At 31.4% G+C, this 57671-nt stretch carries 57 protein-coding genes and 1 pseudogene (2 of these 58 cut by a window edge); 36 read left to right on the forward strand and 22 right to left on the reverse strand.

Annotated elements, in window-relative coordinates; all coding sequences use genetic code 11:
- The 3 genes in view from fliK to B6S12_RS00245 are tightly spaced (at most 10 nt apart) and all read left to right on the forward strand, a layout consistent with a single transcriptional unit that may run on beyond the window.
- A protein-coding gene (gene fliK, locus B6S12_RS00235; protein ID WP_111228809.1) for a flagellar hook-length control protein FliK crosses the window boundary here: on the forward strand, positions 1-1052 show its 3' portion. 1021 nt of this gene lie to the left of the window's left edge; only the last 1052 of its 2073 coding nucleotides appear in the window; its start codon lies beyond the left edge, outside the window; its stop codon occupies positions 1050-1052.
- Positions 1053-1062: 10 nt separating this feature from the next.
- A complete protein-coding gene (gene flgD, locus B6S12_RS00240) occupies positions 1063-2337 on the forward strand; it encodes a flagellar hook assembly protein FlgD (RefSeq protein WP_111228810.1) in 1275 nt (424 codons plus the stop codon).
- Positions 2337-4637: a flagellar hook-basal body complex protein gene (locus B6S12_RS00245; RefSeq protein ID WP_111228811.1), complete on the forward strand. Its 2301-nt coding sequence runs from the start codon at positions 2337-2339 to the stop codon at positions 4635-4637. Before flgD ends, B6S12_RS00245 begins: the two co-directional genes overlap by 1 nt.
- Positions 4638-5240: 603 nt before the next feature.
- On the opposite strand, the gene mog is transcribed toward B6S12_RS00245, so the two are convergent.
- From mog to B6S12_RS00270, 5 genes are read right to left on the reverse strand one after another with little or no spacing between them, the layout of a single operon-like run.
- Positions 5241-5771 (reverse strand): molybdopterin adenylyltransferase, encoded by a 531-nt coding sequence (gene mog, locus B6S12_RS00250; RefSeq protein WP_111228812.1) that lies wholly within the window; start codon positions 5769-5771, stop codon positions 5241-5243.
- Positions 5768-6253 carry a molybdopterin-guanine dinucleotide biosynthesis protein B gene (mobB, locus tag B6S12_RS00255; RefSeq protein WP_111228813.1) on the reverse strand — a complete coding sequence of 162 codons (486 nt, stop codon included), beginning with the start codon at positions 6251-6253 and terminating at the stop codon, positions 5768-5770. The genes mog and mobB overlap by 4 nt, the downstream gene beginning before the upstream one ends.
- Positions 6250-6702, reverse strand: coding sequence for a molybdopterin synthase catalytic subunit (locus B6S12_RS00260; RefSeq protein ID WP_425454646.1), 453 nt, complete (start codon positions 6700-6702; stop codon positions 6250-6252). Before B6S12_RS00260 ends, mobB begins: the two co-directional genes overlap by 4 nt.
- Positions 6703-6721: 19 nt before the next feature.
- A complete protein-coding gene (locus B6S12_RS00265; protein WP_111228814.1) occupies positions 6722-6943 on the reverse strand; it encodes a MoaD/ThiS family protein in 222 nt (73 codons plus the stop codon).
- A gap of 9 nt (positions 6944-6952) precedes the next feature.
- The gene (locus B6S12_RS00270; RefSeq protein WP_111228815.1) at positions 6953-7309 is read right to left on the reverse strand and encodes a hypothetical protein; all 357 of its coding nucleotides are present in this window, start codon (positions 7307-7309) and stop codon (positions 6953-6955) included.
- A gap of 72 nt (positions 7310-7381) precedes the next feature.
- Between B6S12_RS00270 and B6S12_RS00275 the strand changes: the two genes are divergently transcribed.
- Positions 7382-7753 (forward strand): RidA family protein, encoded by a 372-nt coding sequence (locus B6S12_RS00275; RefSeq protein WP_111228816.1) that lies wholly within the window; start codon positions 7382-7384, stop codon positions 7751-7753.
- A 512-nt stretch (positions 7754-8265) separates the two neighbouring features.
- Here B6S12_RS00275 and B6S12_RS00280 read toward each other — a convergent pair.
- A complete protein-coding gene (locus B6S12_RS00280) occupies positions 8266-8457 on the reverse strand; it encodes a hypothetical protein (RefSeq protein WP_111228817.1) in 192 nt (63 codons plus the stop codon).
- Positions 8458-9134: 677 nt separating this feature from the next.
- Between B6S12_RS00280 and B6S12_RS00285 the strand changes: the two genes are divergently transcribed.
- Positions 9135-9371, forward strand: coding sequence for a helix-turn-helix domain-containing protein (locus B6S12_RS00285; RefSeq protein ID WP_111228818.1), 237 nt, complete (start codon positions 9135-9137; stop codon positions 9369-9371).
- 67 nt (positions 9372-9438) lie between these two features.
- Here B6S12_RS00285 and gdhA read toward each other — a convergent pair whose 3' ends face one another.
- A complete protein-coding gene (gene gdhA / locus B6S12_RS00290; protein ID WP_111228819.1) occupies positions 9439-10791 on the reverse strand; it encodes an NADP-specific glutamate dehydrogenase in 1353 nt (450 codons plus the stop codon).
- A gap of 247 nt (positions 10792-11038) precedes the next feature.
- On the opposite strand from gdhA, the gene B6S12_RS00295 reads away from it, so the two are divergent.
- Positions 11039-12559: an EF-hand domain-containing protein gene (locus B6S12_RS00295; protein ID WP_111228820.1), complete on the forward strand. Its 1521-nt coding sequence runs from the start codon at positions 11039-11041 to the stop codon at positions 12557-12559.
- Between the two features lie 14 nt (positions 12560-12573).
- Here the strand turns inward: B6S12_RS00295 and B6S12_RS11625 are convergent, their stop codons facing one another.
- Complete coding sequence (locus B6S12_RS11625) at positions 12574-13953, reverse strand: methyl-accepting chemotaxis protein (protein WP_111228821.1); 1380 nt, start codon at positions 13951-13953, stop codon at positions 12574-12576.
- Positions 13950-14477 carry a PAS domain-containing protein gene (locus B6S12_RS00305; RefSeq protein WP_111228822.1) on the reverse strand — a complete coding sequence of 176 codons (528 nt, stop codon included), beginning with the start codon at positions 14475-14477 and terminating at the stop codon, positions 13950-13952. The genes B6S12_RS11625 and B6S12_RS00305 overlap by 4 nt, the downstream gene beginning before the upstream one ends.
- A 276-nt stretch (positions 14478-14753) precedes the next feature.
- On the opposite strand from B6S12_RS00305, the gene mqnE reads away from it, so the two are divergent.
- Both mqnE and B6S12_RS00315 read left to right on the forward strand, forming a co-directional pair.
- Entirely contained in the window at positions 14754-15800 is a 1047-nt protein-coding gene (gene mqnE / locus B6S12_RS00310) for an aminofutalosine synthase MqnE (RefSeq protein ID WP_111228823.1), read from the forward strand.
- 12 nt (positions 15801-15812) lie between these two features.
- Positions 15813-16265, forward strand: coding sequence for a phosphoribosyltransferase (locus B6S12_RS00315; protein WP_111228824.1), 453 nt, complete (start codon positions 15813-15815; stop codon positions 16263-16265).
- A gap of 12 nt (positions 16266-16277) precedes the next feature.
- Here B6S12_RS00315 and fur read toward each other — a convergent pair whose 3' ends face one another.
- On the reverse strand, positions 16278-16733 hold the full coding sequence (fur, locus tag B6S12_RS00320) for a ferric iron uptake transcriptional regulator (RefSeq protein ID WP_111228825.1): 456 nt from the start codon (positions 16731-16733) through the stop codon (positions 16278-16280).
- Between the two features lie 187 nt (positions 16734-16920).
- Between fur and B6S12_RS00325 the strand changes: the two genes are divergently transcribed.
- Together B6S12_RS00325 and B6S12_RS10935 are read left to right on the forward strand one after the other, a co-directional pair.
- Positions 16921-17220 carry a DUF2325 domain-containing protein gene (locus B6S12_RS00325; RefSeq protein ID WP_111228826.1) on the forward strand — a complete coding sequence of 100 codons (300 nt, stop codon included), beginning with the start codon at positions 16921-16923 and terminating at the stop codon, positions 17218-17220.
- Positions 17221-17347: 127 nt separating this feature from the next.
- Positions 17348-17566: a hypothetical protein gene (locus tag B6S12_RS10935; protein ID WP_146239338.1), complete on the forward strand. Its 219-nt coding sequence runs from the start codon at positions 17348-17350 to the stop codon at positions 17564-17566.
- A gap of 738 nt (positions 17567-18304) precedes the next feature.
- Here the strand turns inward: B6S12_RS10935 and B6S12_RS00330 are convergent.
- Entirely contained in the window at positions 18305-19435 is a 1131-nt protein-coding gene (locus B6S12_RS00330) for a hypothetical protein (protein WP_111228827.1), read from the reverse strand.
- 9 nt (positions 19436-19444) lie between these two features.
- Positions 19445-20948 (reverse strand): annotated as a pseudogene (locus tag B6S12_RS00335) (MBOAT family O-acyltransferase).
- Between the two features lie 161 nt (positions 20949-21109).
- On the opposite strand from B6S12_RS00335, the gene B6S12_RS00340 reads away from it, so the two are divergent.
- The 4 genes from B6S12_RS00340 (at position 21110) to B6S12_RS00355 (ending at position 26554) form a co-directional block, all read left to right on the forward strand.
- Positions 21110-21697, forward strand: a complete 588-nt coding sequence (locus tag B6S12_RS00340; RefSeq protein ID WP_111228828.1) for a bacteriohemerythrin — start codon at positions 21110-21112, stop codon at positions 21695-21697.
- A gap of 76 nt (positions 21698-21773) precedes the next feature.
- The gene (locus B6S12_RS00345; RefSeq protein WP_111228829.1) at positions 21774-22349 is read left to right on the forward strand and encodes a bacteriohemerythrin; all 576 of its coding nucleotides are present in this window, start codon (positions 21774-21776) and stop codon (positions 22347-22349) included.
- A 75-nt stretch (positions 22350-22424) separates the two neighbouring features.
- Entirely contained in the window at positions 22425-24341 is a 1917-nt protein-coding gene (gene tkt / locus B6S12_RS00350; RefSeq protein ID WP_111228922.1) for a transketolase, read from the forward strand.
- Positions 24342-24343: 2 nt separating this feature from the next.
- A complete protein-coding gene (locus tag B6S12_RS00355; protein ID WP_111228830.1) occupies positions 24344-26554 on the forward strand; it encodes a RecB family exonuclease in 2211 nt (736 codons plus the stop codon).
- On the opposite strand, the gene B6S12_RS00360 is transcribed toward B6S12_RS00355, so the two are convergent.
- Positions 26518-27039 (reverse strand): DUF4149 domain-containing protein, encoded by a 522-nt coding sequence (locus B6S12_RS00360; protein ID WP_111228831.1) that lies wholly within the window; start codon positions 27037-27039, stop codon positions 26518-26520. The genes B6S12_RS00355 and B6S12_RS00360 overlap by 37 nt on opposite strands.
- A 54-nt stretch (positions 27040-27093) precedes the next feature.
- Here B6S12_RS00360 and yaaA point away from each other — a divergent pair, with 54 nt between their 5' ends.
- From yaaA to cutA, 15 genes are all read left to right on the forward strand, one after another.
- Complete coding sequence (yaaA, locus tag B6S12_RS00365; RefSeq protein ID WP_111228832.1) at positions 27094-27858, forward strand: peroxide stress protein YaaA; 765 nt, start codon at positions 27094-27096, stop codon at positions 27856-27858.
- Between the two features lie 43 nt (positions 27859-27901).
- Complete coding sequence (fabG, locus tag B6S12_RS00370) at positions 27902-28645, forward strand: 3-oxoacyl-ACP reductase FabG (protein WP_111228833.1); 744 nt, start codon at positions 27902-27904, stop codon at positions 28643-28645.
- 74 nt (positions 28646-28719) lie between these two features.
- Complete coding sequence (gene acpP, locus B6S12_RS00375; RefSeq protein WP_111228834.1) at positions 28720-28953, forward strand: acyl carrier protein; 234 nt, start codon at positions 28720-28722, stop codon at positions 28951-28953.
- A 58-nt stretch (positions 28954-29011) separates the two neighbouring features.
- Entirely contained in the window at positions 29012-30247 is a 1236-nt protein-coding gene (locus B6S12_RS00380) for a beta-ketoacyl-ACP synthase II (RefSeq protein ID WP_111228835.1), read from the forward strand.
- Positions 30248-30252: 5 nt separating this feature from the next.
- Positions 30253-31179 (forward strand): acetyl-CoA carboxylase carboxyl transferase subunit alpha, encoded by a 927-nt coding sequence (gene accA, locus B6S12_RS00385; protein WP_111228836.1) that lies wholly within the window; start codon positions 30253-30255, stop codon positions 31177-31179.
- A 14-nt stretch (positions 31180-31193) separates the two neighbouring features.
- The gene (locus B6S12_RS00390; RefSeq protein WP_281267873.1) at positions 31194-32390 is read left to right on the forward strand and encodes an aminoacetone oxidase family FAD-binding enzyme; all 1197 of its coding nucleotides are present in this window, start codon (positions 31194-31196) and stop codon (positions 32388-32390) included.
- A 174-nt stretch (positions 32391-32564) separates the two neighbouring features.
- Positions 32565-34613: a methyl-accepting chemotaxis protein gene (locus B6S12_RS11630; protein WP_111228838.1), complete on the forward strand. Its 2049-nt coding sequence runs from the start codon at positions 32565-32567 to the stop codon at positions 34611-34613.
- A gap of 150 nt (positions 34614-34763) precedes the next feature.
- Positions 34764-35606, forward strand: a complete 843-nt coding sequence (locus tag B6S12_RS00400; RefSeq protein WP_342767088.1) for an NHL repeat-containing protein — start codon at positions 34764-34766, stop codon at positions 35604-35606.
- A gap of 359 nt (positions 35607-35965) precedes the next feature.
- Positions 35966-36484, forward strand: a complete 519-nt coding sequence (locus B6S12_RS00405) for a hypothetical protein (protein ID WP_111228840.1) — start codon at positions 35966-35968, stop codon at positions 36482-36484.
- 104 nt (positions 36485-36588) lie between these two features.
- Positions 36589-38322 carry a M3 family oligoendopeptidase gene (locus tag B6S12_RS00410; RefSeq protein ID WP_111228841.1) on the forward strand — a complete coding sequence of 578 codons (1734 nt, stop codon included), beginning with the start codon at positions 36589-36591 and terminating at the stop codon, positions 38320-38322.
- A 14-nt stretch (positions 38323-38336) separates the two neighbouring features.
- On the forward strand, positions 38337-38804 hold the full coding sequence (locus tag B6S12_RS00415) for a hypothetical protein (protein ID WP_111228842.1): 468 nt from the start codon (positions 38337-38339) through the stop codon (positions 38802-38804).
- A 51-nt stretch (positions 38805-38855) separates the two neighbouring features.
- Positions 38856-39503 (forward strand): DUF5644 domain-containing protein, encoded by a 648-nt coding sequence (locus B6S12_RS00420; protein ID WP_111228843.1) that lies wholly within the window; start codon positions 38856-38858, stop codon positions 39501-39503.
- A 1-nt stretch (position 39504) separates the two neighbouring features.
- Complete coding sequence (locus B6S12_RS00425; protein WP_111228844.1) at positions 39505-40317, forward strand: HdrB C-terminal domain-containing protein; 813 nt, start codon at positions 39505-39507, stop codon at positions 40315-40317.
- Positions 40318-40325: 8 nt separating this feature from the next.
- Entirely contained in the window at positions 40326-40613 is a 288-nt protein-coding gene (locus tag B6S12_RS00430; protein ID WP_111228845.1) for a hypothetical protein, read from the forward strand.
- A complete protein-coding gene (gene cutA, locus B6S12_RS00435; RefSeq protein ID WP_111228846.1) occupies positions 40613-40921 on the forward strand; it encodes a divalent cation tolerance protein CutA in 309 nt (102 codons plus the stop codon). The genes B6S12_RS00430 and cutA overlap by 1 nt, the downstream gene beginning before the upstream one ends.
- A gap of 14 nt (positions 40922-40935) precedes the next feature.
- On the opposite strand, the gene B6S12_RS00440 is transcribed toward cutA, so the two are convergent.
- From B6S12_RS00440 to B6S12_RS00470, 7 genes are all read right to left on the reverse strand, one after another.
- Positions 40936-41163 (reverse strand): HP1242/YdcH family protein, encoded by a 228-nt coding sequence (locus B6S12_RS00440; RefSeq protein ID WP_111228847.1) that lies wholly within the window; start codon positions 41161-41163, stop codon positions 40936-40938.
- 68 nt (positions 41164-41231) lie between these two features.
- The gene (locus B6S12_RS00445; protein WP_111228848.1) at positions 41232-41837 is read right to left on the reverse strand and encodes a MarC family protein; all 606 of its coding nucleotides are present in this window, start codon (positions 41835-41837) and stop codon (positions 41232-41234) included.
- Positions 41838-41909: 72 nt separating this feature from the next.
- The gene (locus B6S12_RS00450; RefSeq protein WP_111228849.1) at positions 41910-42437 is read right to left on the reverse strand and encodes a phosphatidylglycerophosphatase A family protein; all 528 of its coding nucleotides are present in this window, start codon (positions 42435-42437) and stop codon (positions 41910-41912) included.
- Between the two features lie 8 nt (positions 42438-42445).
- Complete coding sequence (locus tag B6S12_RS00455; protein ID WP_111228850.1) at positions 42446-43645, reverse strand: sulfate adenylyltransferase; 1200 nt, start codon at positions 43643-43645, stop codon at positions 42446-42448.
- Positions 43623-44510 carry a response regulator gene (locus B6S12_RS00460; protein WP_111228851.1) on the reverse strand — a complete coding sequence of 296 codons (888 nt, stop codon included), beginning with the start codon at positions 44508-44510 and terminating at the stop codon, positions 43623-43625. Before B6S12_RS00460 ends, B6S12_RS00455 begins: the two co-directional genes overlap by 23 nt.
- Entirely contained in the window at positions 44507-45676 is a 1170-nt protein-coding gene (locus tag B6S12_RS00465; protein WP_111228852.1) for a bifunctional 2-C-methyl-D-erythritol 4-phosphate cytidylyltransferase/2-C-methyl-D-erythritol 2,4-cyclodiphosphate synthase, read from the reverse strand. The genes B6S12_RS00460 and B6S12_RS00465 overlap by 4 nt, the downstream gene beginning before the upstream one ends.
- Before the next feature lie 20 nt (positions 45677-45696).
- Positions 45697-47340 carry a methyl-accepting chemotaxis protein gene (locus B6S12_RS00470; RefSeq protein WP_111228853.1) on the reverse strand — a complete coding sequence of 548 codons (1644 nt, stop codon included), beginning with the start codon at positions 47338-47340 and terminating at the stop codon, positions 45697-45699.
- 371 nt (positions 47341-47711) lie between these two features.
- Here B6S12_RS00470 and dnaE point away from each other — a divergent pair, with 371 nt between their 5' ends.
- The 6 genes from dnaE to B6S12_RS00500 all read left to right on the forward strand — a co-directional run bounded on the left by dnaE (position 47712) and on the right by B6S12_RS00500 (position 54553).
- On the forward strand, positions 47712-51215 hold the full coding sequence (dnaE, locus tag B6S12_RS00475; protein WP_111228854.1) for a DNA polymerase III subunit alpha: 3504 nt from the start codon (positions 47712-47714) through the stop codon (positions 51213-51215).
- Complete coding sequence (locus tag B6S12_RS00480; protein ID WP_111228855.1) at positions 51203-51565, forward strand: SUI1 family translation initiation factor; 363 nt, start codon at positions 51203-51205, stop codon at positions 51563-51565. The genes dnaE and B6S12_RS00480 overlap by 13 nt, the downstream gene beginning before the upstream one ends.
- Before the next feature lie 3 nt (positions 51566-51568).
- A complete protein-coding gene (locus B6S12_RS00485; RefSeq protein ID WP_111228856.1) occupies positions 51569-52318 on the forward strand; it encodes a pseudouridine synthase in 750 nt (249 codons plus the stop codon).
- Between the two features lie 16 nt (positions 52319-52334).
- The gene (locus B6S12_RS00490; RefSeq protein WP_111228923.1) at positions 52335-53087 is read left to right on the forward strand and encodes a lysozyme inhibitor LprI family protein; all 753 of its coding nucleotides are present in this window, start codon (positions 52335-52337) and stop codon (positions 53085-53087) included.
- Positions 53088-53163: 76 nt separating this feature from the next.
- Positions 53164-53874 (forward strand): lysozyme inhibitor LprI family protein, encoded by a 711-nt coding sequence (locus tag B6S12_RS00495; RefSeq protein ID WP_111228857.1) that lies wholly within the window; start codon positions 53164-53166, stop codon positions 53872-53874.
- A gap of 181 nt (positions 53875-54055) precedes the next feature.
- A complete protein-coding gene (locus B6S12_RS00500; RefSeq protein ID WP_111228858.1) occupies positions 54056-54553 on the forward strand; it encodes a flavodoxin in 498 nt (165 codons plus the stop codon).
- On the opposite strand, the gene B6S12_RS00505 is transcribed toward B6S12_RS00500, so the two are convergent.
- Together B6S12_RS00505 and purL are read right to left on the reverse strand one after the other, a co-directional pair.
- Positions 54550-54963 (reverse strand): hypothetical protein, encoded by a 414-nt coding sequence (locus tag B6S12_RS00505; protein WP_245892440.1) that lies wholly within the window; start codon positions 54961-54963, stop codon positions 54550-54552. The two genes, B6S12_RS00500 and B6S12_RS00505, sit on opposite strands and share 4 nt — an antisense overlap.
- Entirely contained in the window at positions 54950-57160 is a 2211-nt protein-coding gene (purL, locus tag B6S12_RS00510; protein ID WP_111228859.1) for a phosphoribosylformylglycinamidine synthase subunit PurL, read from the reverse strand. The genes B6S12_RS00505 and purL overlap by 14 nt, the downstream gene beginning before the upstream one ends.
- A gap of 177 nt (positions 57161-57337) precedes the next feature.
- Here purL and ppsA point away from each other — a divergent pair, with 177 nt between their 5' ends.
- On the forward strand, positions 57338-57671 hold the beginning of the coding sequence (gene ppsA / locus B6S12_RS00515; protein WP_111228860.1) for a pyruvate, water dikinase. Its footprint extends 2090 nt past the window's final position; only the first 334 of its 2424 coding nucleotides appear in the window; it begins with the start codon at positions 57338-57340; the stop codon falls past the right edge of the window.

Consider the following 57671-nt stretch of genomic DNA (forward strand, 5'->3'; position numbering starts at 1 on the left):
AACAAAAAGATGATGGTTCTCAAATAGAAATTCCAAAAGAAAAAGAAAGTAAGCAAGCTAAAGTGATAGAAGAAGTTAAAGAAAGCAAAAATCAAGAATTTAGTTTTAAAGAAGATAAAATAAAAAATGAAGAGGTTTTTAAAGAGAACATTAATAAAGAGCAAGAAAATGCTAAAAGGACAGAAAATTTAAAAGAAATGCCTATAAAAGAAGTGCAAAAAGAGGGGTTAAAAGAAGCAGTTAAAGAAGTAGTTTTTAACACAGGCTTTAAAAAAGATGAAAAGATATCCAAAGAAACACCGCAAGATAAAAAGGTAAGCAAAGATAAGTATAAGCAGGGTGATTTGTTTGAAATGCTTAAAAATCCTAATTTAGAAGACTTTAAAAATATAACCCAAAATCACGAAGAACAAAGAGCAAGAGAAGTGGATTTTTTAAATAATCTTTTACGCACAGAAAACACAAAAGAAAAAATGGTTTCTAAAGAAACGCAAGAAATTGTTCAAACTAAAGAAAAGGAAAAAGAGAAAAATCAAAATGAAGCTATAGGAGCTAATTTTCAAACTCAAGTTCAAAGAGAGCGTTTCTCTCCATTGCAGACTTTTAGCTATTTTAGCTCCAACTTAAAAGATGTAATTGCAAATTATCGTCCGCCTGTTACAAAGCTTACTTTAGAGCTTAATCCACAAAATTTAGGCAGTGTGGAATTAACACTTATTAAGCGTGGCGATAATATACATATCCAAATAGGTTCCAACCCTCAAGCATTGCAACTTTTTATGAAATATTCTGAGGAATTCAAAAAAGAGCTTAGTAATATGGGCTTTAATGATATTACAATGGATTTTAAAGATATACAAGGAAATTCCATAGATTTTGATTTTAGCGGTAATAGTGGTGGAAATTTTGGGGGAAATAATGGAGGAAATCACAGTAATCAGCACCAAGATTCTAAAAAGTGGAACGAAAATGGCTTATCAGCTTATAAAGAAGCTAATGAAGTGCAAAAAGAAGTGGCACAATTAGAACTTAGCTTTTCATATTACGCCTAAGGAGTAACAAATGACAGTATCAGGATTTAATAATTATATGAATTATTCCTCATTTGCTTCTGCAAGAAGTGCGGCAAATCCAGAAAATCCTCATAAAATTTCAACTTATGCAGATGAAGGAGATAAGGGGGATAACAACACAGGTAATGGTGGCACAGGCGGTGTAGGCGATGGCGGAAATACAGGCAATGGAGGGGATAACAACACAGGCGGTGTAGGAGATGGCGGAAATACAGGCAATGGAGGGGATAACAACACAGGTGATGGTGGAAATGGTAGTAATGGGGGAGACAATGGCAATGGCGGTAATGGTAGTGATAATGGCAATGGAGGAAATGGAGGCAACGGGGGAAATGGAGGAAATAATGGCAATAATGGAGGCAATAATGGTGGCGAAGATGGGGATAGCGGAAGTGGTTTCCCAGGAAATAAGCCTTTACCAGATGATGAGGATGATTTCAATAATGGTTTAGGAACAGAAGCTTTTATGAAATTATTCTTAGAGCAGTTAAAAAATCAAGATCCAACGGCTCCTATGGAAACTCAAGAGATTTTAACACAAACTGCTCAATTAACTCAAGTAGAAGCACAAATGCAGATGAAAAAAGCAATGGAAGAAATGACTACTACTATGGCTTCTATGCAAGAAACCAATAAAGCTACAATTGAAGCACAAGAAAAGTTGGTAGAAGCACAAGAAAAAATGCTTGAAACTATGGGTGTTCTTGCAGGTGCGATTCAAGATAGCTCAATTTTAGGCGGATACAATACTGTAGGAATGATAGGAAATATCGCTGAAACTCCTTTTACAGCTTTGAAAGTAGAGAAAAATGAGGCAATTAAATTTGATCTTTATTTTGATGAGCCTATTGATCCTAGCAAAGGTTCTCCAAAAATTACAATTACTGATAAAAATAATAAAGTAATTAGAGAAATTGATTTGGCTGAAAAAGATGAAGATGGAAATTATAAATATCTTAATAAAGAGGGATATGTAGAGTTTGAATGGGATACAAGAGATAATAAAGGAAATTATGTAGGTAAGGGGGATTATACAGTAAGGGCTGAATATAATCTTGATCCAGAAACCAACAAATACAAAGAAACGCAACTTGGAAGAGGTGAAGTGCAAAGTATTATGTTTGAGGGTGGTGTTCCTTATGTAAAATTAGGGGATAATCTAACCGTTCCAATTATTTATGTAACTTCTTATTATAAGAAAACGGGTGAAGGGATAGAATTACCACCTTTACCAGAACCAGAAAGTAAAAGAAAGGCTTCATAATGGTAGGCTCACTTTATAGCGGAATTAGCGGAATTAAAACCCATCAATTTGGGATAGATGTAACTTCTAATAATATTGCCAATGTTAATACAACAGGATATAGGGCAAATAATGCAGAATTTAAAAGTCTTTTTGCAACGGGATTAGATTATATTAATTCTAATTCCCCTGTTTCTAATGATTATAATTTTGGGGTAACTGTTGGTTCTAATGCAATCAATTCTAATGATGGAACTTATGTGAAAGCAGATGGACAGTTTAATGTGGCCTATAGTGGAAGAGGTTGGTTTGTGGTAGGGACTAATCCTAATGGGCAATTTGATATTAAAAATCCAAATTATCAAGTGCAACAAAATTATTTTACACGCGATGGTTCTTTTAGTCTTGATGGAGATGGATATTTAGTAAATTCTAGTGGTTATTATATGTATGGGATTAATTTGGGCAAGATTGCTCCAGATGGGACATTAACAGGCACAAATAACTTAGAAGAAGATTACGCAAATCTTGGAGGTTCTGTGCTAAAGCCCATTCAGATTCCTAAAGATTTAAAATATGCTCCTACACTTACAACAGAAGTAAATGCTTCTGTAAATTTAAACCGCTCACAAAATGGTAAAGGCATTAGTGATGTGCTTTTAAAACCAGATGGCACATTTGATATGGATAAATTTTTAGCTCAAGATTTTAATACACTTATGGATGCTAGTGGCAAACCCCTTGATGCTAAAAATTACAAAGATATTACTTTTAGTATTGAAAAAAATGGAGTGAAGAAAGATTATACTTTTACCTATGGAGGCACAGGGGAGAATGGCTTTAAAAGTGTTGGAGAATTTATAGATTTAGTGAAAAAACAAACAGGTTTAGATGTAAATTTACGCTTAGATAGCGAAGGAAATCCACAAGATTGCTCTCTTTATGTAAGTAATTATGGAATGCAAGATATTAAAGTGGATATTAAAGGAAAGTTAGCTGATAAGCTAGGTTTAAGCGGAAATGGTTTGGAGCTTGATTCTCCTATGAATCATTTAATTAAAGATTTTGAAGCCAATAAGGATTATGAAGAGGGTGATTATATTAAATATAAGGGATTGATTTTTCAAAAAAATGGAGCAGGTAATGGAGGGGAGAGTCCTATTGATAATGAAGGTTGGACATTAGTAGATACAAGTAGGGCTAATGAGTATGATAAGGGTAAGGTGGAAAACTATAAGGAAGATGATTTTGTGGTGTATGAGGGTAAAGTATATAGACGCACTAATGAAGATATTAGTATGATACCAAATCCAGACAATCCTGATGAAATGATACCAGCACCGCCAAGTGAGGCCACAAAAGGTTGGGAGGAGATTTCTGATGAAGTAAGCGGTAGTATTCCAGAATATGAGGCAGGAGCAACCTATGATACAGATGATCTTGTAAGTTATAATGGAGTGCTTTACCAAAGGGTTGGTAGCTCTAGCACACAAAGTCCTGAAGAGGATAAAGAGGGATGGCAGGTTGTAAGTGCAAATGCACTTAGCACTACACAGCTTAATGTGCCAACTTATGAAACTAATATTGAAGTTTTTAGTGAGAGTGGAGAGAAATTTATTTTAAAATCCCAGTATATTTTAATAGAGCAAGGAGATAGCACAGCTAATCCTCCTATTAATGAGCGTTGGGAGGTTAGAACAGCAATTTATGATTCCCAAGGTAAAGTAATGGTGAGTGATGAGCCTGTGATTAATGAGCTTAGCTTTAATCCAGATGGAACGCCTATAGGAGAACCTTTTGATGTGCCATTTAATGGGGGGAATATTAGGGTAGATTTAACCCAAAGTGCAGATGGTAAAAAATCTAGCAACTTTGCTTATACAGATTCTGCTTTGAAATCTGTTAAACAAGATGGAACAGAAGCGGGAATTATGAGGGATATTACTATTAATCAAGATGGGATTATTTTGGTAAATTTTACAAATGGTAAAACAGAGCCTATTGGAAGATTTGGAATTGCTGCTTTTGTAAATGATCAAGGATTAAGCAAAATTGGTGGGAATCTTTTTGAAATGAATGTAAGAACCATTAATGGACAAACTGCAGTTGTCAGTGGTCCTCCTCTTATGGCTTGGGAAGAAGATGGGACGGCAAACTTAAAATATGGAACAGTTTTAGATGGAATGCTAGAAACAAGTAATGTGGATACAGGGACTGCTCTAACAGATTTGATTGTGTATCAAAGAGGTTATCAAATGAGTGCAAAATCTATCACTACGGCCGATCAACTTATGCAAGAAGCTATAGGGCTTAAAAAATAATATTTTTATAGACTAAAAGGAAAGTTCTAAAAAAATTTATAAAATTAATAGAACCTCCTTTTAAAATCAATAGAATTTAAATATTGCCAAAATTGTATGAAATTTTTAGCAAGAAGTTGATTTTAGCAATAAATTAAACAGTATTATAAAAACTGGTGCAAAAATCTTAAACTGTCTTATTTAAAATTTAAAAGTTGTGCAAAGCTTGTTTGATGCAATAATTAGAAGCTATAAACTTCTATCAAAATTATGGAAGTATCTTAAAAAGGGAATTTAAAATAATCGTTAATGTAGTCTTTAAAGGTTTATTAATTGTATTTTTTAACCTTGTATTCTAGCAATAAGCTATCCAAGGCTTTAATTTTTTATGAGGATAGTTATATAATTTTTGTTGTTTTGGGAGCTTTTATAAAAATACTTTTTAATTTAAACTTATTTGATGTTTAAAGTCAAAATGCTATTTTTATTTTTTTGTTTTAAAAAATGTTAGACTAATAGATATAAAAATTTATTTGTAGTGTAATATTTTAGCTTAGGCTTAAAGAATGATTAAAAAAAGAATGCAATAAAGCCATAATGAATGGCTCTAATACAAGCAATATTTTAAGATTTTGGGCGGAAAGCCTTAATAATTTCCTCATTTGTTTGGAGATAGGCAGCACCAATTAAGTCTAAGCAGTAAGGCACGGCAGGAAATACTGCATCTAAACATTCGCGGATGGATTTTGGTTTGCCAGGTAGATTGATAATTAAAGTTTGGTTGTAAATACCTGCTGTTTGTCTTGAAAGAATTGCGGTAGGAACATATTGTAAGCTAGTTTGTCGCATAAGTTCTCCAAATCCTGGAAGCATTTTGGTGCAGACTGCTTCTGTGGCTTCGGGTGTTACATCTCTTAGTGCAGGCCCTGTTCCACCTGTAGTTACGATAAGATCACATTTTTCAATATCAGCTAATTCTTTAAGTTGTTGGATAATCTCTTCTTGATTATCGCCTATTACCCGATAAACACTCTCCCAAGGAGAGATAAGATATTCTTCTAAGGTTTCTAAAATCGCCTTTCCTGAAATATCTTCATAAATACCAGCACTCGCACGATCTGATAGGGTTAGGATACCGATTTTAGCTTTTTTCATTTTTGATCCTTTATATTTGTGTTAATCCAATCTAAAATTTGTTGTGTGTTGTCTAAGTCTAGTAAATCTAGGTGTTTTGGGACTTGTGAAGTTTGTGTATCTTTTGTAGTAGCTAATGCTAGAATATAAGGGTAAAATCTTGTGTCTATTTCTCCTCTAGCAACACAGATTCTAGGGTAGGGTAGCTCTTTTAAGCCTTCTATAAAAAGATAATCACATGGGCTAAGAAAATTAATAATTTCTTCTAAGCTTGGGCTATATTGCAAATGGATAGCACTTTTTTTAGCTCCATAAATTGCTACATTTGCACCGCTTTTGTAAAATCTATCAGAATCTTTTTTTTCTGTATCAAAGATTGCTTTATCTTTTGGATCGTGTTTTATGATGCTTACCTTTTTATGAGGACTTAAAAGTAAAGAGAGCTTTTCTATAAGAGTAGTTTTTCCGCTGTTTGAATTTCCTGTAAATGCAACTATTCTCATGCTAAAATTCCGCTAAATGGGAGCTTATGGCTTCTTTCTTTTGCATAGATTCTTTTACCATTTTTTAAATCATATTTCCAAATAGGTGCATGGTGTTTAAAATCTTCTATAAATTCTTCAAAGATTTCTAGGTTTGCCTTTCTTTGGGGGCTAAAAATCCCTGCCATATAAGAGCTTTGATGGTTTTTGACATCACCTAGAGAATGTGCCATTTTGAGATAAACCTCTTTTTCTAATGCTTTTTTACTCCAAGCTTTAAACCAGTTTATCAAAAGAGGTTCATAAATATCAAAGCTAAGTCCGCTTATACCATTTTCTTCACGCACTAAACCAATAAAAAAACTGTTTGCACCAAAATTGTTATCCGCACCAAAATTAAGCCAATTTTGATAAATTTTTTGAGTATCTAATCCGCCTTGATAGATTTCTAAATTTGTAGTGATTTCCAAAATAAACTTCCTTTAATTCTCATCCACCACAAACAGGAGGCAAAAGAGAGACTTTATCTCCATCTTTTAAAACAATATTTTTATCTTGCACAAGTTCATCATTGATAGCAATTGCACAATCTTTTAAATAGTCTTTGATGTTGGGTAAGGCTTGAAGATATTTGCCTAATTCTTCTAATGAGTAAATTTCACACTCTAAGCTTTGGTTACCAAGAGGTCCTAAAAGTTCAACTTTAATCATCATATATCCCTATTGTAAAAGCTCAATTCTTTCTTCTTGCATTTCATAAGGAATAGGCTTAGGAGCTTTTGGGGATTTTGGAGCGGGTGTATTTGGTTTTGGGTGAATTTTGGGTGGTTGGGATTTTATTTTGGGAGGTTTTGTAGCAGAAATAATTTTCCCTGTTCTTCCATCAATATAAAAAGCAGTATCTTTTGGATATTTTGCAATTTCTTTTTGCAAAGCTTTATCAAAAGGTGTGAGCGGAGAGATAGGCATAGGCTTCTTTTTGGGAGCTACCTGCACAAAAGTATCTGCAAATATATTTGCACTAAAAGATAAAGAAATAAGAGCCATAAGGGCAATTTTACTTGTTTTGTGTAACATTTTAATCCTTAGTTAAGATGAAAATTTAGCTATAATTTTATACTATTTAAAAAATAAAGTAAAGGAAAAATCATGTTGGAAATAATTTTTAGCTCACAAGCACCTAAAGCAATTGGTCCTTATTCTCAAGCAATTAAAGTAGATGGTATGATTTATACTTCAGGGCAAATTGGGCTTAATGCTAATGGAGAGTTGCAAGAAGGTATAGAAGCACAAACAAGACAGGTTTTAAATAATCTAAGTGAGGTTTTAAAAGCAGGTGGGAGCAGTTTGGATAAGGTTGTTAAAACTACGATTTTTTTGAATAATATGGAAGATTTTAATCTTGTAAATGAAATTTATGCAGAATTTTTTGGCACACATAAACCAGCTAGAAGCACATTAGCAGTTAAAACTTTGCCTAAGAATGCTTTAGTGGAAATTGAATGCATTGCAAAGGTTTAGTGTAGGCCTTTTAGATCACTTTAGAAGTAAAGCTTCTTTGTAATGACTTTTTAAGGGTAACCCATCGTGTCACTGCGAAGCTTCGTAAGAAGCTGTAGCAGTCTAAAAAAAGCCTTTAAGGGTTGCTCTTTTTAGATTTGCACTTCGCTATGTTCGTGGATAACGCTTCGCTTGTATGCTTCGTCGGCTACGCCTTCTCGCAATGACAGAAGAAGCTTTAATATTTCTTAAAATGAGAAGAGGGTAGATTTTATTGAAAGTGGAGAGGGTATTTGTAGAGGTTTATTTAAAGGCAAATTTTCTCATTTAAGGTGTGCCAAAAGTATAAAGTGTATTTGCATATTGAGCTTTTTATTATTAGATAACTTTTGGCTATCGAGCTACAAGAAAAGTTTATAAATTATTTTTGTCGCTTTATAGTGATATTGTAAAATATTTCTCACCATTATAAGAAACTATCCAATAGCAACACTCTTTATTTGTAAAATTTTATAAGTTAAACTAAATGATGATTATTCCTTGTAATTGGCAACCAGTGCAGAAATCAAAAGAAAAACTGCAAAAGCCCATAACCAAGGAATATAAATAATCATTATGATAACTAATGCTAATCCTCCCAAACGCCATAAAGGTTCTTCGTAATAGGGTAGATACAATACAAACAAAATGACCACTGCTATTATTCCAATAGTGATACCAATCATATTTATTCTCCTATTTTTAGTGTCCATATTGTTGCATTAATTGAAGCTGTTTTTCTCTGTAACATCTTTTCAAGCTCTCTTTTGGCTTTTTTAGTAATATTTCAAGTTCCTTTTCTAGATAATATATAGTTGCTTTGAATACTTGGAATTGACAAATTTTTTTTGAAACTCATAGGCTTGACTAATTGCTTCATAATAACTCTCGTAAGCAGAACAATTATTCCCAAACCCAAGACTTGCTAAAACTATCGATAGAAACAAAAACTTTTTCATAATGCCTCCTATAAAAGATTTTCTTGATGGCTGAATCTAACTTCCCCATTGCTTGAAACTTCCATTAAGTTTTCTTTAGTATCTTCTATAAAGAATTGATAAATTTCTTTTTTTGTATTTTGCTAGAGAGTCAATCCTGATATTATTATAACCTTGCACTCTTTGCATAAGGGGAATTTTGTTGTCATTTCTAATTTTATAGTTAAATATTCCTTATAATACCTGTATAATTGATTGCAATGATAGATATTTTGTCATCTTGCATTCTCCTTACCTTTACTTTTTAGTGTTTTTAAAATCAAACACTCTTTTCTTGCCATCTTTAATAATTTTATTTTTCATTTTTCTTCTTTGTGAATCAAAATTTATCCTATAGAATAAATAATGAAAGAAGATTTTAGTAATTGCACCAAAAAGAGATTGATAAATTTCATCAAAAACTATCTAGCAAAATAAGAAAACTAAGAGAAGAAAAGGGTATCTCACAGCTTGATTTAGCACTGGAAATAGGTATTAAATCAGTAGCTTTTTACTTAAATTGTGAAAATAACCGCTATAAAAAGCATTTTAATTTAGAACATATTTATAAAATCTCTAAGGCACTTAATATTTCTTTGTATTCTCTTTTTAAAGATTTATAAATAGATTGCTAGGGCTCATAAGTGAGCCTTGCAATAATAGAGGAAGCCTTGCAAAGAATATGGATTTTTATAATCCTTGCTCAATCATTGCATCAGCAACTTTTCTAAATCCTGCAATATTGGCACCTAAAACTAGATTTGTAGGCTCTCCAAATTCTTTTGCAGTCTGTGAAGCGCTTGCATAAATATGACGCATGATATTGTGAAGTTTTTTATCCACTTCTTCAAAAGTCCAAGAAGTCATGGAGGCATTTTGACTCATTTCTAAGCCACTTGTTGCAACTCCACCCGCATTGGCAGCTTTACCTGGACCATAGCAAATTTTTGCATCTAGGAATTTATGCACAGCTTCAATGGTTGATGGCATATTAGCACCTTCACTTACGCATTTACAACCATTTTTAAGTAGATTTTCTGCATCTTTTGCATTAAGTTCGTTTTGTGTAGCACTTGGGAAAGCAGCATAAGCAGGAATTGCCCATAATGGATTGTGATCTTTTGGATAATCTTGAATGCTAGTCCATTTAGCACTTTTTTTAGCTTTTGCATAAGATTCTAGACTTTCGCGTTTTACTTCTTTGATTTCTTTTAAAAGAGCTAAATCAATACCACTTTCATCATAGATAAAGCCTTTAGAATCGCTAATAGTTACTGGTTTAGCACCTAATTGTTGCAGTTTTTCTACTGTATAGATTGCTACATTTCCACTTCCAGAAACTAAACAAGTTTTGCCCTCTAGTCCATCAAAATCGCTATGTTCTAGCATTTCTTGTGCAAAATACACACTGCCATAACCTGTAGCTTCAGTTCTAACAAGACTACCTCCCCAAAGCAAAGATTTGCCTGTTAGCACACCTTCATAACGATTGGTTAGCTTTTTGTATTGTCCAAAAAGATAGCCAATTTCACGCCCACCTACACCAATATCTCCTGCAGGAACATCAGTGTGAGCTCCAATATGGCGATAAAGTTCATTCATAAAAGCTTGACAAAAACGCATTACTTCTCTATCGCTTTTGCCTTTGGGATCAAAATCACTTCCTCCTTTTCCACCACCCATTGCAAGTCCTGTAAGAGCATTTTTGAAAATTTGCTCAAAACCTAAAAATTTAATAGTTCCCTCGCTTACGCTTGGATGGAAACGCAAACCACCTTTATAAGGTCCAAGAAGAGAACTAAATTCAATTCTATAACCGCGATTTACTTGAATTTCTCCTTTGTCATCTTCCCAAGTTACGCGGAAATTAATTTGTCTTTCTGGGATTACAATCCTATCTAATACTTTAAATTTTTCATAACGGGAATCTTTTTTAAGGGCAGGTTCAATAGAATGTAAAACTTCTTTTACTGCTTGGTGGAATTCTATTTGATCAGGATAAATCTTTTGAATTTTTTGTATAACGCTATTAGCATAGGACATGGCTTGTCTCCTTGTTTTTAAAGAAATTATTTATGAGGTGGAATTCTATTAAAACTTTATTTAATATTAGCTTATATAATTAAATATTTTTTTTAAGCTAATAAAAAGTTATGAAAATTAATTCCTAAAAATAGGGGGTTTTTAGAATTTTTTTATTAAAAATTTAAAAAATATAATAAAAGATATTTAGTTTTTTGAAAAAGTTCCGATATTGTGAGGGTAAATTTATTACAAAAAGGAGAAAGTCATGCAGACTAGTATGAATTTCTCTTCTCTACAAGCCTCATATACCACCACGCATTGGAGTGCTCTTGGAGAAGAGATTACAAAAGATAAAGCAAATAGTGTTCCAAAAAATGATGTTCCTACTACATTAGAAGAAAAAGAAGAGGGCAAAACTTCTTCTATTATATCTTCTAGCAGGCCTTCATTTAGCGGTTTAGGAGATATGCAAAAAGAAATTGTTTCTGCCACTCTTTTAAAAATAGCAGAAATTAAAAATGAGATTTTAAAAGTTTGGGAAGAAATACAAAATTCTCATAAGGGCAATAATAGTGTAAGTTCAGGAAATTCTGGAGGCTTAAGTATCCAAGATTATATGGAACTTATTTTAAGCGGAAAACTTTCAAGTTCTAAACCTATTCAAATTGGTGGCGCACAAAGCGGTATAAGCATTACTCAAGGTTTCCATCAATCTTTAGAATTGTCTATTAAAGGAACGATTGTTGGAAGTGATGGGGTTAAAAAAGAACTTGATTTAAGTATTAGTCTATCACAAAGTTTTATCCAAAATATCCAAATTAATGGAGGGGGTAGCATAGGAGGAGGCACAGGAAGTGGCACAGGCGGTGGCTCTAATGTGATTGATCCTCTTGTGATTGATTATGAGGGCAATGGAACAGAGCTTAGTGATACTAAGATGAGTTTTGATTTAGATAGTGATGGCAAAAAAGATCAAATTTCTACTCTAAAAAAAGGCTCTGGATTTTTAGCACTTGATAAGAATGGTGATGGAAAAATCAATGATGGGAATGAGCTTTTTGGCACTCAAAGTGGCGATGGTTTTAAAGACTTAAGTGCATATGATAGCAATAAAGATGGAAAGATTGATAAAGAAGATCCTATCTATGATAAATTAAGAATTTGGTCTCCTAATGAAAATGGAGAAGGAGAGTTGGTAGGACTTGGTGAAAAAGGAATAGGAGTTATTTATTTAGACGCTAAAGAAAATCAAGAAATGATGAGGGGAGAAAATGGCGACTTATTAGGTATTAAACAAAAAACGGCAGATATTTTGTTTGATGATGGTAGAGTGGGCGATATCCACCATATTGATTTAGTGGCAGATAAAGAAGCAAATGAGCCTATTAAAAATGGAATGGAAGAAATTTTGGGGGGTTCTTTAAATGCGTTTGCCACAAAGGCATATATACAAAATTTAAGCATTAGCTTTAATTTTAGTTCTACTTGGAGTAGTAGCCTAGAGATTAATAATGGAAATTTTAGCTTAAGTGCTTCTCAATCTGGCAATTTTAATTTTTCTCTTAGTTCCTTGCTTAGTGCAAATAACGGAGTAAGTTCAGAGTTTTCAGATATTTGGAAAAAGCTAGAAGAATCGTTTGGAAATATTTTAGGAAATAAACAAACATTAGAAAAATTTGATGAAGAAAGCTATCTAAGTCTTAATCAACTTGCTTTTGCTAATCTTTTGGACAGCCCTTTTAAACCTCTTAATAATGCACTAATTGACAAGCTCTTAAGTGCATAAGCATAAGGGTTTCCTTATGCTTCTAATAGCTCCATTACTTCTTTAGAAGAATTTTCTATAGATTTAAAGTTTTCTATAATTGCTCCCAAGCTCTCTTGTGTGAGTGGTAGTTTTAGATTTTCTAATGCTTTATTGGTGTCTTTGTGTAAAATATCTTCAAGATTTTTTAGAGAATTAAAAGTGCTAGAATTGATTTTTAAACACTCATTTTCTAAAGAAAGATGTTTAGAGATTGGACTAAGATTTGTAAAATCGCAAGTCTCTTGTTTGATGTTGTAGCTTAGATAGAGGTTAGATTTATAGAGGATATGCTCTAATTTTAAACCATTTAGGCTTAGTTTAGAAGAGAGTTTTGCAAAAATCTCTTTTAAATGTGTGGTGGTTTTTTCCATTTGATTAAAAACATCATTGAAAGAAATAATATTTTGATGGGTGGTATTTGTAGATTTTACGATATTATCAAAGCCTTCTTGAATATTTGAGATTTCTTGTTGCATAGTTTGGACGACAATGTTAATATCAGTCGTAGCCTTATGGGTTTTTTCAGCAAGTTTTCTTACTTCATCAGCAACCACAGCAAATCCTCTTCCAGCTTCTCCAGCACGTGCTGCTTCAATGCTGGCATTAAGTGCTAAAAGATTGGTTTGATCGGCAATATCTCCAATGATACCAACTACTGCAACAATGTCTTTAGATTTTTGCGCAAAGCTTTCAATAATAGAGCTATTTTCTTGGATAATATCCATTAATTCATCTGTTGTGTTTGTGATGTGGTTGATTTCATTTTGAGATTTTTTTGCATCTTTAGCAATTTCTTCAACGCTTTTATTGACAATTCCCATATCTTCAAGATTGTTATCTAAATCTGTAGATATTTTATTTAGATTTGTATTTTGACTTTCTAGATTCATATTCATAAGAGTTTTGGCTAAAGCATTAGAAAGATTGTCTTTTGCATTTTCTTCAATTTTTACAAGAGCTTCATTGATATTTAAAATATTATGATAAAAAGCACCCTTTAGTCCTTGAGGAAATGCAAGGCGATAATATTTTCCTTCTTGAGAAGAGTGGATAGCGGTAGAAATTTCTCTCATGAAAGCTTCAATATTATCAGCAGTTGTATTAAGACTATTTGCCATCATTAATAAATCTTTGTCTTTGCTTAGATTTAAAATTCTAGGTTCAAATTTCCCTTCTTCATAATTATGAACCACAGCTATTACTTGTTTAATAAAGTCCTCCCTGCTTTTAATTTTGAAAAATGCTAAAAGAAGTGTTAAAAAACTAAGACACAGAATAGATAGATTTATTAAGAAAATATTAAATGTAAAATCTAAAATTATATTTAATGATATTAAAAGAAAAGTAAGAATAACAAAATGCCAAGATTTCATCTATAACCCCCTTCTTTGCCCTTATTTTGTAGTTCCACCATAAAAGAATCCCATTCTAATTTATTTTCTTTTAGGAAATCTAGTGCAAATGCAAAAGATTTTTCCATTCCTTGTGTTTTTTCAATTTCTAATAATTTGTTATAAATGCCTTGCATTGTCATAACTCCTTCTTTGCTAGGGCGTCTTCTTACGGAATAATAGCCAATTACATTGCCTTGTTCATCATAAGAGGGTGTGATATTAGCAAATACCCAATAAGTATGGTTATTTTTAGAAAGATTACATACAAATGCAAAAAACTCTTTTTTCTTATATAAAGTTTCCCAAAGCAGTTTAAAAGCAGCTTTTGGCATTTGAGGGTGGCGGATAAGATTGTGCGGTTTGTCTAAAAACTCTTTTTCAGTATATTCTCCATATTTGATAAAATCTTGATTGCCATAGATGATTTTACCTTTTAAATCTGTTTTGGAAGTGATTAAGGTGTTGTCCTCTAAAAAGACTTCTTTTGTGGAATAATTATTCATAAAAATATGCCTTTGTTAATAGTTTTAATTGAAATATTGCTTAAATAATAAGGTAAATAACCTTATAATTAAGTTTATTTAACTTATATTAAACTTATTCTATTATTTAGGATAAAATAATAAATAAGATAAAGTTAAAAATAGAATTAGAATTTTAGAAAAATATAAATAAAATTCCCATAAAATTAACAAAGCTTATTACATTGCTTTAAAGCAAAACTATGTATAATCTAGATAATATATTTAAAATGCGACAAAGAATTTTTAGGAAAAAGTATGGCAAATAACAATGAATTTTTAGAATTTAACAATGCGATGAAATTATATGAGCTTGATATTTTTACGCTAGGAAAAATGGCTGATGAAATTAGACAAAAAAAATTTGGCAAAAAAGTTTTTTTTAACTCTAATCGTCATATTAATCCTACAAATGAATGTGCAGATATTTGTAAGTTTTGTGGATTTTCTGCACATAGAAAGAATAAAAATCCCTATACTTTGAGTCAAGAAGAGATTTTTAAAGAGGCGCAAAAAGCTATTGAAATAGGAGCTTTGGAGCTCCATATAGTAGGGGCACATAATCCAAAATTGGATTTAAAGTGGTATTTGGAACTTTTTAGTAATTTAAAAGCAAAATTTCCTCAAATCCACCTAAAAGCACTGACAGCAGCAGAAGTAAATTATATATCTAAATTGGCAAATAAAAGCTATCAAGAAGTGCTAGAGCTTATGGCAGAAAGTGGTGTGGATTCCATGCCTGGGGGCGGTGCAGAAATTTTTGATGAAAAAATTAGGGATTATATTTGTAAGGGCAAGGTGGATTCTAAAACTTGGCTGGATATTCATGGATATTGGCATACTTTAGGTAAAAAATCTAATGCTACTATGCTTTTTGGACATGTAGAGAGCAGGGAACACAGAATTGATCATCTTTTGCGTTTGCAAAAACAGCAAGAAAAAAGTGGTGGTTTTAATGCGTTTATACCTCTTGTGTATCAAAAAGAAAATAATTTTTTAAAAGTGGAGAAATTTCCAAGCGGACAAGAGATTTTAAAAACTCTTGCAATTTCTAGAATTATTTTGGAAAATATTCCACATATTAAGGCTTATTGGGCTACTTTAGGGATGAATTTGGCAATTGTAGCACAGGAGTTTGGTGCAGATGATATTGATGGAACTATCCAAAAAGAAGCGATACAGAGTGCTAGTGGAAGTAAAAGTGCTAATGGAATCTTAAAAGAAGAGATTATTTCACAAATTAAAGATGCGGGATTTATCCCAGTGGAGCGTGATAGTCTTTATAATGAAATACAAACTTATTAGCAAGGAGGAAATATGCAGTATTATAGTTATGAAATGTTTAGAGAGGATATAAAAGAGCTATTAAGCAAGCTTGATTTTAATCCAGATGGGATTGTGGCTATTTCTCGTGGAGGGCTGACAATGGCACACTTTTTAAGCATTGCACTAGATATTAGAAAAGTTTATAGCATTAGTGCGGTATCTTTTTTTAATAAAGTGCAACAACAAATCCAAATTTCAAATATTCCAGAAATTCATGGGGCACAGCGTATTTTAATAGTGGATGAGATTATTGATAGCGGTGTGAGTATGGAGAAAGTTTTAAGGATTTTAAAAGAGATACATACAAATATTGAGTTTAAAACCGCTACTTTGTTTCATAAAAGTTCTGCAAGTATTAAGCCAGATTATTTTATTAGAGAGGCAAAGGATTGGATTGAATTTTTTTGGGAAGTAGATATTTTAAAAGATGTGAAAGAAAAATAGCCCACCTTTTGGCTATTTTTGGGATTTTAGACATTTTTCACAAACCACATACAAAAGCATATCGTGTCCTACAAGCTTTGTCTTGTGGTGGGTTGCTACTTCAACTTGTAAATTTTCAATTTCTTCATTACAGAATTCTTCAATTTTTCCACACTCTACACAAATAATATGATCATGGTGCAATCCACTAGCAATTTCATAGCGTTTGCCACTTTTATCAATTTCAATAGAATTTACAAAACCCTCTTTTTCCAAAAAAGCTAGAATGCGATAGATGGAAGATACACTTGCATTTTTGCAAGTTTTTTTGATAATTACAAAAATATCTTCAGGACTTAAATGTCCTCCATCTTCATAAATTGCTTTTAAAACATATTCTCTTTGTTTGGAATTTTTGAGATTGTTTTTCTTGATGGAAAGGTGTAATCTATCTAGAATTGTTTTAAAAGACTCTTTGTATTTTTTCATTTAAAAATTTCCTTGTTTGCTAAATTGTTAGAAATTACTTGCTTTTAGACAAATATTTATTCTTATTTTAACAAAAAAAGCTAAACAAATCAAAAATAAAATGAGAATTATTTTTATTTTTTATTAAGTTAATATTGATTATCATTTTAATATAAATTGTAGCAAATCTTTAAATTAAGGAGAAAAAATGTCTGTATTAGTGATTGGAGGAGATGAAATTACTCCCATTAAGGCTGTGTTAAAAAATTTGGGTTGTAGTAAAATTACTCATTGGGATGGAAGGAGAGAGAGTGTAAATCACAAGGATATTCCACAAAATACTTCATGTTTGGTAATGCTTACTAATTTTTTAAATCATAATACGATGAAAAAATTTAGAAATGAAGCAAAGAAGAAAGAAATTCCTATTATTTGCACCAAGAGAAGTGCAAGTTGTCTTTATTGTGAATTTAATAAAATGTTTTGCAATAAGGAGTGTTGCAAATAATTTGAAATGCTAAAGATATAAATTTATTACTTTAGTTTTTTGTTGTTTTTTAGACTGACATGAGCTTTTCAAACTTTAGTAGTGATGATGGGTGAGACTTTTACAAACTTTTTAAGCTCTTTATAGTGTGGCACTTTTTATCTTGTTATTGCTAAGAAGCATGAGTGATGAAGCAATCTATAAACAACAACTAAGAATCTTAGGTGAATTCATTACTTTACCGCACAAAACTAAAGTTTTGCTCGTAATGACATTTAATGACATTTTAGGATACCTAATGTATCATTCTAGGCGTAGCGAAGAATCTAGTTTTCTGTTATTGCAGGTTTTGCAAAACAAATTGTGACATTCTAAAAGAATTATTAATAAAGGTAATTCTTGTCATTCTGAGAGTAGCGAAGAATTTCAAAAGAAACTAACCATTACAAACAAGCCTAAAAGATAAATAGAGTTTTTAATCATTATGCTCCTTAAAGAATGACACAAATTCTAAATCACTTTTACATACAAAACTTTTTAATGTAGGACTTTTTTAGACTGCTACGCAGTGTTCCACTACTTGCGGTAACAGGTGAGCTTCATTGCAAGCAGTGAAGCAACAAAGCATGCAAGAAGCGTTATCTACAAACACAGTGCAGTGCAAATCTAAAAGAGCAACCAATACTCTTAAATATTCTTGTAATATCGTGTTAAGCTTTATTGCTTTACTTGTAGTGATGATTAGTTAGGCCACCTTAATTTTTCTAGACTCTTGTAGCGATGTTTTTCTCCAACTTATATTGTAAAGTCTTTAGAATAGAGTAATTATCAATGTTGCCAAACCCCTTATGTAGATTGTTTTTCTTGTTATTATAAGATTTGCATAAGCAAATCGTGGCATTCTAAAAAGAGTTGTAGAGAATTTTACTATTTAAACCTTATGTAATTTTCTTGAGACTGCCACAAACTACGCTCTTGCGTTAATGAAAGAGGGGTTATCATAATGTCTATTTCTTGTGGTGACAAGAGGAGGAATGTTATGCAAGTGCGTTATACTTGTCATAACAAAATGAAATGATTATAAATATGGAATATTTAGCAATAACTAATTTTGTGTGGCTTTTTTGATTTGTTCTATTAGCGGGGTTAAATCATAATTTCTTATTTTTTCTTCCATAATCTTAAAATATTCCTCCATATTTTGTGGTGTTAGAATATTTGTACCATTTTTAATTGCATCTAGTTGCATAGAATTCATATCAGTGTTGTAATGCACAGAGTCAGAATAATTTTTTAGGTTGTCCGCGTATTCTAGGGTATCAAAACCGTATATTTTAACATTAGAATATTTTTGGGTTTCGGTTATTAACCATTTTAATAAAAAGCTATATTTGTAAAATAGTGTGCCATCTTGATTGGGATAAACATCAGAAACAAAGATTTTATAATGTATTCTAGGATAGGTTGGTATAATTAGGTAAAAATTTATGTGTGGATTGTTTTTTATAGCATCCAAAAGGTAAATTGTTAGATATTTTTTTTGCAATTCTAGATTTGTATCGCTTGAGGTGGCAAGAGGGATATTATTAAGTATGGCTTGTATAAGAGTATTCTTGTCTTTTTGACTAGTTTTGGTGTCTGATAGCCAATTTTCAAAACCATTAAATCTGTCTGGATTGAACCAATCAGGTTTTGTATTATAATCTTTAAGTTTGCCTACACATTTTTCTTGTTTTGAGAAAGTAATAGCACAAGTTATAAATCTTCTTGAAAGATAGGGTCTAAAGTTGTCAAAGAAGCTGTTGTTATATAGAAAGTCATAGCTAGACATATCAATAGGTTGAAATTCTGGATTTATTAATGCAAAAGTATCAACGGAGTAAATAATATTTTTTATTTGTTTTTTTTGAAGAGCATAATTTAAGAATAAATTTCTTTCTTGTAAGGTAGCTGATGGCAGAGCCAAATTAACCCAAGCACCATTTAATTTGTGATTTGCTTCTTGTGTGGAAATGTTTTCAAGTATAGAAGCCCCAAGTATAATAGAGTCAAAATTATAACTATTGATAATGCCACTGTTTTGTATGCGTTTATTATCAAAAAAGGTTTCTTCTCTAAAATAGGGCTTGTGAAAAAGTTGATAGGGATCATAGATATAAAGCAATGCTATAAGTGCCATTATAAGAGGCAAAGGAAGTAATAAAACATATAAAATCCATTTTTTGTAAATATTCATAAGTTGTTCCTAGAAATTAAAATAGATAAATTCTACATAGGGGGTAGAAAAAAGTGTGAAAATAGAAATGTAAAACAAAATCATAGTAGCAAATGCATATTTGTAATTTGCTTTAAAGTTTTCGCATAAAGTTATGCTATTTTTGAAACATAAACAGATTAATAGAGAAACAATTAAGAAGGTTATTGTTTTATCATTTCCGCTGATAGTTTTTAGAGCGTGTGGGGCTTGATACCATTTTGTAGGTAGCTCCACCCACATAACCCCAAACATTCCTTTTAAAAGATTAATTGCTCCTGTTAAATTTTCACTTCTAAAGAAAATCCAAGCAATATTAATAAAATTAAAAGTAATAAACCAAGCAAAGATTTTATAAATTTTAGAATCTAAAAAGCTTTTTCCTCTTACATAAAAGCTATAAATCCTATGAGCTACCATAGCAATTCCATGCAAGCTTCCCCAAATCACAAAACCCCAGCCAGCTCCATGCCAAATTCCACTTAAAAAAGCTACAATAAAGAGATTGCGTAAATTAAGCAGTTTAGAAACTTTATTTCCTCCAAGGGGAATATAGAGATAATCTTTTAAAAATCTCCCTAAAGTAATATGCCATTTTCTCCAAAATTCTGTAATATTTAAAGATTTGTAGGGGGAATTGAAGTTGATAGGTAGAGCTATGCCAAAGAAAAGTCCTAAACCTATGGCCATATCGCAATATCCACTAAAGTCAAAATAAAGCTGGAAAGTATAAGAAAGTGAAGTAGCCCAAGATTCAAAAATATTTAAAAACCCTCCATTTTGTGTAATTGCAAAGCCGTTATTAGCCCATTGTGCTAAACTATCTGCAATGTAAATCTTTTTAAATAAACCTAAGGAAAAAATAAAAAGTCCTTTTGCTATCAATTCCCAATTTACTAAGCTTTGATTTTTATTTAAAAGTGCGTGAAATTGTGGCATCATTTCTTTGTGATGGACAATAGGTCCTGCAATTAATTGAGGAAAAAAGCTTATAAAAAGACAATAATCAATAAAATCAACTTTTTTGCTTTCTAGTAAATCTTCTATATTGCTTTTTTTGTAACAATCTACCAAAAATGCAATTTGTTGGAAGGTAAAAAAGGAAATACCAAGAGGTAGCAAAATATGAGGTAATGGAATATTGAAATCTAAATTTGCAAGTTTTGAAAAAAGATTGAAGTTTTCTAAGAAGAAATCAGTATATTTAAAAACGCAAAGTAGGGCTAGATTAAATACAATTCCTAAAATAAGGAGTGTATATCGCCCCCCCCCCCCGCACTTTTTTAAGGATTAAATTAGCTAAAGTAAAGTTCAATAAAATAGAAAAAGCTAAAATAAAAATATATTCTATTTTAAAATAGGCATAGAAAAATAAGCTAGCTAGGATTAAAAATATCTTTGCACTCGTATAATAATGTATAGATTTTAAAAAATAAAAACCTATTAAAACTAAGGGTAAAAATATGAAGATAAATTCAAAGGAGCTAAATAACATAAAATTAACCTTGTAAAAATCAAAAATAAAAGTCTGTATTGTATTACTTTTTAGCTTAAAATATTGATGTTTTTAGCTCTTAGTCTTTAGTGAAGTTTTATTTCTTTTATGATAGGATTAAAAAAGTAGCTTATTTTTAAGGTAAAGGTGTAGGGAGAGCAATGATACAATGGAGTGAAGCTTATAGTGTGCATAATGCTAGGATAGATAAACAACATCAAAAGTTGTTTGAAATGGCTGCTAGGGCTTATAATATGGCTCATAAACAAATCACTCCTAATGAAATGAAAGAAATTTTATCAGAATTTTTTGAATATATTAAAGAGCATTTTAGGGATGAAGAAATCTATATGCAAGCTATTGATTATCCAGAATTAGAACAGCATAAGAGAATCCATACAGAAATTACAAAAACAATGATTTCTTTGATTAAAGATATTAAAACTTTAAATGAAATGAAAGAAAAATTGCAGGTAATTGCTAAAAATTGGCTTTTGGAGCATATTTTAAAAGAAGATATGAAATATGAGCGTTATAGGCGTAGTTTGCTTATAGCAAGTATGCCAGAAAATGGAGATCATTTTGCGCAAGTTATAGAGAGTGAAATGAGTACTAGAGAATACCACTATATTTGTTCTTGCCCTAATAAAATCCATGATGTCCCCTATGATATCCATCAAAAAATCTTAAATGGTGCAAAGTTTCGTTGCAAGCAATGTAAGCAGGAGATTACTTACCCTAGAAGATAAAATTTTACTATTATAACAAGAATTAAGAGTAAATATTGTAAGATTTGGGTTTAAAATTAGTTTGGGGGTTTAACTTATGTTGCCAGTTTGGACAAAAGAACTTAGTGTGCATAATGATGCGATTGATGAACAACACAAGAAATTATTTGAAATAGCGGGCAAAGCTTATGCACTTACAAATAAGCAGGTTACTAAAGAAGAAATTATTGTGATATTAAGAGAATTGCTAAGTTACACACAAGAGCATTTTAAAGATGAAGAAGCTTATATGGAGTCTATTTTTTATCCCAACTTGGAAAAACATAGAGAAAAGCATAAAGGGATTATTAAGGATATGACTTCTGCAGTTATGCAAATTAAGAATATTAATGATTTAAAAGAGAAATTAGCAGTTATTGCTAAAAAATGGCTTTTAGAACATATTTTAAAAGAGGATATGCAAATTGAAAAATTCCGTCGCAATACTTGCCAAATAGCAATTCCTGAGGTTTCATATGAAGAAGTTCAAGAAGAGCAGAAAATAAAATATGTGTGTTCATGTCCTAATAAAGTCCATAATGTTCCTCTAAAAATACATGATAGGATTCAAAATGAAGGAGCAAATTTTAATTGTAAGGTTTGCAAAGAACCTATAAAGCTTTTAGGAGAGTAATTTCTTCTTTTTATTGACTAATTTTAGAAAAAAGTTATAATTTTGCCTTTAAATTGTGCAAATAAGGTTTATAAAGTGCTAGATAATCAAGAAATTTTTCAGTATCAAACAATGGCAAACAGTCTAAGGTTTTTGTGTGCAGATATGGTGCAAGAAGCAAATAGCGGGCATCCAGGTGCTCCTATGGGATTAGCAGATATTGCAGTAGTTTTGGGGTATCATTTAAAGATTTCTCCTAAAAATCAAGATTGGATCAATCGTGATAGATTGGTTTTTAGTGGAGGACATGCGAGTGCTCTTGTGTATAGTTTATTACATCTTTGGGGATTTGATGTAAGTTTAGAGGATTTAAAACGATTTAGACAAAAAGATTCTAAAACCCCAGGACATCCAGAATATAAGCATACTCCAGGTGTTGAAATTACCACAGGACCTTTAGGGCAAGGTGTTGCAAATGCAGTTGGTTTTGCTATGGGTGGAAAACTAGCACAAAATATGCTAGGGAAAGATGTAATTAATCATAAGGTTTATTGTCTTTGTGGAGATGGGGATTTACAAGAGGGAATTTCTTATGAGGCTTGTTCTTTGGCAGGACATCATAGTTTAGATAATTTGATTTTAATTTATGATTCTAATAATATCACTATTGAGGGAAGTTGCGAGGTAGCATTTAGTGAAGATGTTAAAATGCGTTTTGTAGCGCAAAATTTTGAAGTTTATGAGATAGATGGTCATAATTTTTTAGAAATTGATGAGGCTTTAAGTAAAGCAAAAAATGCCAATAAACCTGTTTTAATTATTGCTAAAACAACTATTGCAAAAGGTTCGCTAAATCTTAGTGGGAGCCATAAAAGTCATGGAGCACCTCTTGGGATTGAGGAGATTAAAAACTCTAAAAAAGCTTTAGGATTTAACGAAGAAGAAAAATTCTTTATCCCAGAAAGTGCAAAACTTCGTTTTTTGAATGTGGCAGAAGTTGGAGAGATGCACTATAAACAATGGCAAGCTTCTTTAAAAGAAGAGAGTAAGCAAATGTTGTTAAAAATGCAAAATCCAGATTTTTCTAGCATTGAATATCCTATTTATGAAAGTGGTAGTAAGGCTACAAGATCTAGCAATGGAGAGATTTTAAACGCGATTTCAAAAAGTATTGAAGGATTTGTAGGAGGAAGTGCAGATTTAGCACCTTCTAATAATACAGAACTTAAAGAAAAAGGAGATTTTCCAAAAGGAAAAAATTTTCATTTTGGAATTAGAGAACATTCTATGGGTGCAATTTGTAATGGGATTGCAAACTATGGTTTATTTTTGCCTTTTTGTGCGACATTTTTTGTTTTTAGTGATTATATGTCCCCTAGCGTTAGAGTGGCTTCTTTGATGAAATCTAAAGTATTTTATATTTGGACACATGATAGTATTGGTGTGGGGGAAGATGGTGCAACACATCAGCCTATTGAACAAATTAGCCATTTTAGAGCGATGCCAAATTTAACGCTTTTTAGGCCAGCAGATGCTAATGAGAATATTGCTTGTTGGCAAGTTGCACTTGAGCTTGAGGGGCCTAGTGCTTTTGTGCTAAGTCGCCAAAACTTACCAATTTTAGAAAAAGTAAATAAAGAGCAAGTCCAAAAAGGTGCTTATATTAAAAAAGAATCTAGCAAAGAAGCACAAGTAACACTTTTGGCAACAGGTAGCGAAGTAGAATTGGCTCTTAAGAGTGCATTGCAGTTAGAAGAAGAAGGAATTGCTACACAAGTAGTAAGTGTTCCAAGTTTAGACTTATTTTTAAAAGAACCCAAAACATATAAGGATATTTTGTTAAAAGGAAAAGTAATTGCAATTGAAGCGGCAAGAGGGCTAGAATGGTATAGAGTGGCTCATGGAGTAGTGGGTATGGATAGTTTTGGCGCAAGCGCAAAAGGTGAGGAATTGTTTAAAGCATTTGGGTTTAGTGTGGAGAATGTAGTTAATTTCACAAAATCAATGTTGTAATTATGCGGACACTTTATTTATTTTCTAGTATCCGCGCTGCAAAGTTTTTTGTGGATACTAATTTTCAAGAAGGTTTCTTGCCAGATATGAAAAGTCTGGGAGAGTTTATGGATTTTATCTTGCGGGTTGAAGGTAAGGTAAAAATCCCTCCTTTTTTGCGTCCCCTTTATCTTTATGAAGCTCTAAAAGAAGTCAAGCTTGATATTTTAGGAGATTTTGCTAAAAATTTTACTTCTTTTTTGGAAAATTCTGACTTTTTTTTAAAATTCTATGATGAGTTATGTGCAGAATGTATCAAAATAGAGGAATTAGAAAAGCTTGATATTTATGCTTTTTATGATGATCATTTGGAAGTTTTAAAACAAGTTTTCGCACTTTATTGTAAGAAGTTATCTTTGGCTTCTTTTTATGATCAATATTTTTTGCAAGATTTTAAAATTAGTTTTGAGCTTTTAGAGCCTTATGAGAGGATTCGTATTTTTGTAGAGGGTTTCTTAAGCTCTTTTGAGTTTAAGATTTTAGACCAAATCTCCCATCAAAAAGAAATAGAGTTTATCATTAATATTGAAGAATTTAATCAAGAATATTATGTGAAACTTTTTGGGCTAGATTTGCCTAGAGGTTCTTTAAAGTTGGTTTTGATAAATGGAGAAGTAGTCATAAAAGATAAAGTAGAGCTACAAGAATTACAAACACCTTTGGAAGTTTTTAGCACTAATGATAAAATAGCACAAATAGGTGGGATTTTTAAAACTTTAGATGAATGGATTGCAAAAGGTGTGCCTTTAGAAGAGATTTGCATTGTATTACCTAATGAGGATTTTATAAAATATTTAAAGCTTTTTGATAAAGGTAGAAATTTTAATTATGCAATGGGGATAAAATTAAAGCACACAACCTTTTTTTTAGAATTACAAAGACAAGAATTAAAGAGCTTTGTAGAACTTGAAAAATACATAGAAGAAACACAAGAAAAATGTAAAGAAGATAGGGAAGCCAAAGATAAATTAATGCAAAACCTAGATTTTTTTAAATTAGGTTTTAAATATATGAATTTGGAGGAAAGTGAAAAGGTTACTAGCTTTTTAAAAATGGTAGAAAATGAACAAATTGATGATGTTGGGGGTGGGAAAATTAGTGTGATAGGGATTTTGGAAACTAGAGGTGTTGGGTTTAATTATGTGATTATCCCTGAATTTACAGAAGAAAATATCCCAAAAACAAGCAATAAAGATTTGTTTTTAAATAGTATTATTAGACAAAAGATTGGCCTACCAACAAGAAGAGATAGAGAAAATTTGCAAAAGTATTATTATTTAAGATTATTTAGAAATTCAAAAAGTGTAAAAATCTTTACATTAGATAATGATGAGCAAAAACCCTCCCGTTTTTTATTAGAAGATAAAATTTTTAAAAATGGTAATTTACAAAAATTGGATGCAACTTTTGGAGAATATTTTTTAAAAGGTAATGCTTTAATTTATCAAGAGCGTGAAATTATAGATTGTCTAAAGGAAAGAAGTTTTTCTGCGTCTAGTTTGGAATGTTTTTTAGAATGTAGGAGAAAATATTATTATGCTTATATTTTAAAATATAAACTTGAAGAAACTTCATTGAAAGCTAATGTAGGCTCTATAATCCATCAAGCACTTTTTAAAGCCTATGAAGATTTTACAGATATTAAAAAAGCAGAGACTGATGTTTTTGAAGCATTGCAAAATACGGACAATCCACGAGAGAACTTTGAACTAGGATTGGCTAAGAAGCATTTAGAAAAATTTTTTAATTATGAGAAGAAACATTTAAAAGAGGGTTGGAAGCCAACTTTTTTTGAAAAAAGTTTTGAATTTGAATACTGTGGCTTTTGTTTTAAAGGCAGAGTAGATAGGGTGGATATTAAAGGAGATTGTTATTATGTGCTAGATTATAAATATAAGAAGAATCTTCCCAAAACAAAGCTAGAAAATTTAAGCAATTTTCAACTTCCAATCTATGCACTTGCTTTTGCTAAAGAGGCAAAAGAAGTGAAAGCTGGAATTTATCATTTGTATGAAGGCAAAATTATAGAAGATGGAGAACTTAAGCAAAAACAAGAAAAGCTACAAGAAATATTAGAAAAAATAGAAAAAGAGAGCAAAGAGCTCTCTTTTTTTAAGCGTGAAAAGCATGATTTGTGTCAATTTTGTAATTTTAGGTATCTTTGCAACAGATGAATGATTTTAAAAACATTTGCAATAAAAAGAGCAAAAAGACAAAGCAAAAGTGCTTTAAAAACCAAAACAGATTCTTTATGGATTTTATCAAATATTAAAGTAGCAATTCCATCTTCACCTAGCTTTTGTGCATCTATTACAAGGGGTGTGTAATAAAAAGCAAAAAGATAGATTAGCACAATAGAGATTGCACCAAATAATACAGATAATTTATTTTTATATTTGAAAAATGAAAAAATTTCATAAATAAATATAATAACACCAAGAGCCACTAACAAAAAATTAAGCTTTACAAAAATGCTTGTCATTAGCACTCCACTTTGAAAAAGGGTGATTTCTAAGCCTTCTACGATAGAACTTGCTCTAAAAATTGCAGGCGCACTAAAAACTCCTGCACAAATCATTGCACCCACTCCTAAACCTAATAAAAAAAGATAAAAAAAAGACGCAAAAAGTTGGATTTTGAAAAGTTTTAAGTTGTCCATAAAAATTCCTTATGATAAAATTCAAACTTCAAATTGTATCAAAAGGTGATTAAAATGTGGATATTCTTCTCTCCAAGTGAGAAAAAAATACTAACAAGCACACAAGAAGTGAAAAATAATAGAGATTTTTTTAAAGATTTTTTGAGCAAAATGGGATTGCAAGAGGCTTTAAAGGAGTATGTGAGATTTTTACAAACAGAAAATGAAACAAAAATTTTAAAATGTTTTGGCACTAAAAAGATAAATCTAGAAGAGTTAAGCAAAGCACAAAATATTTTTAGTGAGCCTTTATTGGAGGCGATTTTGAGGTATTGTGGGGTTGCTTTTTTGGCTTTGGATTATCAAAATTTGGATTGTAAGGCTAAAGATTATCTTAAAAAAAGGGTATTGATTTTTTCAAATCTTTTTGGAATTTTAAGAGCAGAAGATAAAATACCTTATTATGATTTAAAACAAGGGGAGGGGTTTTATGGATTTAATACGAAGGAATTTTATGCAAAAAATACAAGTTTCTATAAAGATTTTTTAAAAACACAAAAAGAAATTTTGGATTTACGCGCAGGATTTTACCAGCAGTGTTTTAAAATACAAATGGTCTTAAAAGAAGAGGAAATGTTAGTATATGAGCCAATATTTTATAAAAATCAAAAAGTTGTAAGCCACTATGCAAAACATTATAGAGGAATTTTATTAAAAGAATGCGCTAAAGCACAGCTCCAATCTTTAAAAGATTTGCAGGATTTACAAATAGATGGATTAGAGTTAATTAAAATTGAAAGAGAGGAGCAAAAAACTAAACTTATCTATGAAGTAAGGTAAGTTTGGGTATAATGAGCTTTTGCATTTTATAATAAGGAAATTTATGAAATTTAGTGGAAAAAATGTCTTAATTACTGGTGCAAGTAAAGGAATAGGTGCAGAAATTGCTAAAGTTTTAGCTAAAATGGGCTTAAAAGTGTGGATTAACTATCGCTCTAAGCCAGAACTAGCCGATGCATTGCAACAAGAAATCAGAGAAGCAGGAGGAGAAGCTGCTGTAATTTGCTTTGATGCAACTAATGAGGAGCAATTTGTAGAGGCTCTCAATGCGATTGTTAGTGCAGATGGGGAGTTAAGTTATCTTGTAAATAATGCAGGAATTACAAACGATAAGCTTTCTATGCGTATGAAGCTAGAAGATTTTACTTCTGTAATAGATGCGAATTTAACTTCTTGCTTTATTGGATGTCGTGAAGCTTTGAAGATTATGAGAAAGCAAGGTTTTGGTAGTGTGGTAAATATTGCCTCTATTATTGGAGAAATTGGTAATCTAGGGCAGTGTAATTATGCAGCAAGCAAAGGTGGAATGATTGCTATGAGTAAGTCTTTTGCTAAAGAGGGGGGTTCTAAAGGGATTCGTTTTAATTGTATTACCCCAGGATTTATAGAAAGTGATATGACAAAAGAGTTAAAAGAAGAAATTAAAAACGCTTATGCTTCAAATATTCCACTAGGTAGATTTGGCAAAGGAGAAGAGGTAGCAGGGGCTGTTGCGTTCCTTTTGTCAGACTATTCAAGCTATATTAGTGGAGAAGTTTTGAAAGTTAATGGCGGATTATATATGTAATAATGAGTTTTTTAAGAAAAACTTAGATAGAATTACGACTTATGAAAAATTTTGTAAAAAACTAGGAGAAAAAAATGGCAGTATTTGATGATGTTAAAGCTGTTGTAGTTGAGCAATTAAATGTAAATGAGGGCGAAGTGAAGCCAGAATCAAAATTTGTTGATGATTTAGGAGCTGATTCTTTAGATGTTGTTGAGCTTGTAATGGCTTTAGAAGAAAAGTTTGAAATTGAAATTCCAGATGAAGATGCAGAGAAAATCGCAACTGTAGGTGATGTAGTAGCTTATATTGAAAAAGCACAAGCATAATTTAGTATGCCTTTTGGCATGCTAGACATTTTATTTTAAGTTTTTTTAAGGGAGAAATATGCGACGAGTGGTAGTTACAGGAATGGGAATGATTAATGCTCTTGGATTAAATAGAGAGGATTCTTTTGACGCTATAATAAAAGGAAAATGTGGAATTAAAACAATCTCCTCTTTTGATGTAACTGATTTTCCAGTCAAAATTGCCGCGGAGATTACTGATTTTGATCCAAATAGCGTAATGGATGCTAAAGAGGTTAAAAAAGCAGATAGATTTATCCAGTTAGGAATTAAGGCTTCCAAAGAAGCTATGGAGGATAGTGGGCTTTTAGATAGTGAAGGAAAGCTAGATTCTTCTATTAATCCAGAGCGTTTTGGAATTAGTTCTGCTTCAGGTATTGGGGGGCTTGGAAATATTGAGAAAAATTCTGTGATTAATTTTGAAAAAGGTCCTAAGCGTATTTCTCCTTTCTTTATTCCTTCTGCACTTGTAAATATGCTAGGGGGTTTTATTTCAATTGATTTTTCTTTAAAAGGTCCTAACCTAGCAAGTGTAACTGCATGTGCTGCGGGAACACATGGGATTATTGAAGCTGCTAAAACAATTATGTTAAATTGTGCAGATAGAATGTTGCTTGTTGCAGCAGAATCTGCTATTTGTGGTGTGGGAATTGGTGGATTTGCTGCAATGAAGGCATTGTGCGATAGAAATGATGAACCACACTTAGCCTCACGCCCTTTTGATGCACAAAGAAGTGGATTTGTAATGGGCGAGGGTGCTGCTGCATTGGTTTTAGAAGATTATGAGAGTGCTAAAGCAAGAGGGGCAAAAATTTATGCAGAACTTGTAGGGTTTGGAGAGAGTGGAGATGCAAATCATATCACTACTCCAGCACCAGAGGGTGAGGGTGCTTATAGAGCTATGAAGGCAGCATTGCAAATGGCAGATATAAAAGTAGATTATGTCAATGCTCATGGAACAAGCACTAAGTATAATGATCTTTATGAAACTCTAGCATTAAAAAAAGTGTTTAATGCAAATGTTCCACCTGTTAGCTCTACCAAAGGTCAAATAGGGCATTGTTTGGGTGCTGCAGGAGGATTAGAAGCTGTGATTTCTATTATGGCAATGGAAAAAGGAATATTGCCTCCTACAATCAATCAAACACAAAAAGATCCAGAATGTGATTTGGATTATATCCCTAATGTTGCAAGGGAAGCTAAAATAGATGTAATAATGAGTAACTCCTTTGGATTTGGTGGAACAAACGGAGTTGTAATCTTTAAAAAGGTATAAGTGAAGTGGCAACTTATTTAGACTTTGAGTTAAAAATTAAAAATATTCAAGAATCTGTTGCGGCAGCTCGGTTGAAAAATGATACTCCTGCAATTGAAATTTTAGAAGAAGAGTTAAAAAAAGAAGTTAGTAAAGTATATTCTAATCTTTCTGATTATCAGAAATTACAATTAGCAAGACATCCTGATCGTCCTTATGCAATGGATTATATTAATTTATTGTTAAAAGAACCTATTGAAATCCATGGCGATAGACATTACAGAGATGATTTATCTATTGTTTGCTATCTTGGCTATATAGATAATCAAAAAGTAATGGTGATTGGTGAAGAAAAAGGTAGAGGTACCAAAAATAAACTCCAAAGAAATTTTGGTATGCCAAATCCGGAGGGTTATCGTAAAGCATTGCGTGTTGCTAAAATGGCGGAGAAATTTGATATTCCTATTTTAATGTTTATTGATACTCCAGGAGCATATCCTGGGGTAGGTGCTGAAGAGAGAGGGCAGAGCGAGGCTATTGCTAAAAATCTTCAAGAATTTAGCATATTAAAAGTTCCTACGATTTCTATTGTGATAGGAGAAGGAGGAAGCGGAGGTGCTTTGGCTATTGGTGTAGCTGATAGGCTTGCTATGATGGAATATTCTATTTTTAGCGTTATTTCTCCAGAAGGTTGTGCTGCAATTTTATGGAATGATGGTGCTAAAATTGAACAAGCCACAGAGGCTTTAAAAATCACTCCAGAAGGCTTAAAGGAAGCGGGATTGATTGATGATATTATTAAAGAGCCTAATATTGGAGCTCATAGAGATAAAGAAGCGGCAGCTATGGAGATTAAGAAGTATTTTTTGGAGGCTTTAAGCTCTATTAGAGAACAAGATAATTTCTTGGAAGTAAGATATAAAAAGTTAATGTCTTATGGGAGTTTTCAATAAATTCTAGTATTGGCATTGTAGGAGGTGGGGCAAGTGGAATTTTTTGTGCTATTTTGCTTGCTTCTTCTGGCTTTAAAGTTAGCATCTATGAGAAAAATAAAATTTTAGGCAAAAAGTTACAAGCTACAGGCAATGGGCGTTGTAATATCCACAATACGCATTTAAATTCTACAAACTATCATTCAAGCACACTTACTTCACAAGAGATTAAAAAAATCTTTGAAAATTTTTCTTATAAACAATTTAATAAAAAATGTTTAGAGCTTGGACTACTTCTAAAAGCACAAGAAGATGGTAGAGTATATCCTATTTCTCAAAGTGCTAAATCAGTGATGGAAGTTTTTAATTTTTTTATCCAAAAATATCAAATAAAGGTATTTTTAGAGCAAGAAATTAAAACTGTTGAAAAATATAAGGACAAATATATTTTAAACCACAATAAAAGCAAATTGTTGGATTTCTTGATTTTGAGTTGTGGGAGTGAGGCACATTCAAAACTAGGGGGCAGTGATAGCGGTTTTGTTTTGGCTAAAAGCTTGGGTATCAATGTTGTTAAGACTTATCCAGCTTTAGTTCCCCTAGAATGTCAATTTAAGTTTTTAGAAGAGTTAAGTGGTAATAAAATAGAGGCTAAAATTACGCTTAGGCAAAACAATAAAATCCAAAAAGAAATAGTAGGCGATGTGCTTTTTACAAATTATGGATTATCAGGTTTTGGAATTTTAGATATTTCACTTTTTATTAAAGAAGGTTGTGAAATTGTTTTAGACTTTTTTCCAACATTAGAATTAAAAGAATTGGAAAATATTTTTATTATTTGGAGCAAGTGTGAAAAAAATAAGAAATTAGAGGAAATTTTAGTAGGGATTATTAATCCTAAAATGGCAAAAATTTTTAGCAAAATGCTAAAGGATAGCATAGTGCATACTAAGAGTTTAAAACAAATGGCATATTTGCTTAAAAATTTTATTATTAAAAATCCTAAACTTAGAGGCTTTGAGGGTGCAGAAGTAAGTGGGGGTGGTGTGTCTTTTTTGGAAGTCAGTATGGATTTTGAGAGCAAGCAATATTCTAATTTATTTATTGTGGGAGAGATGTTAGATATAGTGGGTGATCGTGGAGGATATAATTTAGCTTTTGTGTGGGCTAGTGCTACAATTTGTTGCAATCATATTGTAAAAATTGCAAAAATTTCTTCTAAAAAACAATAAGTAAAATAAGTAAAAATTTATTAATAAATCAATAAAATGCCTTTATTGCATTGAAATATTAAATAAAAAATACTTCAAATTATGATTTAAAAAATCCACAAAACTCATTTGGTAAATAAAAATTTTATCTTTTTTTGTGTAAATTACAGCCTCAAATAAATTCTAAGGAGCTTTATGATAAGTATTTGGAAAAATTTTACATTGGGCAAGAAGTTTTTAAGTAGTCAAATTGCCTTGTTTATATTGATATTGGCAATTTTTAGTTTTGTTTTTGATAGAGCTATTACAAAATATACAAATGAACAAATTAATATGCGTATTACTCAAATTGGAACATTAGCAAACAATTTTTTATTGCATGAGATTTCAAAAAATACAAATAATTTACTAGATATGTTAAATAGAAAGTTGGCAGATGAATATGGAGAGATTAATTCTAATAGCTTTAAAATTAATGGGGAAATTGAGTTAAAAGGAAATTATATTCCAAATCTTATCCTTAATGGAAATGGGCTTACAAACAATTTTACAGCAATTGATGCGTTTGCAAAACTAACTCAAGCACAAGCAACAATTTTTACTAGAATGCCAAGTGGAGAATTTATTAGAGTTTCTACTTCACTTAGAGATTCTAATGGAAATAGATTGATTGGAACAAAGATTGATAGTTCGCATCCTGCTTATCAAAAAATCCTCAACAAAGAAAAATTTTATGGAAGATTGCAACTTTTTAATAAGGATTATGTGGCAATTTATGCACCTATTGTGAGTGCTAATGGGCAAGTAGAAGGGATTTTATTTGTGGCTTTTGCGATGGATACTATAAATTCTCTCATTCAAGAGAGCATGAAAAGTGTCAAAATTGGAGAAAATGGCTCTATTGCAATCTTGGATAAAAATTATAACCGTTTTATTTTAGGACATAATCAAAAAGAAAATAATTTTAGCTTTTATCAAAAGCTTTCAGAGAGTGGTTTGGTGGATTTTAAAGAAAATGGCGAAGAATATAGAAGCTATTTTGCTTATAATCAACCTTTGGGGATTTATATTTTAGCAGAAGCCAAATTGGAGGATTTTACAAAAACCAATGAAACAATGGAGCAAATTGTTATAGGCTTTATTGTGTTATTACTAGTGGTGGTAGCATTGTCTTCTTGGCTTATGGTGAAATATGGAATTATTGCAAGATTAGATGTGGCTTCTAAAAGTATTTTTCAATTTTTATCCTGTATTAATCATGAAACAAACACAATGCCAAAATTGCAAGAAGTGCAAGATAATGATGAGATAGGCAAGCTTACAAAAGCCATTAATGAAGCAATCATAAAAAGTGCTAAAAATTTAGAAAAAGATGCACTTGCTATTAAAGAATCTACGCAAACTGCAAGAAAGATTGAACAAGGTTATTTAGATGCTAGAATCCAATCACAACCTGCCAATCCGCAATTAAAAGAATTGCAAGAAGTGCTAAATAGTATGCTAGAAGTTTTGGAAAAAAATATTGGTAAGGATATTAATGAATTAACAAAGGTTTTTGATGCTTATACAAAACTAGATTTTAGGGCTAATATAGCAAATCCTAAAGGCAAGGTGGAGCTAGTTAGTAATGCTTTGGGTGAAGAGATAAAATCAATGTTAAAAATTTCTATGAAATTTGCAGATAATTTATCACAAAAAAGTGAAATTTTAGAGAAAGCTATGGAAAAGCTCTCTAATGGGGCTTCCAATCAAGCAAATTCCTTAGAACAATCTGTAAGTGCTATGGAGCAGATTGCATCTTCTATGAATGATGTAAGTGCCAAAACAGAAGATATTACAAAGCAAACTCAAGACATTAAACAAATTGTTGAAATTATTTCAGATATTGCAGATCAAACCAATCTACTTGCTTTAAATGCAGCTATTGAAGCAGCAAGAGCAGGAGAGCATGGAAGAGGATTTGCAGTAGTAGCAGATGAAGTTAGAAAACTAGCAGAACGCACTCAAAAATCTTTAGGAGAAATTGAAGCAAATATTAATCTTTTAGTGCAAACCATTAATGATGTTGCCTACCATGTAAAAGAACAAACAGAAGGCATCACGCAAATTAATATAGCAGTAGAGCAAATTGAAAATGTTACTAAAGAAAATTTACAAGTTGCACTAGATACTAATAAAATTGCCAAAGAAATTAATGAAATTTCCGATGATATTCTAGAGGATGTCAATAAGAAGAAATTTTAAACATAAAAACCTTATTGGTTTTTATGCAAGCAAAAGATTGCTTCCTAAAATAAACACTATCTCTCTATTTTTTCTTTAAAAATCCCAAAAAGCTACTAAAACTTTCCTTTTTATTTTATAATGGATGAAAATTTATAAGGATTAATCATGATTAAAAAGACTTTAATGAGTATCGTTGCAAGTTGTGCTTTAGCATTAAGTGTCAATGCACAAGAAATTAAGGGTTTTTCTCATCCTGAAAGTGTATATGGAAGTGGGGAAAGCATATTTGTAAGTAATGTAGGGGAGAAATTAGAGCCACTTAGTAAAGATGGAGATGGCTTTATTTCTAAATTAGACACTAAAGGAGAAATAAAAGCTAAGAAATTTATTGCAAATCTTAATGCTCCTAAAGGAATGAATAGTATAGGAAATACATTGTATGTAGTGGATATTGATGTTTTAAAAGGTTTTGATAAAACAAATGGAAAAGAGGTGTTTAGTCTTGATATAAAAGGGGCTGTATTTTTAAATGCTATAGAGGTTTTAGATGAAAATACCTTATTAATAAGCGATACAGGCACAGGGATTATTCATAAAATTGACTTAAAAAGTAAAAAATATGAAACTTTAGTGAAATTAGATTCTAAATTTGGCGGACCTAATGGATTATTGTTGGATAAAGAAAAAAAGAATCTTATTACAGTAGGATATGATCCTTTAGGAAAAGATAAAGGCAGTATTGTGTTGATTAATTTAGAGGGTAAAAAAATTCAAAGCTTAAGCGAACCATTAGGAGCTTTAGATGGTGTGGTGTATGCTAAAAATGGGGATTTATTGGTAAGCGATTGGGGAGAAGATGCTAAAGGTGTAATTTATAGAGTTGGTGGAAATAAAATGGTTACTTTAAGAATAGAACCCATAGGAGGTCCTGCGGATATGTATAGCGATGGGGAATATTTGTGGATACCTGCTATGATAGATAATAAAGTCATTAAAATGGAGTTACCATAAACTACCTTTAATACAAGGCTTAAGCTTTGTATTAAAAATTAATTATAGGGTTTTATTTATATTTTAGTTAAATAAAACTTAAAAATATAAATTAATGTAATAACTTTATATATTAAATAAAAATTTATAAAAAAATTATTTTTTATAGAAAAAATTTTTAAAATTTTATTTAATATTGTTTCTTAATGTAACATACAAAAAATAGCTAAAATCCCTTTATTTAAGCTTTTTTCTCTTTATCTATTTATAAAAAAATCATAAATGTTAAATAAATAATTGATAAAGCTCTTTGGTATCTATTATAATCTTGCTTGTTTTATTTTACAATAAAAATATAATATTGTGTTGGAGGAAAAACAATGTTACCAGAACATAAGGAATTTAAAGTAATGAAACTTTTACAAGAGTTTGAATACTTTAGCCAAAGAAGTTTTACAGCTCTTGATTTTAGCCATCTTGGTTTTAGTGCAGATTTGATGGATAGTGTAATGATGGAAGTTCAAAACACGCAAGGAGGAAAGCAGGCTGTGCGTGTAATTTCTTGTCCTTCTTATGTTAGAGAAAAGTTTGATGATATGGATAGAGAATATTATGGCAGGATTATCAATATCTTTAAAAATTTCTCTGCATTATTGGAAAATAAAAATGTTCTTATTTATATTGATAAGCTTTTAAATGTGGATAAGACTTATAGTGATTTAGACAAAAAAGATCAAAAATTGCTTTATAGTCTTTATGCTTCCCATCATCTTTATAATTTTATGCGAGAATTGCTTATTATTAATGGGGAGATTACTAGAATGATTAAAAGACTTTGTAAAGTTATGGAAGAATTTTATCCAGCCTTTAAGAAGCAGTTTGAAAGATTTCATCATTAAAAATATTGTTTTTTGCCATAAAATATCATTTTTGGAACTTTTAGACTTTTAAAAGCTTGAGATAAGTGCTAAAATAACACTAAAGAAAATACAAGGTTTCAAAAATGAAAGAAAAAATAGATAAATGGGATTTAACTCCTTTGTTTCAAGATAAAGAAGAGTTAAAAAAAGCATTAAATAGGGCAATAAGCAATGCCAAAGAATTTGAAGCTAGAAATAAAGGCAATTTAACAAACATAGAAGCAGGGGACTTTTATGATTTAATGTGTGAATATGAAAAGAATTGTCAAGATTTGGCAAAAATTATGACCTATGCTTTTTTAACCTTTGCTTCAGATACAAAAGAGGGTGCTTTTTATTCTGAATGTGAATTGGAGGCTAATAAGGCAAATGAGCATTTGTTGTTTTTTGAATTAGAGTTTAATACACTAAGCAAAGAAAAGCAAAGCGATTTTATAAAGAATGCAAAAAATTACTCTTATTATCTGGAGCTTTTATTAAAGAATTCTAAATACCAATTAACCTTAAAGGAAGAAAGAATTTTATTAAAAAGTGCTCCTGTAGGTGCTGATGCTTTTAGTCGTCTTTTTGATGAGCATTTGAGTGCTTTGCGTTTTAAGCTAGACAATCAAGAAATGGGCGAAGAGGAAATTTTAAGCCTTTTACATGATGGCAATAGGGAGATAAGAAAAAAAGCAGCAACCTCTTTAAGTAATACCTTGCGTGAAAATTTACCGCTTTTGACTTATATTTACAATATTATCAGAAAAGATTTGAAAATCACAGCAGAATTAAGAGGCTATGAGAGCTTAGAGGAATTTAGGCACTTAAGCAATCAAACCACTCAAAAAAGTGTGGATATGATGGTAGATTGTATCAATCAAAATGTGGAATTGGTGGAGCAATATTATTTTCTTAAAAATAAAATTATTGGTTATGATAAACTTTATGATTATGATAGATATGCTCCTTTGGGAATTACAGAGGAGAGGGCTTATAGCTATGAAGAAGCTAAAGAAGTAGTGTTAGAAACTTTTAAGGGATTTTCAAATAATTTTTATGAGATTGCAAAAAGTGCCTTTAAAGAAGGATGGATAGATTCTCATCCTAGAGAAAATAAGCGTGGTGGAGCTTTTAGTCATGGTTGTGTGCCTGAAGCTCATCCTTACTTAATGTTAAACCACACCAATCAACGAAGAGATGTTTTTACTCTAGCACATGAGCTTGGACATACAATCCATCAAAACCTTTCTTATAAGGTAGGGTATTTAAATGCAGACACTCCTTTGACGACTGCAGAAACTGCTTCAGTATTTGCAGAGATGCTTTTATTTGATAAGATGAAAGAAGAATTGCAAGGAAAAGAAAGAATTTCTCTTTATGCAGGAAAGTTAGAAGATATTTTTGCAACACTTTTTAGGCAAAATGTTTTTACAAATTTTGAGCGGAGAATCCATAGATTAGAGGGAGAGTTAAGTAGTGAAGAAATAAGCAAAATTTGGCAAGAAGAGAATCAAAAAATGTTTGGGAAAAGTGTAGAATTGAGCGAGGATTATAGTATTTGGTGGTCATATATCCCACATTTTATTCACTCACCTTTTTATTGTTATGCATATAGTTATGGGCAATTATTAGTGATGGCACTTTTTGGGCTTTATAAAAAGGACAGGATGGGCTTTGTCCAAAAATATGAAACATTTTTATCTTTAGGAGGATCAAAATCACCAAAAGAGTTGGTAGCTCTTTTTGGCTTTGATATTGAGAGTTTGGCATTTTGGGAAATTGGTATGGGAGAAGTAAAGCATTTATTGGAAGAATTTAAATTAGCTTTAGGATAAAAGGAGGTTATATTATGGTTACACTTATGAAAGATAAGCGTTATAAAGAAATATTGCAAAAACATTGCTATGAAGTTTTAAGACATCTTATGAATAGAAGAATGAATTTTTCCATTGTTTGTAATGTATCTAGTGTAAAATTTGAACCTGCATTACCAGAACATATTAGAAATGCTTTTAGTGATTTGACAGTTTTTATTTTGGCAGGCTATACATTTGAGAGCTTGGAGCTAGATGGAGAAAATTTGTATTTTGAAGCAGGTTTTGGTGAAGAAAATCTGGGAAGTTTTGTAACAGCTCCTTTAAAATCCATAGTTCAGATTTTATTGCCTAATGAAGAGGATATTCATGGTGATTTTTGCGTGTTTATTAATTTATTGGCCACTTTAGTAGAAACAGATAATGAAGAAGAAGAGGGGATAAACTCTTCTATGAGGGCACTTTTATCCAATCCTAAGAATCAGAGATTTAAAAAGCAGTAAAAATTTGCTATACTTTAATAAAAAAGTGCTTTTAAAGCGGAGAAATAAGAGATGAAAAAGATTGAATTACAAATTTTTAGATTTGATATTAAGACAGATTATTTGCCTTATTATTCAAAGCTTGAGTGTAGAATAGATGAAAATAAAAGCTTAAAGGAGCTTTTATTACAAGTTGAAGAGGAGCTTTATAATTTTGGTTATTCTCCTTATGGTTTTAAGATTAATGGCGTTGTTGTGAGTGATTTTGATTTAAAAGTGCAAGAATTAATGCAAAGATTTGGCAAAGAATGGATTGTAGAACCCTTACATACTAAATATTCACTTAAAGACTTGCTAATTGATGTAAAACCTTTTTTGAAAAAAGTTTCTTTATTAGAAGAATTTGGTTTTTGCGAGAGTGAAGAATTTATTTTATCTTTTTTACCTTTTGCATACGCAACTCCTATTGCACAAGAGAGTGAAGAATATTTTGGAGAAGCATTTTTAATGCTTGCTTTTTACTTTTATGAAAAAACTAAAGATGAAAGGGTTTTGGAGCTTATTGGGGATTTAAAGAATGGGATATTTAATAGTGAGGGTTTAGGCGAATATATTTACCCTAAAAATTCAAAATATGATACGATTTTAGAAGATATTAAAAGAACGCTTCTAAGTAATCAAAATTATTTAAAAAATAAAAAAATTCTCCTAAAGGGCTAAAATGCAACCATTAAAGTTATTATATAATCAAACACACACTAAAAGTGCAAATATACTTTATACTAATTTTGAAAATCTTATTAAAGAAATTTTTGATAAAGAGTTTCCTGTTCAAAAAATACAAATAGAAGACAATATCTCTCCATTTTTAAATACAAAATATTACAAAGAGCTTTTAAGAGCACTTTTACAAATTAAAAATGAAGGTTTTACACCTCTAATAGCAGATACACAAACACTATTGGCTTATGAGCGTATTTTTAAAAAACTTTTTAAAGATGGAGAGCTTAAAAAAAGTCTTGAAGAGGATTTAGGGACACAGCTAGATTTACTAGAACTAGAAAAAAGCTTTATGTTTGCTCCTAAGTTAATTTTAGAAAAAAGTAGCTTTTTTGAGAAAAATATGGGGAAATGGAAAGGTTTTAAATGTGCTTTTGTGGTTGAAGGGGAGGTGGCTAGTTATTTGCAACTTGATAAACTTATAGAAGCATTAGAGTGGGTAAGTGGACTTGAAATTAAACTTTTTAAAAGAAATTGCTATGATTATCTTTTAAAGTTTAATAAAGAGTTGGCTTTTAAAATGGCAGGAAAAGATTATTATGAGATGGTAGATTGTGGTGTGGATTTTATTTTAACTCCAAGCATAGGACATTTTGAAATGTTTGATGGATATGCAAGGGAGCTTAAAAAAGCACAAGGCAGAGATGATTTAGAAATACCTATTCTTTTTATTCCGCAACTTTTATTAGCACCTTTTAAAAAAGGTGAATTTTTGCTTTTTGATAAACATAATATTGAACCTAAAATGATATAGGGAGACAAATGGTTGTTGTTTTAAAAGTTATTGTTTCTTTAGCGATTGGAATGTTATGGTATAAGCTAACTTCCAATCAAGAAATTTCTATTGCTTTTTTTGTATTGATGTTGGTTGTGCTTTTTATACGCCCTATCGCCTATCAAAGCCCATTAGAGCGTGAAGAATTTAAGGAAAAATTGAGAAAATCTAAAGAAAGACAGATTAATATTGAGCTAGCCAGAAAAAAAGAAAAGCAAAAACTAGAGCAAGAGCGTAAAAAAAGAAAAGCTAAAGAAGGAGAAGAGGGGAGTTAATGTTGTTAGTGCAAACTACTTATCCGCTAGAGGGTTATCAAGAATTTATTTCAAGTATTATAAAAAAAGATTTTGTAAGTTGTATTCAGGCTTATAAGATATCTAGCATATATTTTTGGGAGGGAAAGTGGCAAAATGAGGAAGAAATGCTTATTTCTTTTAAAACCAAGAAAAAATTATTTAAAAAATTTAAAAAAGAGATTTTAAAAAATCATATCTATGAGATACCACAAATTATTGCACTAAAAGCGAAAAAAGTAGACAAGAATTATAACAAATGGCATAAAAATGCCATTAAGTTTAAATAAAATTTTTTAAAATTTTATTTTTTGTTTTCTTTGATGTAATCTGTGATGATTGCATATGCTTCATCTTTTAGTTCAAGCTTTCTTTTTTTAAGAGCACTTAGTTCAATATCGGTTGCATGCTCTCTGCCTTCTGTAATATCTTGAATTTTTTGATCTAGCTCATTATGCTCATCAAAAATTTTTGCAAAATGTGCATTCTCTTGTTTTAAAGCACTAATCTCATCTCTGTATTCGTGTAGCATTTCTAAACTCCTTAATAAAAATAAACCAAAATTATAGAAAAAAAAGGCTTAGGTTAGCGTAAAAGAAGTTAAAAACTTGATTTAATTCCAACAAGTATCATTTGTGATCCCATTGCCATAATAAAAACAAGCACAATTCTAGAGAGAACATGCAGGACTAATTTTCCTACCACTCTTTCAATGGTTGCTGCAAAATGAAACAAAACTAACATAAAAATAAAGGCCACAAACACAGAAAAAATAGTGCTAAGCATACCTTTTTCCTCTGAAAGAACAATAACAGTTGAGAGAGTTCCAGGGCCTACTAGCATAGGAAAAGCCATAGGCACTACACTGTGACTTAAAAGCTCTTGTTTATTTAGATTTTCATAATGGTGATCGTTTTTACTAGGAGGGAAAAGTAAGCTTTTTAAACTAACAAGTATTAAAAGCAAGCCCCCTGCAATTTTTAAATCATTAAGATCCACCCTAAAAAGATAACGCATAAAAAAGGGTCCTACAAGCAAGAAAACAATTACAATAATAAAAGAAGTGTAAAGAATGTTGCGAAAAAGTCCTTGACGCATTTGCTTATCAAGCTCATCTGTCATTGAGATAAATTGAGGGAGATTGCCAAAAGGGTTTAAAACAGCAATAATAGCAACAGCACCTAGTAAAATACTATAAATATCCATATAAACTTCTTTAATTTTTAGAAAATTATAGCTAAGTTTGGCTTTAATATTGGTTTTATTCTGAAGATAGTTTTAGAAATTAAATTCTAAAATACTTCTTGAAAATTCAAATTGTTGCAGAATGGCTATAAGAATAGAACCCAATAAACCTGCGAAAAATCCAGCAAGTGCATCATCTCCTATTACTCCAAGTCCGCCTTTTACATTTTTATCAATTTTGCCAATAATAGAGGGTTTCCAAATATCAAATACTCTAAATAAGATAAAGGATAAAAGAATGCTAAATAAACTAATTCCTAGTATAGATATGCAAATCCAAACCCCCACAAGCTCATCAATAACAATTTCTTTACGATCATGTCCTAAACCATTTTGTTCATAAGAGTCGATAATTTTTACTCCAATAGCACCTGCTAATAATGCGGATAAAAAAAGTGTGCTAAGAGAATAAGAGCCAATTAAATACCCAAAAGGCAAAGCTACAATTGTTCCAATAGTCCCTGAAGCCTTAGGAAAAAGCCCGCTAAAAAAAAGTGTCAAATACATTTTTTTGAAAAAATCGCCTAAATTTTTAAAATCTAAAAAAAAGTTTTTTTGCATATAGAGTCCTAATAGAGGGAATATGTTTGATAGAGATTCATTAATTTAATATAAAAATCTTCATCGCTATAACGCTTTAAAATTCCATCGCTTGCAAACATAGAAGCATATTCATCTAAAAAACCATCAAAGCGTTTGGGATAAAGACGGCTTAAAATTTTAGCAGAAATCTCTTTTCTCACAAGCACGGTTGGAGGCATAAGTCCAAAATTAAGTAGTTGTTTTAGAAATTTGGTGCTATAAGTGATATGGTGGTGTTTGCCATGAGGGCAAGTTCTAACACTTACAATAGTTTTACATTCATTGCAAAACACAAACTCATTTAAAAGTTTAATTTTAATATCAATATCTTTAATTGTATCATAGATGGAATGGATTTTTTGATTATCATAGTAAATAGAAAGGTTAGGGTGGTTTTCTCCTACTACTAGATGTGTGCAGGAAAGATTTTGAGCTAAAATTGCATCTAGGATTAATCCATGTGCTCCTGCAAAAAGATAAATATCTTCTAAACAAAAAATTAAAATTCTCTCTTTAGGTAAGAAATTACTCACAACAAATTCTAGACATTCTTTTCTTAGGTTGAATTCTAAAAATTCTTCTTTGTGCGGTTTTGAAAGAAGCAAAATTAATAAATCACTTTCTTCTAAAATAGAGCGGAAGATTCTCTCATGGATTCTTGTAATAGGAGCTGCTTCAATAACGATAGAAGTAATTTTTTTAGCATCTAAAATAGATTTTTTTTCTAAAATTTTTGCTTTACTGGCTCTATTTTCATAAAGAGTTTCATCTAGCTCTAGCGTATATTCTCCACAAATTGCATAATCTCCAAGTCTATTATATATATCATTTGCTTTTTGTGAGTAAATATCACCGTTCATAATTTTAAAAAGACGCTCTTTTTTGTTGATGGGGAAGCTAGTATCTACACAAAGTTCTCCACACACTTGATTATCGCATACCAAAGAGATTATTTCTCCTTTTTTGGCATTTTTCATAACCTCAAGATTGCGTTTTCCAGAGGGTGCAAGAATAAAAGAAAAAGGAAAACTTTGTTTATTGTAAATCCCACTAGAATCCACTTCTTGCATTTCTTGCTGATTCATTAATGAAACTACAGGATATAAAAGCCCTTCTTTGCATAATAAAAGAGCAAAAATAGCTTCTTTATCAATAAAGAGTGCTTTATTTCTTCTTGCTAACGCCATATTTTTTTCTTTTTTCCCATAGGCTCTTTCTTGACATTCCTAATCTTTTGCTAAGCTCTGTATCAGGATATTTATCTTCAAATTTTAATATCATAGTTTTAATATAATCATCTACGCTTAAAATTTCGCAAGGGAAAGTGTCGTTGATTTCTTTAATATTAATCTCAAATACATTATCAAGATGGCTTGTATCTCCTCCAAGAACCGAAAGGATAATAGGAATGTTTTTAAGATTCTTTAAAAAATCTAGCTGCGCCTCTTTGCTTAATGTTTCAAAACCTACAATATAGGTAAGTTGTTGTTTTTGGAAATCTTTTTTGCAAATGGCGTCTTTTTTGTGTAAAGAGATAAAGTGAATGGGTAATTTTTTATGATTGGCATAATTTACCACACAAGCATCAATTACTCTTTGAGAAGAACTTTTAATGATAAAAGGAAAAGTTACTTTTGCATTAATAGTATGTGAAGAAGAAATCAAAGAAGAAGCAAGATAATCTTTATAAAAAAGGATTTCTTGCTGTAATTGAGCAAAAGCTTTGTAATGATTGATTTTGCGTAAAAGTTCTTCAATCATAAAGGGTTTTAAAATATAGTCTTTTGCGCCTGCATTAAGTGGTCTTGTTACAGTATCTTCGCTAACATAGGGTATCATTAAGATGATAATAGAGTTTTTGAATTTTTCAATAACAGGATAGAAATTTTGCCCAGAAATGCTAGTAGATAATAAAATAATATCTACATTCTCTTCAAAACTTATTGCATCTTCTAAAAGTGAGATAATCTCACATTCAAAACCACAAGTTTGCAACTTTGAAGCAATGCTTTGTGCTAGATAAATTTCATTTTCTATGATAAGTATTTTCATTCTAAACCTTCACTTAATAAATTTTTCCAATTAAAATATTCCATAACTACAAGAGTTTGCACCAATATCCCCTCTTTTTTGCCAATAAAGCCTAAATTTTCTGTTGTAGTAGCTTTTACATTGACACAAAAAAGTGGAATATTAAGTAGTTTGGCAATATTTTTTTCAATTTGCAGTTTATAGGGGGAGAGTTTTGGAGTTTGTGCAAAGATTGTAATATCTACTTGCTTAATACTGTAACCTACATCTAGGGTGAAATCTAAAATTTCCTCCAAAAGTTTTGCTGAATTTGCTCCTTTAAAGCTAGGATCATTATCAGGAAACCATTCTCCAATATCTCCAGCTCCAATTCCACCTAAAATCGCATCACTAAGAGAATGGAGACATACATCTCCATCACTGTGTGCAATAAATTCATAGGGAGCAGGAATTTTTATCCCACCCATTAACAATCCATCTCCTTCTTTAAAAGCATGAATATCACTACCTAAGCCCATAATAGTTCTTGTGCTAGGAGAAGGGAAATTAAAGGCAACTAAATCTTTAAAATGTGTGATTTTTAAAGATTCTTTAGAGCCTTTTATGAAACCAACTTTTCCCCCATTTGCCAAAATCGCACTACTTTCATCCGTAAATTGCCCTTTTGTAAGTGCTTCTCTTAAGACTTTTGTATTGCTAAGTTGTGGAGTTTGGATAATTTTTAAATCCTCTCTTTTAAGATAGCTTAATGCCTCTTTATTGTCTAATGCAGTTGTGTCATAGATGTTTAAATAAGGCACAAGACAATCAAAATCTTTTGGATATTTTAAGATATCTTCAAAAATATTTTTAGGTATATTTGCTCGTGCTACATCACTTACTAAAACCCATTCTTCTTGCAAGCCTATAAGGGCATTATTAAGAGAATCTTGTCTAGTCTCTCCACCTATTATCACATTAAAATTTAGCCCATAAGAAAAAAGATATTTTTCTATTAATTTTTTTTCTTTTGTATTAGAAGCGGTGATAATGCAAGTATTAAAGGGGTAAAGACTAGAAATCTCCTTAGCTACCTTAAGCCACAAAGGGATTTCATCTAGTCGTAGCCACTGTTTTTTGGGGCATTTTATACTTCTAAAACGGCTAGAACTCCCAGCATTTAGTAAAATTAACGCTATTTTTTGCAAAACTTCCCTTTAAAGCCAAACTAAATTTTAAAATAGCCAACATGTTGTTTTAAAGTGTTGGCAATTTTTTCTAGTGCATTAGAAGAATGCGTATTTTGTTCCATAAGATTTACTGTATTTTTAGAACTCTCAGAAATATCTACTAATTCCTTGGCTAATTCTTCAATATTTTTAGTTTGGATTTCAGTTGCTTGGGCAACTTCTTTTGCCTTGTGGAACGAATCTAGAGCTTGTGTATTGATTTGATCTAAAATTCCATCTGCCTCATTGGCAAGTTGCATTCCTTTTTCTACCTGTGGAATTGCTGCTTGGATGGCTTCTACTGCCGTTTGAGTTTCGCTTTGAATGATTTCAATAATACGAGTGATTTCAGAAGTAGCAACTCCAGTGCGTTCGGCTAACTTTCTAATTTCATCTGCTACTACAGCAAATCCGCGTCCTGCTTCTCCGGCTCTTGCAGCTTCAATAGCGGCATTTAAAGCTAATAGATTGGTTTGATCAGTAATTTCTTTAATAAGTTCTGCACTGCCATTGATTTCTTGTGAATGTTTTTCAAGCATTCTAATATGCTCAGAAGAAAGTGAAACAGTTTGTGTGATTTTTTCAATTTCATCAATTGTGGTTTTCATAGATTCTTTAGCATGGAAAGAAAGACTTGTAGTCTGCTCGGAATTTTCTTTAGTTTGGATAGCAATTTGTGAGACTTCATTGATAGCTTTTACAAGATCTTGAATTTTGTTTGCAGAGCTTTGAGAATGGTTATATTGTTCTTGAGAAGAAGTTTTTGCTACCATAGAGCTATCAGATACATCACTAGCCTTTTGTGTAAGTTCAGAAGAAGAGTGAGCAACTTCGCCTACAATCTCTTTTAATCTTTCTTGCATACTTGCAACAGAAGCTAACATACTATCTTTAAATTTTGTATCAATTTTTGTTTTTAGATTTCCTCCTGCAATGCTTAAAACAGCTTTTACTGCTTCTTTTGGTTCTCCTCCTAAAGAAGAAATAATAGATCTAGTAATGAGTGTAGCAATTACAAAAGCAAAGATTGTGGCAATTACAGCAAGCCATAAGGTTAAATCAAGATAGTTAATAATAGCATTACTAGCTTGTTCGGTTAAGATTTGATTCTTGCTCTCTTGATAGTCAATAAATTCATTAATAACAGCAAGCCAATTCACAAATGCACCCCGAGCTTTATTGATGAGTAGGCTTCTAGCACCCTGTAAATCTTGATTAGCTTTTAAAGTAATGATTTCTGTAATTAAAGGCATAGTGTAAGCTTCTACTGCCTTAATTTTATTTAAGATTTCTTTATCTTTATTATCATACATACTTGCATTTTTGAAGATTTCTTCCATTTTAAGTGCGGAGTCTTTATAAGCTTCTTCAAGTTTTTTAATGGTTTGTATTGTGTTTGCAAGCTCGTTAGCATCACTTAATAAAACAACATCTCTAATAGCTATGGCTCTATCATGAACACTCCCTCTAAAGTTAATAGCATAGCGTTGTTTAACTGCATTAACATCTGTGATAGTAGTTAGGCTTGTATCTACAAATTTGATTTTTACATAGCCTACCGCAGAAATTACTATAATAAAGGCTAACACAATTGAAAAACCAAACAATAATTGGAATTTTAATGAGAGTTTTTTGTTAAACATAGTAAAACTTCCTTCTTTTTTCTTTAAAAATTATTATGGGATTATATGAATAATATCATTAACTCTAAATTAAAGCAGTATAAAGAGACTATATAAAAGTTAAGTTATTTTTATCTTTTGCGTTATTAATTTTTTTTAATTTCCCAAAAGTAGAGTGTTTATTTTAGTGCAATAAAATTTTATTTAAAAATATGGAAGTTTTTTAAAAGTTAAAATTTTATACCGTGCTTTAAAAAATTTTCATATTTTTATAGATAAAAACCAAAAAATGCTAAAGTAAAATTTCTCTTAAAGCAAAAAGTTGCTAGAATCCCATAAAGAATTTTATTGTAATAAATGCTTATAAATATTGACTTTTAAGGAAAAATAAAATGAGTAAAGCGCCTATGGAAAATGTGCAATTTACACATCTTCATTTGCATACTGAATATTCTTTATTAGATGGTTTGAATAAGATTAAAGTTTTAGCTAAGAAAATTAAAGAACTAGGAATGGAAAGTGTGGCAATCACTGATCATGGAAATATGTTTGGTGCTATTGAGTTTTACAAAACAATGAAAGCAGAAGGTATTAAGCCAATTTTGGGAATGGAGGCTTATTTACATAATGCAGAAGATATAGCAGATAAGAGCAATCAAAGATACCATTTATGTCTTTATGCTAAGGATTTAGAAGGATATCAAAACCTTATGTATTTAGCTTCACAAGCCTCTTTGTATGGCTTTTTTATGAAGCCGCGCGTAAGCAAAAAAATGCTAAGAGAGCATAGCAAGGGTTTGATTTGTTCTTCAGCTTGTTTGAATGGTGAAGTGCAATGGCATCTTAACTTAAAAAAAGATGATAATAAGGGAAGAAAAGGTTATGAGCGTGCCAAAGAAGTAGCCTTAGAATATCAAGATATTTTTGGAGAAGATTTTTATTTGGAACTTATGAGACATGGCATCCAAGAGCAGCAATTAATTGATAATGATATTATTAGAATCTCCCAAGAAACAGGGATTAAAATTGTTGCTACTAATGATACACATTACACAAAACAAAGCGATGCTATTGTGCAAGAAGTTGCCTTTTGTATAGGATTTGGAAAGGATTTTAACGACCCTAAGCGTATGCGTCATAGTGTGCAAGAGTTCTACATTAAAAGCCCACAAGAAATGGCAGCACTTTATCGTGATTTGCCAGAGGCGATTGCAAACACTCAAGAAATTGCCAATAAATGTAATTTAGAACTACACTTAGGAGATCCTACGCCACCTAGTTTTAAATTTACTGCTGAATATGCTAAAAAAGAAAATTTAGATTATGTAGAGGATGCGGATTATTTTGCTTACAAATGCAGAGAAGGGCTTAAAAAAAGGCTTAAAAATGTTGATGAATCCAAGCATGAAATATATAAAGAGCGTTTAGAGCATGAAATTAATGTAATTAATAAAATGAAATTCCCAGGTTATATGTTGATTGTTTGGGATTTTGTTAGAGCTGCAAAAGAGCGTGGAATTCCCGTAGGTCCTGGAAGAGGAAGTGCTGCAGGAAGTTTGGTGGCATTTTGCTTAGAGATTACAAATATTGATCCATTAAAATATGATTTACTTTTTGAGCGTTTTTTAAATCCAGAGCGTGTAAGTATGCCTGATATTGATATGGACTTTTGCCAAAGTAGAAGAGGGGAAATTATTGATTATGTAACAGAGAAGTATGGTTATCATAATGTTGCACAAGTAATCACTTTTGGTCAAATGAAAGCAAAAGCAGTAATTCGTGATGTGGCAAGGGTTATGGGTATGGCTTATGGAGAAGCAGATGCTATGGCAAAACTTATACCAAAAGAGCTAGAAATTACACTTGAAGAAGCTTTTAATAAAGAACCAAAGATTAAAGAATTGATAGAAAGCAATCCTCTTGCTAAACAAGTTTGGGATTTTGCTATTACACTTGAAGGAACCAAGAGAAATGCAGGAACGCACGCAGCGGCTGTGGTAATAGATTCCCAAAAAGAATTATGGTATAAAGCACCCTTATATAAATCTACGCGTGATGGAATTATTGCTACACAGTATTCTATGAAATACTTAGAAGATGTGGATTTAATCAAGTTTGACTTTTTGGGCCTAAAAACACTTACGCTTATTGATGGAGCTTTAAAGCTTATTGAAAAAAAACATAAAAGAAAAATAGACTTTTTGGAAGTAGATGTAGATGATAAGCTTGTGTATGAAACCTTACAAAGTGGAAATACACTAGGAGTTTTTCAAATAGAATCTAGTATGTTCCAAGGTATTAACAAACGCTTGCGTCCTAGCACTTTTGAAGATATTATTGCTATTATTGCTTTAGGGCGTCCAGGCCCTATTGAATCAGGAATGGTAAATGATTTTATTGATAGAAAGCATGGAAGAGAGCCTATTGTATATATGTTTCCAGAGTTAGAACCAATTTTGCGTCCTACTTATGGAACGATTGTGTATCAAGAGCAGGTTATGCAGATTGTGCAAAGAATTGGTGGATTTTCTTTGGGTGGAGCAGATTTAATCCGTCGTGCTATGGGGAAAAAAGATGCACAAATTATGGCAGATAATAAAAGTAAATTTGCAGAAGGAGCAGTGGCTCAAGGTTTTGATAAAACAAAGGCAGAGGAACTTTGGGAGCTTATTGTAAAGTTTGCAGGATATGGATTTAACAAATCCCACTCCGCAGCTTATGCTATGATTACTTTTGAAACTGCATATTTAAAGACTTATTATCCTAAAGAATTTATGGCTGCCCTCTTAACTTCAGAGGATAACAATACTGATAAGGTAGTAGAATATATTGAAGAAGTTAAAAGAATGGGGATTAAAGTCTCTCCACCAAATCTTCAAAAATCTTCTTTGGAGTTTAGTGTGGAGGAGATTGATGGAGAGGATTGCATTCTTTTTGGATTAGGTGCGATTAAAGGAGCTGGAGAAGTTGCTATTAATATCATTTTAGAAGAGCGTGCAAATAATGGAGAATTTAAAGATTTAAAAGATTTTTTATCAAGAATTGATCCTCAAAAAGTTAATAAAAAATCCATAGAAGCCTTTATTAAAAGCGGTGCGATGGATTGTTTTGGCTTTAGTAGAAAAACACTTTTAGAGCAAGTAGAAGCCTTAACCGAAAATGCAAAAATGTCTCAAACATTGCAAAAAGAAGCACAAAATTCTTTATTTGGTATGAGTGAAGAGATGGTAAATGTAGAAATTAATTTAGAGGATAAGGGTGAATATAGCAAAAAAGAACTCTTAGAATTTGAAAAAGAGAGTTTAGGTTTTTATGCTTCAGGACATCCGCTAGAAGAATATAAAGAAGTGATTAAAAGTATCAAATGTGCCTTTAGCAATCAAATTCAAGATATTGCAGAAAATAGCAGTATTTTGCTTGTAGGAAAGATTGAGGAGATTATTACAAAGTTTTCTAAAAGTGGAAAGCGTTATGGGATTTTAAAAATTCAAGATCTCTATGGGAGTGTGGAGCTTACAATTTTTGAGAAGACATTAGAACAGTTAGAAGAGCTTGATAAAGAAATTCCTATTGCTATTAAATGTATGGTGCAAGAACAAGAAGAGACTAAAAAGCTAAAGGCTGATAAAGTTTTAACACTAGAAGAAGCTCAAAAAGAGCAGGTGGATTTTACAATAGAAAAAAGCGATATTAATACGCCCTTAACTTTGGTTTTAAACTCTAATATGAATGAAAATATTATTATGCTTTTACAAAGAGCAGCAATCAAAAATAGAGGCAAAAGAGAACTAAGAGTGCTTTTTAGAACAAACACACAAGAGCTAGAAATGATAAGTAATCTTTATGTGCATAGCCAAATCAAAGAAGAATTAAGTGAGCTTGAATGGATGGATTAAATTTTCAAATTGGGGCAAAGTTTAATGACAATATAGATGTAGTTTGTAAAAAATGCAAAGAGTTACAAAGCAAGTGCAAATGCAATAAAAAAACTCTAATAAAAGAAAAAAACGAATATTTTTTATGGATTAATGAAGAAAAAAGGGGAGGGAAAGATGTTACAATCTGTGGGGTTTTTTATATAGAAAAGAAAGAATTGGAAGAATTGTTTAAAAAATGCAAAACCACACTTGCAAGCGGAGGGAAAATTAGAGAAGAAAAAGAAGGTTTTTTGCTTGAAATTCAAGGCAAACATAAAGATAAATTAAAAGAGTTTTTAAAAGCACAAAAATTTATTTTTAAGAAGTAAAATATGAGATTAAACCAGTATATTGCACATTTATCAAAATATTCAAGGCGTGAGGCGGATACACTTATAAAAGAGGGAAAGGTTAGTATTAACAAAGAAATTATTAGGGATTTTTCCTATCAAGTTAAAGAAAATACTAAAGTGTATTTGAATGGAAAACTACTTAGAGAAAAAGAAGAATATTCTGTAATTGTTTATAATAAACCAAAAGGTGAGCTAGTTAGCAAAAAAGATGATAGGGGTAGAAAAGTCATTTATGAGAGTTTGCCTAAACGATTTTGGCATTTTAATCCTGTTGGGAGGTTGGATTTTGCAAGTGAGGGATTGTTATTACTAAGTGATAGCAATAAGGTAGTTACTAAGCTTATGGAAAGTAAGCTAGAGAGGACTTATCTTATCAAGCTTAATGGTATGCTAAAAGATAAAGTTTTTGATGCAATGGAAGAAGGATTAAGTTTAGAAGATGCAAGAAGTGGTGCACATAAAAATAGCAAAATTACCTCTATGGAATTTGCACCATTTTTGGGATATTCTGTGATTAAAAATACAGCTAAATATTCTAAAATTAAAGTAGTGATTAATGAGGGGAAAAATAGAGAGCTTAGGAGGTTTTTTGCACATTTTAATTTGGAAGTTTTAGATTTAAAGCGTATTGCTTATGGCTTTATCCAGCTTAATAATCTTCCTACGCAAAAGGTTAGGTTTTTAACACGCCAAGAATACAATAAATTGCATGAGTTTATGGAGGAATAATTGTAAAGAGGGGGTTATGCAAAAAATTCTAATAGTTTTAGGATTTTTCCTAATATTAAGTATTGGTGCTAATGCCCAATCCGAGCAAGAAGCTAAACCTAGCTTTGATTGTGGCAAAGCAGCTACAAAAGTTGAAAAGATGATTTGCAATGATGAAAGTGGGGAGTTACAAAAACTTGATAGATTGTATTCTAAGCTCTATTTTTCAATACTAAAGCGTATCCCTAAAGATACAAAAGAGGGGCAAAATGAAAGAGAAGAACTGAAATATTTTAATCACGATGTTATGAGTAATAGAAATATATTTCAATGCTATTTTGTTGCACCATTTGAGACAAAAAAACAAGAAGACTTTCAGCTGCATTATTCTAATGATTGCATAAAGCAAATTTATTTAGAAGCGATTGCTACTTTAGCTTTTAAAATGATAGATAGTGAAGCTAATAGAGAAAAATGGGGCTTTAATGAAAGAATAAAAGATTTTATTGTCCCAATTGAAAACCCTCATGGAACCTACGATATGGATATAAAGTTTTTACCCGATTATAATCTATTTGGTAATTTTTTTGAAAATACTACTCAAAGTATTGTTATAGATTTTATGGCTTACAATATTATGCAGTGGAATTACTTTCTTGTAGATGTTCGGATTAATGAGGCAAATGCAGATTTATTTGATGAAGCAGTAGAAAAATATAAAATATACTATAAGAAACTCTATCAAGCTTTTACAAAAGATAAAAAACTCAATAAATTATTAGGAAACTAAATGCCAATTAAGACAACAGATTTAAGCTATGTTAAAAGCCTATATAAAAATTAACTTCTATATTAAAGGAGTTCTTATGCAAAAGTTTTTAATAGTTTTAGGAATTTGTGTTACTTTAAGTGTTGGCATTAATGCTCAATCTTCAGAAGAAGCTAAACCTAACTTTGATTGCGCTAGAGCAAAAAGCAAGATTGAAAAGAAAATTTGCAATGATGAAAGCGGGGAGTTACAAAAACTTGATAGACAAATCTTTAAAAGCTACCAAGAAACAAAGGCAAAACTTGATAAGAATGGCAAAAAAGTATTGTTAAATTCTCAAAAATCTTGGCTTAAGATGCGAGAAAAATGCAAATCCAAAGAATGTTTAAAAGAGCTTTTGCAAAATAGAGTTAAAGAACTACAAAATTACACAACACATCTCAATAATACATGGCTTGGGACTTATACATTACAAGAAAATCTTTATATGGGGAGTTTTACAATCCAAAAGTGTGATAAGTTTAATATTTGTGAAGCTAGATATGAGGCTATCCTTCAAAAAAACGAATTTAATGATATGCACGAATGTAGTATAACTTTGAAATTACAGATAAAATCTCCACAAGAAGCTATAGCTTTAAATGATGATAAGGATTTTGCAAATTGTAAAATTTATATTAGGAAAAATCAACAGGGTATTGTATTTACAAGAGATGAGAAAGTATTTAATTTACCCGATTATTTTTGTAGCACAATGTGTGGCAACCAAACGATATTTGAGTGGGGAGATACCTACAAAAAGGAATAGCATTATAAACATTAAAAGGCTTTAGTGAAAATTATTATAGAAAAAATAAGTCAAATTATTTGTTTATGCTTTGTGCTGCACAGGAGTTTAAACAAATTTAATAAACATTATCATAATTTATCTTATTTTAAATAAAAAAGTTATAGATTTCTAACGCTAATTTTAAATTCAAGGATAAAATATGGAAAAAATTGGTTTATTTTATGGCTCAGATGCGGGCACCACAAAAGATATAGCACAAAAGATTGCACAACATTTTGAAAATATAGAAATTATTGATGTGGTAAATGCTAAAAAAGAGCAAATTCTAAACTTTAAAAATCTAATCTTGGCAACTCCAAGCTATGGCAGTGGAGATTTACAAAGTGATTGGGAAAGTTTCTTAGAAGATCTAGAAGAACAAGACTTTCAAGATAAAATTGTAGCTCTTGTGGGTGTGGGGGATCAAGATACTTATGGAGATACATTTTGCAATGGTTTATATGAGATTTATAAAATTGTTTCTAAAAATGCAAAAATTATAGGACAAACTTCAACAGATGGCTATGAGTTTGAAGAAAGTTTATGTGTAATAGATGGGAAATTTATAGGATTAATGCTAGATCAAGACAATCAAGAAGAGTTAAGTGATGAACGCATTAGTAAATGGTGCGAAACGCTTAAAGGGCAATTTAACTAAAAAGCCTCGTATCCTAAAAGAATACATTTATTAAAGCGGGGGAGGGTGCACATAGCTTTAATATCCCCTCCTATCCCAATATCTTTTAAGGTTTCATAGTATTTTTGATCAAATTTTAAATAACTTCCACTTTCTGTGCTTAAAGCCACTCCACTTTGTTCATTTAAAAATAGAAATAAAGAAATTTTACTAAAAACTAGAACAAGTCCGCCTCTTTGAATAAGTTTCTTTTTCTCTTCAAGTTTTAGAGAATGATAACTTTCTTTGGTAACAAGGGGTCTATATCTAAAGGTGATATAGTTTTTCTCTAAAGCTTGTTTGGCAACTTGATTGTAAAAACTGTCAAAATCCATGCAATATGCAGGGAAAAATCCTAGCATACCCCATAGAATAAAACTAATTTTTCTCAATTTCTTTTTGAAAACTCTCATAATAAAGCTTGCTAGCTTCCTCTAAAGACAATTCTAAAGAACCAAGCTTGATTTTGTCTCCACCTAAAGTTGCAATTTTTTCTAAGCAAAGATTGGAATCAGCAATGAGGGCTTGAATTTTTTGTAGATTTTCTGGTTGGATTGCAATTAAAACTTGCGTAGGTGCTTCGCCAAAAAGCTCTTTAGTGCTAAAATCTTTAGTGCTCATACAACCCATTTTCCCTCTAATGCAAGCTTTACTAAGTGCTGTAATTAAGCCTCCTTGATAAATATCTGTAGCAGCTTCTAATAGATTTCTTTCATTAGCACTTGCTAACACACTCCATAAATAAAGTTCATCTTCAAGTTTAATCTTTGCAATATCTTCTTTGAAGCTATTACCTAAAAGCTTAGCGATTAAGCTTGCTCCAAATTCTTCTTTAGAAGTTTTAGAGGCTAATTTGTAAATTTCTAATCCTTCTTTATTAAAATCACTTTGTAATACATTGTTTAAATCATCTAGGATACCTACTCCAGCAATAGAAGGGGTAGGGTAGATGTCTTTGCCATTTGTTTGATTATAAAGACTTACATTTCCGCTTACTACAGGTGTATTTAAAGCTTTGCAAGCAAGCTTAATTCCCTCGCAAGATTCTTTAAACTGCCACATTACTTCTTCATTTTCAGGACTTCCAAAGTTTAGACAATCTGTAATCGCTAAAGCCCTTCCTCCTCTTAGAGCAATATCTCTACCCACTTTTGCTACGGCTTGTTTGGCACCTTCTTTAGGGTCAAGATAGCAAAGTCTAACTGGACAAGCCACACTCATACCAATCCCTTTGTTGTTTTCTCTTACGCGTATAACACTAGCCCCCCCAAAACCAGAAGGGATAATTGTATTGGCTTGCACGCTACTATCATATTGTTCATAAATCCAAGCCTTATCACATACGCTTGGGTGAGAAAGAATGGTTTTTAGTGCATCTTTTGGCTCTATTTGATTGAATAAATCAGTATTCAAAGTTTCTAATTCTTGCAAATAAGTGGGGTTTTCACACACTGGGCGTTTTAAAATAGGTGCATTTTCACTTAAAGGTGCTACAGGGATTTTAGCACAAAGCTCATTATGCCAATAAAGCTCCATAACTCCACTATTGGTAACTTCTCCGATAATTGCACAATCTAATTCCCATTTTTGGAAAATTTGCATAATTTTATCTTCACAACCTTTTTTGGCGCAAATTAACATTCTTTCTTGTGATTCGCTAAGCATTAATTCATAAGGATTCATTCCTTCTTCTCTCATAGGAACTTTATCAAGATACATAATCATACCACTTCCACTGCGTCCTGCCATTTCAAAACTAGAACTTGTTAAGCCTGCTGCTCCCATATCTTGTATCCCTACAATCAAATCTTCTTTAAAAAGTTCCAAACATGCTTCTAAAAGTAACTTTTCTGTAAAAGGATCACCTACTTGCACAGTGGGGCGTAAAGATTTAGAATCTTCATTAAAACTGTCAGAACTCATAACAGCTCCACCTAATCCATCGCGTCCTGTCTTAGAGCCTACATAAATTACAGGATTTCCTATACCTTCAGCTTTGCCATAGAAAATTTCATCATTTTTTACAATTCCTAAAGTAAAGGCATTGACTAAAATATTTCCCTCATAGCAGTCTTCAAAGCTTGTTTCGCCACCAATGGTTGGCACCCCCATACAATTTCCATAGCCACCAATCCCACTTACTACACCTTTTAAAAGATAGCGGTGTTTTGCTCCTGTGGCATCTTCTTTTGTAATATCTCCAAAGCGGATAGAGTTTAAAGAGGCAACAGGTCTAGCTCCCATTGTAAAAACATCACGCATAATTCCACCCACACCCGTTGCAGCTCCTGCATAAGGCTCAATAAAACTAGGATGGTTGTGGGATTCCATTTTAAAAACAGCTCCATAGCCTCCACCTATATCAATGACACCCGCATTTTCTCCTGGGCCTTGTATTACCCAAGGGGCTCGCGTTGGAAATCCATTAAGATAGATTTTACTAGATTTGTAACTACAATGCTCACTCCACATTGCAGAGATAATCCCAATTTCTACTAAATTAGGAACTCTACCTAATATTTTTAAGATTTTTTCATAATCTTCTTGGCTTAGTTTGTGTTGCTTTAAAATCTGCTCCAAATTCTCCATAAATCACCTTTAAATTTTGTGTAGAATTGTGTAATTTTGTATAAAATTCCACTTTTTAAAGATGAAAGTTTATCAAACTCCTCTTAAAGAGTAAATAAACTAAGAATGAGATAAAGTTAAATTAAGTAGAATAACGCTTTAATTCAATAAAGCGTAAGAATAATAGGAGATTTCAAGATGAAATACATCAGGTTTTTCAAGGAACTGAATAATAAGGATGTGCCAATTGTGGGCGGAAAGAATGCAAGTATTGGAGAAATGTTTCAAGAACTTGTTCCTATGGGTATTAAAGTCCCAAATGGTTTTGCTATTACGAGTGAGGCTTATTGGTATTTATTAGATAGTGCTGGCATTAGAGAGAAAATTAAAGAGTTGCTTGATGGAGTTGATGTTACTGAAATAGATGTTTTAAATGTGCGTTCTAAAAAAATTAGAGATATGATTTTTGGAACACCACTTCCTGCAGATTTAAGAGAAGAGATTTTAGAGGCTTATAAAATCTTAAGTGATG

The sequence above is a fragment of the Helicobacter valdiviensis genome (assembly GCF_003245365.1).
Lineage (GTDB): Bacteria > Campylobacterota > Campylobacteria > Campylobacterales > Helicobacteraceae > Helicobacter_D > Helicobacter_D valdiviensis.

Excerpts from the sequence above, each read along its gene's own strand:
- B6S12_RS00245 (WP_111228811.1), top strand. The coding sequence starts at position 2,337 with ATGGTAGGCTCACTTTATAGCGGAATTAGCGGAATTAAAACCCATCAA.
- dnaE (WP_111228854.1), top strand. The coding sequence starts at position 47,712 with ATGAGTAAAGCGCCTATGGAAAATGTGCAATTTACACATCTTCATTTG.
- fabG (WP_111228833.1), top strand. The coding sequence starts at position 27,902 with ATGAAATTTAGTGGAAAAAATGTCTTAATTACTGGTGCAAGTAAAGGA.
- B6S12_RS00340 (WP_111228828.1), top strand. The coding sequence starts at position 21,110 with ATGATACAATGGAGTGAAGCTTATAGTGTGCATAATGCTAGGATAGAT.
- purL (WP_111228859.1), bottom strand. The coding sequence starts at position 57,160 with ATGGAGAATTTGGAGCAGATTTTAAAGCAACACAAACTAAGCCAAGAA.
- B6S12_RS00410 (WP_111228841.1), top strand. The coding sequence starts at position 36,589 with ATGAAAGAAAAAATAGATAAATGGGATTTAACTCCTTTGTTTCAAGAT.
- B6S12_RS00470 (WP_111228853.1), bottom strand. The coding sequence starts at position 47,340 with ATGTTTAACAAAAAACTCTCATTAAAATTCCAATTATTGTTTGGTTTT.
- B6S12_RS00485 (WP_111228856.1), top strand. The coding sequence starts at position 51,569 with ATGAGATTAAACCAGTATATTGCACATTTATCAAAATATTCAAGGCGT.
- cutA (WP_111228846.1), top strand. The coding sequence starts at position 40,613 with ATGTTGTTAGTGCAAACTACTTATCCGCTAGAGGGTTATCAAGAATTT.
- B6S12_RS00345 (WP_111228829.1), top strand. The coding sequence starts at position 21,774 with ATGTTGCCAGTTTGGACAAAAGAACTTAGTGTGCATAATGATGCGATT.
- B6S12_RS11630 (WP_111228838.1), top strand. The coding sequence starts at position 32,565 with ATGATAAGTATTTGGAAAAATTTTACATTGGGCAAGAAGTTTTTAAGT.
- B6S12_RS00275 (WP_111228816.1), top strand. The coding sequence starts at position 7,382 with ATGTTGGAAATAATTTTTAGCTCACAAGCACCTAAAGCAATTGGTCCT.
- B6S12_RS00270 (WP_111228815.1), bottom strand. The coding sequence starts at position 7,309 with ATGTTACACAAAACAAGTAAAATTGCCCTTATGGCTCTTATTTCTTTA.
- B6S12_RS00455 (WP_111228850.1), bottom strand. The coding sequence starts at position 43,645 with ATGGCGTTAGCAAGAAGAAATAAAGCACTCTTTATTGATAAAGAAGCT.
- B6S12_RS00430 (WP_111228845.1), top strand. The coding sequence starts at position 40,326 with ATGGTTGTTGTTTTAAAAGTTATTGTTTCTTTAGCGATTGGAATGTTA.
- mog (WP_111228812.1), bottom strand. The coding sequence starts at position 5,771 with ATGAAAAAAGCTAAAATCGGTATCCTAACCCTATCAGATCGTGCGAGT.
- B6S12_RS00280 (WP_111228817.1), bottom strand. The coding sequence starts at position 8,457 with ATGATTGGTATCACTATTGGAATAATAGCAGTGGTCATTTTGTTTGTA.
- B6S12_RS00325 (WP_111228826.1), top strand. The coding sequence starts at position 16,921 with ATGTCTGTATTAGTGATTGGAGGAGATGAAATTACTCCCATTAAGGCT.
- gdhA (WP_111228819.1), bottom strand. The coding sequence starts at position 10,791 with ATGTCCTATGCTAATAGCGTTATACAAAAAATTCAAAAGATTTATCCT.
- B6S12_RS00265 (WP_111228814.1), bottom strand. The coding sequence starts at position 6,943 with ATGATTAAAGTTGAACTTTTAGGACCTCTTGGTAACCAAAGCTTAGAG.
- mqnE (WP_111228823.1), top strand. The coding sequence starts at position 14,754 with ATGGCAAATAACAATGAATTTTTAGAATTTAACAATGCGATGAAATTA.
- B6S12_RS00480 (WP_111228855.1), top strand. The coding sequence starts at position 51,203 with ATGGATGGATTAAATTTTCAAATTGGGGCAAAGTTTAATGACAATATA.
- B6S12_RS00490 (WP_111228923.1), top strand. The coding sequence starts at position 52,335 with ATGCAAAAAATTCTAATAGTTTTAGGATTTTTCCTAATATTAAGTATT.
- B6S12_RS00330 (WP_111228827.1), bottom strand. The coding sequence starts at position 19,435 with ATGAATATTTACAAAAAATGGATTTTATATGTTTTATTACTTCCTTTG.
- B6S12_RS00315 (WP_111228824.1), top strand. The coding sequence starts at position 15,813 with ATGCAGTATTATAGTTATGAAATGTTTAGAGAGGATATAAAAGAGCTA.
- B6S12_RS11625 (WP_111228821.1), bottom strand. The coding sequence starts at position 13,953 with ATGAAATCTTGGCATTTTGTTATTCTTACTTTTCTTTTAATATCATTA.
- yaaA (WP_111228832.1), top strand. The coding sequence starts at position 27,094 with ATGTGGATATTCTTCTCTCCAAGTGAGAAAAAAATACTAACAAGCACA.
- B6S12_RS00355 (WP_111228830.1), top strand. The coding sequence starts at position 24,344 with ATGCGGACACTTTATTTATTTTCTAGTATCCGCGCTGCAAAGTTTTTT.
- B6S12_RS00460 (WP_111228851.1), bottom strand. The coding sequence starts at position 44,510 with ATGAAAATACTTATCATAGAAAATGAAATTTATCTAGCACAAAGCATT.
- mobB (WP_111228813.1), bottom strand. The coding sequence starts at position 6,253 with ATGAGAATAGTTGCATTTACAGGAAATTCAAACAGCGGAAAAACTACT.
- B6S12_RS00500 (WP_111228858.1), top strand. The coding sequence starts at position 54,056 with ATGGAAAAAATTGGTTTATTTTATGGCTCAGATGCGGGCACCACAAAA.
- B6S12_RS00295 (WP_111228820.1), top strand. The coding sequence starts at position 11,039 with ATGCAGACTAGTATGAATTTCTCTTCTCTACAAGCCTCATATACCACC.
- B6S12_RS00425 (WP_111228844.1), top strand. The coding sequence starts at position 39,505 with ATGCAACCATTAAAGTTATTATATAATCAAACACACACTAAAAGTGCA.
- B6S12_RS00415 (WP_111228842.1), top strand. The coding sequence starts at position 38,337 with ATGGTTACACTTATGAAAGATAAGCGTTATAAAGAAATATTGCAAAAA.
- B6S12_RS00420 (WP_111228843.1), top strand. The coding sequence starts at position 38,856 with ATGAAAAAGATTGAATTACAAATTTTTAGATTTGATATTAAGACAGAT.
- B6S12_RS00445 (WP_111228848.1), bottom strand. The coding sequence starts at position 41,837 with ATGGATATTTATAGTATTTTACTAGGTGCTGTTGCTATTATTGCTGTT.
- B6S12_RS00405 (WP_111228840.1), top strand. The coding sequence starts at position 35,966 with ATGTTACCAGAACATAAGGAATTTAAAGTAATGAAACTTTTACAAGAG.
- B6S12_RS00380 (WP_111228835.1), top strand. The coding sequence starts at position 29,012 with ATGCGACGAGTGGTAGTTACAGGAATGGGAATGATTAATGCTCTTGGA.
- B6S12_RS00450 (WP_111228849.1), bottom strand. The coding sequence starts at position 42,437 with ATGCAAAAAAACTTTTTTTTAGATTTTAAAAATTTAGGCGATTTTTTC.
- B6S12_RS00495 (WP_111228857.1), top strand. The coding sequence starts at position 53,164 with ATGCAAAAGTTTTTAATAGTTTTAGGAATTTGTGTTACTTTAAGTGTT.
- B6S12_RS00360 (WP_111228831.1), bottom strand. The coding sequence starts at position 27,039 with ATGGACAACTTAAAACTTTTCAAAATCCAACTTTTTGCGTCTTTTTTT.
- acpP (WP_111228834.1), top strand. The coding sequence starts at position 28,720 with ATGGCAGTATTTGATGATGTTAAAGCTGTTGTAGTTGAGCAATTAAAT.
- B6S12_RS00440 (WP_111228847.1), bottom strand. The coding sequence starts at position 41,163 with ATGCTACACGAATACAGAGATGAGATTAGTGCTTTAAAACAAGAGAAT.
- B6S12_RS00305 (WP_111228822.1), bottom strand. The coding sequence starts at position 14,477 with ATGAATAATTATTCCACAAAAGAAGTCTTTTTAGAGGACAACACCTTA.
- flgD (WP_111228810.1), top strand. The coding sequence starts at position 1,063 with ATGACAGTATCAGGATTTAATAATTATATGAATTATTCCTCATTTGCT.
- fur (WP_111228825.1), bottom strand. The coding sequence starts at position 16,733 with ATGAAAAAATACAAAGAGTCTTTTAAAACAATTCTAGATAGATTACAC.